This is a genomic window from Marinactinospora rubrisoli, assembly GCF_042664915.1.
GTDB classification, from domain to species: domain Bacteria; phylum Actinomycetota; class Actinomycetes; order Streptosporangiales; family Streptosporangiaceae; genus Marinitenerispora; species Marinitenerispora rubrisoli.
This window is the reverse complement of the sequence record NZ_JBHTBH010000014.1, coordinates 1-51,144: the sequence shown is the minus strand read 5'-3', so window position 1 is coordinate 51,144 and position 51,144 is coordinate 1. Positions and strand designations below refer to the sequence as shown.

Annotated in this window: 76 protein-coding genes (1 of these 76 only partly in view); 11 read left to right on the top strand and 65 right to left on the bottom strand. The window is 71.2% G+C overall.

Annotated elements, in window-relative coordinates; all coding sequences use genetic code 11:
* Positions 1-139 carry the 3' portion of a hypothetical protein gene (locus ACFQRF_RS24145; protein WP_379873471.1) on the top strand. The gene continues 11 nt to the left of window position 1, outside the view, so only the last 139 of its 150 coding nucleotides appear in the window; its start codon lies beyond the left edge, outside the window; its stop codon occupies positions 137-139.
* A gap of 242 nt (positions 140-381) precedes the next feature.
* On the opposite strand, the gene ACFQRF_RS24140 is transcribed toward ACFQRF_RS24145, so the two are convergent.
* The 24 genes from ACFQRF_RS24140 to ACFQRF_RS24025 form a co-directional block, all read right to left on the bottom strand.
* The gene (locus ACFQRF_RS24140; RefSeq protein ID WP_379873470.1) at positions 382-936 is read right to left on the bottom strand and encodes a hypothetical protein; all 555 of its coding nucleotides are present in this window, start codon (positions 934-936) and stop codon (positions 382-384) included.
* Between the two features lie 146 nt (positions 937-1,082).
* Entirely contained in the window at positions 1,083-2,060 is a 978-nt protein-coding gene (locus ACFQRF_RS24135; RefSeq protein ID WP_379873469.1) for a glycosyltransferase family 4 protein, read from the bottom strand.
* The gene (locus tag ACFQRF_RS24130; protein ID WP_379873468.1) at positions 2,060-2,578 is read right to left on the bottom strand and encodes a class I SAM-dependent methyltransferase; all 519 of its coding nucleotides are present in this window, start codon (positions 2,576-2,578) and stop codon (positions 2,060-2,062) included. Before ACFQRF_RS24130 ends, ACFQRF_RS24135 begins: the two co-directional genes overlap by 1 nt.
* Entirely contained in the window at positions 2,578-2,766 is a 189-nt protein-coding gene (locus tag ACFQRF_RS24125) for a hypothetical protein (protein WP_379873467.1), read from the bottom strand. The genes ACFQRF_RS24130 and ACFQRF_RS24125 overlap by 1 nt, the downstream gene beginning before the upstream one ends.
* 29 nt (positions 2,767-2,795) lie before the next feature.
* Positions 2,796-3,551, bottom strand: a complete 756-nt coding sequence (locus ACFQRF_RS24120; protein WP_379873466.1) for a peptidoglycan recognition protein family protein — start codon at positions 3,549-3,551, stop codon at positions 2,796-2,798.
* Between the two features lie 502 nt (positions 3,552-4,053).
* On the bottom strand, positions 4,054-4,404 hold the full coding sequence (locus ACFQRF_RS24115) for a hypothetical protein (protein WP_379873465.1): 351 nt from the start codon (positions 4,402-4,404) through the stop codon (positions 4,054-4,056).
* Positions 4,405-4,829: 425 nt separating this feature from the next.
* Positions 4,830-7,034: a hypothetical protein gene (locus tag ACFQRF_RS24110; protein ID WP_379873464.1), complete on the bottom strand. Its 2,205-nt coding sequence runs from the start codon at positions 7,032-7,034 to the stop codon at positions 4,830-4,832.
* Positions 7,021-8,409: a hypothetical protein gene (locus ACFQRF_RS24105; protein ID WP_379873463.1), complete on the bottom strand. Its 1,389-nt coding sequence runs from the start codon at positions 8,407-8,409 to the stop codon at positions 7,021-7,023. Before ACFQRF_RS24105 ends, ACFQRF_RS24110 begins: the two co-directional genes overlap by 14 nt.
* A gap of 2 nt (positions 8,410-8,411) precedes the next feature.
* Positions 8,412-10,940 (bottom strand): phage tail protein, encoded by a 2,529-nt coding sequence (locus ACFQRF_RS24100; protein ID WP_379873462.1) that lies wholly within the window; start codon positions 10,938-10,940, stop codon positions 8,412-8,414.
* 26 nt (positions 10,941-10,966) lie between these two features.
* Positions 10,967-11,245, bottom strand: a complete 279-nt coding sequence (locus ACFQRF_RS24095; protein ID WP_379873461.1) for a hypothetical protein — start codon at positions 11,243-11,245, stop codon at positions 10,967-10,969.
* 110 nt (positions 11,246-11,355) lie between these two features.
* A complete protein-coding gene (locus ACFQRF_RS24090; protein ID WP_379873460.1) occupies positions 11,356-11,709 on the bottom strand; it encodes a hypothetical protein in 354 nt (117 codons plus the stop codon).
* A gap of 69 nt (positions 11,710-11,778) precedes the next feature.
* Positions 11,779-12,330: a phage tail tube protein gene (locus ACFQRF_RS24085; RefSeq protein ID WP_379873459.1), complete on the bottom strand. Its 552-nt coding sequence runs from the start codon at positions 12,328-12,330 to the stop codon at positions 11,779-11,781.
* 17 nt (positions 12,331-12,347) lie between these two features.
* A complete protein-coding gene (locus tag ACFQRF_RS24080) occupies positions 12,348-12,758 on the bottom strand; it encodes a hypothetical protein (protein WP_379873458.1) in 411 nt (136 codons plus the stop codon).
* Complete coding sequence (locus ACFQRF_RS24075) at positions 12,751-12,999, bottom strand: DUF5403 family protein (protein WP_258862105.1); 249 nt, start codon at positions 12,997-12,999, stop codon at positions 12,751-12,753. The genes ACFQRF_RS24080 and ACFQRF_RS24075 overlap by 8 nt, the downstream gene beginning before the upstream one ends.
* Complete coding sequence (locus tag ACFQRF_RS24070) at positions 12,992-13,423, bottom strand: hypothetical protein (RefSeq protein ID WP_147280192.1); 432 nt, start codon at positions 13,421-13,423, stop codon at positions 12,992-12,994. The genes ACFQRF_RS24075 and ACFQRF_RS24070 overlap by 8 nt, the downstream gene beginning before the upstream one ends.
* On the bottom strand, positions 13,420-13,833 hold the full coding sequence (locus ACFQRF_RS24065) for a Gp19/Gp15/Gp42 family protein (RefSeq protein WP_379873457.1): 414 nt from the start codon (positions 13,831-13,833) through the stop codon (positions 13,420-13,422). Before ACFQRF_RS24065 ends, ACFQRF_RS24070 begins: the two co-directional genes overlap by 4 nt.
* A gap of 17 nt (positions 13,834-13,850) precedes the next feature.
* The gene (locus ACFQRF_RS24060) at positions 13,851-14,723 is read right to left on the bottom strand and encodes a phage major capsid protein (RefSeq protein ID WP_379873456.1); all 873 of its coding nucleotides are present in this window, start codon (positions 14,721-14,723) and stop codon (positions 13,851-13,853) included.
* Between the two features lie 59 nt (positions 14,724-14,782).
* Entirely contained in the window at positions 14,783-15,304 is a 522-nt protein-coding gene (locus ACFQRF_RS24055) for a hypothetical protein (protein WP_379873455.1), read from the bottom strand.
* 93 nt (positions 15,305-15,397) lie between these two features.
* Positions 15,398-16,165 (bottom strand): VG15 protein, encoded by a 768-nt coding sequence (locus ACFQRF_RS24050; protein ID WP_379873454.1) that lies wholly within the window; start codon positions 16,163-16,165, stop codon positions 15,398-15,400.
* Complete coding sequence (locus ACFQRF_RS24045) at positions 16,162-17,499, bottom strand: phage portal protein (RefSeq protein ID WP_379873453.1); 1,338 nt, start codon at positions 17,497-17,499, stop codon at positions 16,162-16,164. The genes ACFQRF_RS24050 and ACFQRF_RS24045 overlap by 4 nt, the downstream gene beginning before the upstream one ends.
* Positions 17,496-19,130, bottom strand: coding sequence for a phage terminase family protein (locus ACFQRF_RS24040; protein WP_258863078.1), 1,635 nt, complete (start codon positions 19,128-19,130; stop codon positions 17,496-17,498). The genes ACFQRF_RS24045 and ACFQRF_RS24040 overlap by 4 nt, the downstream gene beginning before the upstream one ends.
* The gene (locus tag ACFQRF_RS24035) at positions 19,127-19,498 is read right to left on the bottom strand and encodes a hypothetical protein (protein WP_114399263.1); all 372 of its coding nucleotides are present in this window, start codon (positions 19,496-19,498) and stop codon (positions 19,127-19,129) included. Before ACFQRF_RS24035 ends, ACFQRF_RS24040 begins: the two co-directional genes overlap by 4 nt.
* 12 nt (positions 19,499-19,510) lie before the next feature.
* Positions 19,511-19,759, bottom strand: coding sequence for an HNH endonuclease (locus ACFQRF_RS24030; RefSeq protein ID WP_114399264.1), 249 nt, complete (start codon positions 19,757-19,759; stop codon positions 19,511-19,513).
* Between the two features lie 1,025 nt (positions 19,760-20,784).
* Positions 20,785-20,976, bottom strand: a complete 192-nt coding sequence (locus ACFQRF_RS24025; protein ID WP_114399266.1) for a hypothetical protein — start codon at positions 20,974-20,976, stop codon at positions 20,785-20,787.
* Positions 20,977-21,094: 118 nt separating this feature from the next.
* On the opposite strand from ACFQRF_RS24025, the gene ACFQRF_RS24020 reads away from it, so the two are divergent.
* Complete coding sequence (locus ACFQRF_RS24020) at positions 21,095-21,364, top strand: hypothetical protein (protein ID WP_114399267.1); 270 nt, start codon at positions 21,095-21,097, stop codon at positions 21,362-21,364.
* A gap of 77 nt (positions 21,365-21,441) precedes the next feature.
* On the opposite strand, the gene ACFQRF_RS24015 is transcribed toward ACFQRF_RS24020, so the two are convergent.
* The 21 genes from ACFQRF_RS24015 to ACFQRF_RS23915 all read right to left on the bottom strand — a co-directional run bounded on the left by ACFQRF_RS24015 (position 21,442) and on the right by ACFQRF_RS23915 (position 32,355).
* On the bottom strand, positions 21,442-22,197 hold the full coding sequence (locus ACFQRF_RS24015) for a hypothetical protein (protein WP_379873452.1): 756 nt from the start codon (positions 22,195-22,197) through the stop codon (positions 21,442-21,444).
* 87 nt (positions 22,198-22,284) lie between these two features.
* Entirely contained in the window at positions 22,285-22,554 is a 270-nt protein-coding gene (locus ACFQRF_RS24010) for a hypothetical protein (protein WP_379873451.1), read from the bottom strand.
* A 56-nt stretch (positions 22,555-22,610) separates the two neighbouring features.
* Positions 22,611-22,961, bottom strand: a complete 351-nt coding sequence (locus ACFQRF_RS24005; protein WP_379873450.1) for a DUF4326 domain-containing protein — start codon at positions 22,959-22,961, stop codon at positions 22,611-22,613.
* On the bottom strand, positions 22,958-23,458 hold the full coding sequence (locus tag ACFQRF_RS24000; RefSeq protein ID WP_379873449.1) for a hypothetical protein: 501 nt from the start codon (positions 23,456-23,458) through the stop codon (positions 22,958-22,960). Before ACFQRF_RS24000 ends, ACFQRF_RS24005 begins: the two co-directional genes overlap by 4 nt.
* Complete coding sequence (locus ACFQRF_RS23995) at positions 23,455-23,655, bottom strand: hypothetical protein (RefSeq protein WP_379873448.1); 201 nt, start codon at positions 23,653-23,655, stop codon at positions 23,455-23,457. Before ACFQRF_RS23995 ends, ACFQRF_RS24000 begins: the two co-directional genes overlap by 4 nt.
* On the bottom strand, positions 23,652-24,023 hold the full coding sequence (locus ACFQRF_RS23990; RefSeq protein WP_379873447.1) for a hypothetical protein: 372 nt from the start codon (positions 24,021-24,023) through the stop codon (positions 23,652-23,654). Before ACFQRF_RS23990 ends, ACFQRF_RS23995 begins: the two co-directional genes overlap by 4 nt.
* Before the next feature lie 181 nt (positions 24,024-24,204).
* Complete coding sequence (locus tag ACFQRF_RS23985) at positions 24,205-25,020, bottom strand: DNA adenine methylase (protein ID WP_379873446.1); 816 nt, start codon at positions 25,018-25,020, stop codon at positions 24,205-24,207.
* A 13-nt stretch (positions 25,021-25,033) separates the two neighbouring features.
* Complete coding sequence (locus ACFQRF_RS23980; protein WP_379873445.1) at positions 25,034-25,510, bottom strand: single-stranded DNA-binding protein; 477 nt, start codon at positions 25,508-25,510, stop codon at positions 25,034-25,036.
* 119 nt (positions 25,511-25,629) lie between these two features.
* A complete protein-coding gene (locus ACFQRF_RS23975; protein WP_379873444.1) occupies positions 25,630-25,902 on the bottom strand; it encodes a helix-turn-helix domain-containing protein in 273 nt (90 codons plus the stop codon).
* On the bottom strand, positions 25,902-26,294 hold the full coding sequence (locus ACFQRF_RS23970) for a hypothetical protein (RefSeq protein WP_379873443.1): 393 nt from the start codon (positions 26,292-26,294) through the stop codon (positions 25,902-25,904). The genes ACFQRF_RS23975 and ACFQRF_RS23970 overlap by 1 nt, the downstream gene beginning before the upstream one ends.
* Positions 26,294-27,292: a hypothetical protein gene (locus ACFQRF_RS23965; protein WP_379873442.1), complete on the bottom strand. Its 999-nt coding sequence runs from the start codon at positions 27,290-27,292 to the stop codon at positions 26,294-26,296. The genes ACFQRF_RS23970 and ACFQRF_RS23965 overlap by 1 nt, the downstream gene beginning before the upstream one ends.
* Complete coding sequence (locus ACFQRF_RS23960; protein WP_379873441.1) at positions 27,289-27,489, bottom strand: hypothetical protein; 201 nt, start codon at positions 27,487-27,489, stop codon at positions 27,289-27,291. The genes ACFQRF_RS23965 and ACFQRF_RS23960 overlap by 4 nt, the downstream gene beginning before the upstream one ends.
* 85 nt (positions 27,490-27,574) lie before the next feature.
* Entirely contained in the window at positions 27,575-28,300 is a 726-nt protein-coding gene (locus ACFQRF_RS23955; protein WP_379873440.1) for a zinc finger domain-containing protein, read from the bottom strand.
* The gene (locus tag ACFQRF_RS23950; protein WP_379873439.1) at positions 28,297-29,430 is read right to left on the bottom strand and encodes a hypothetical protein; all 1,134 of its coding nucleotides are present in this window, start codon (positions 29,428-29,430) and stop codon (positions 28,297-28,299) included. The genes ACFQRF_RS23955 and ACFQRF_RS23950 overlap by 4 nt, the downstream gene beginning before the upstream one ends.
* A 75-nt stretch (positions 29,431-29,505) precedes the next feature.
* The gene (locus ACFQRF_RS23945) at positions 29,506-29,976 is read right to left on the bottom strand and encodes a hypothetical protein (RefSeq protein ID WP_379873438.1); all 471 of its coding nucleotides are present in this window, start codon (positions 29,974-29,976) and stop codon (positions 29,506-29,508) included.
* Between the two features lie 89 nt (positions 29,977-30,065).
* Positions 30,066-30,539 (bottom strand): hypothetical protein, encoded by a 474-nt coding sequence (locus ACFQRF_RS23940; RefSeq protein ID WP_379873437.1) that lies wholly within the window; start codon positions 30,537-30,539, stop codon positions 30,066-30,068.
* Positions 30,540-30,622: 83 nt separating this feature from the next.
* Positions 30,623-31,081 (bottom strand): hypothetical protein, encoded by a 459-nt coding sequence (locus ACFQRF_RS23935; RefSeq protein ID WP_379873436.1) that lies wholly within the window; start codon positions 31,079-31,081, stop codon positions 30,623-30,625.
* Positions 31,063-31,326, bottom strand: a complete 264-nt coding sequence (locus ACFQRF_RS23930; RefSeq protein WP_379873435.1) for a hypothetical protein — start codon at positions 31,324-31,326, stop codon at positions 31,063-31,065. Before ACFQRF_RS23930 ends, ACFQRF_RS23935 begins: the two co-directional genes overlap by 19 nt.
* Before the next feature lie 73 nt (positions 31,327-31,399).
* Positions 31,400-31,798 (bottom strand): hypothetical protein, encoded by a 399-nt coding sequence (locus tag ACFQRF_RS23925; protein ID WP_379873434.1) that lies wholly within the window; start codon positions 31,796-31,798, stop codon positions 31,400-31,402.
* A gap of 11 nt (positions 31,799-31,809) precedes the next feature.
* Entirely contained in the window at positions 31,810-32,007 is a 198-nt protein-coding gene (locus ACFQRF_RS23920) for a hypothetical protein (RefSeq protein ID WP_379873433.1), read from the bottom strand.
* A gap of 15 nt (positions 32,008-32,022) precedes the next feature.
* The gene (locus ACFQRF_RS23915) at positions 32,023-32,355 is read right to left on the bottom strand and encodes a DUF6011 domain-containing protein (protein WP_379873432.1); all 333 of its coding nucleotides are present in this window, start codon (positions 32,353-32,355) and stop codon (positions 32,023-32,025) included.
* Positions 32,356-32,463: 108 nt separating this feature from the next.
* Between ACFQRF_RS23915 and ACFQRF_RS23910 the strand changes: the two genes are divergently transcribed.
* Positions 32,464-32,640 (top strand): hypothetical protein, encoded by a 177-nt coding sequence (locus tag ACFQRF_RS23910; RefSeq protein WP_379873431.1) that lies wholly within the window; start codon positions 32,464-32,466, stop codon positions 32,638-32,640.
* Between the two features lie 56 nt (positions 32,641-32,696).
* Here ACFQRF_RS23910 and ACFQRF_RS23905 read toward each other — a convergent pair whose 3' ends face one another.
* The 16 genes from ACFQRF_RS23905 to ACFQRF_RS23830 all read right to left on the bottom strand — a co-directional run bounded on the left by ACFQRF_RS23905 (position 32,697) and on the right by ACFQRF_RS23830 (position 40,903).
* Complete coding sequence (locus ACFQRF_RS23905) at positions 32,697-33,161, bottom strand: hypothetical protein (RefSeq protein ID WP_379873430.1); 465 nt, start codon at positions 33,159-33,161, stop codon at positions 32,697-32,699.
* Entirely contained in the window at positions 33,158-33,886 is a 729-nt protein-coding gene (locus ACFQRF_RS23900; protein ID WP_379873429.1) for a hypothetical protein, read from the bottom strand. Before ACFQRF_RS23900 ends, ACFQRF_RS23905 begins: the two co-directional genes overlap by 4 nt.
* A gap of 83 nt (positions 33,887-33,969) precedes the next feature.
* Positions 33,970-34,350, bottom strand: coding sequence for a hypothetical protein (locus ACFQRF_RS23895; RefSeq protein WP_379873428.1), 381 nt, complete (start codon positions 34,348-34,350; stop codon positions 33,970-33,972).
* Positions 34,347-34,907, bottom strand: a complete 561-nt coding sequence (locus ACFQRF_RS23890; protein WP_379873427.1) for a hypothetical protein — start codon at positions 34,905-34,907, stop codon at positions 34,347-34,349. Before ACFQRF_RS23890 ends, ACFQRF_RS23895 begins: the two co-directional genes overlap by 4 nt.
* Positions 34,908-34,964: 57 nt before the next feature.
* Entirely contained in the window at positions 34,965-35,279 is a 315-nt protein-coding gene (locus tag ACFQRF_RS23885; protein ID WP_379873426.1) for a hypothetical protein, read from the bottom strand.
* The gene (locus ACFQRF_RS23880; protein ID WP_379873425.1) at positions 35,279-35,404 is read right to left on the bottom strand and encodes a hypothetical protein; all 126 of its coding nucleotides are present in this window, start codon (positions 35,402-35,404) and stop codon (positions 35,279-35,281) included. The genes ACFQRF_RS23885 and ACFQRF_RS23880 overlap by 1 nt, the downstream gene beginning before the upstream one ends.
* Positions 35,405-35,454: 50 nt before the next feature.
* Positions 35,455-36,297 carry a recombinase RecT gene (locus tag ACFQRF_RS23875; RefSeq protein WP_379873424.1) on the bottom strand — a complete coding sequence of 281 codons (843 nt, stop codon included), beginning with the start codon at positions 36,295-36,297 and terminating at the stop codon, positions 35,455-35,457.
* A gap of 6 nt (positions 36,298-36,303) precedes the next feature.
* Positions 36,304-37,221, bottom strand: a complete 918-nt coding sequence (locus ACFQRF_RS23870; RefSeq protein ID WP_379873423.1) for a YqaJ viral recombinase family nuclease — start codon at positions 37,219-37,221, stop codon at positions 36,304-36,306.
* Between the two features lie 344 nt (positions 37,222-37,565).
* Complete coding sequence (locus tag ACFQRF_RS23865) at positions 37,566-39,047, bottom strand: DNA cytosine methyltransferase (RefSeq protein ID WP_379873422.1); 1,482 nt, start codon at positions 39,045-39,047, stop codon at positions 37,566-37,568.
* Between the two features lie 82 nt (positions 39,048-39,129).
* Entirely contained in the window at positions 39,130-39,300 is a 171-nt protein-coding gene (locus tag ACFQRF_RS23860; protein WP_379873421.1) for a hypothetical protein, read from the bottom strand.
* Positions 39,297-39,569, bottom strand: coding sequence for a WhiB family transcriptional regulator (locus tag ACFQRF_RS23855; protein ID WP_379873605.1), 273 nt, complete (start codon positions 39,567-39,569; stop codon positions 39,297-39,299). The genes ACFQRF_RS23860 and ACFQRF_RS23855 overlap by 4 nt, the downstream gene beginning before the upstream one ends.
* Before the next feature lie 32 nt (positions 39,570-39,601).
* On the bottom strand, positions 39,602-39,856 hold the full coding sequence (locus tag ACFQRF_RS23850) for a hypothetical protein (protein ID WP_379873420.1): 255 nt from the start codon (positions 39,854-39,856) through the stop codon (positions 39,602-39,604).
* Positions 39,853-40,056 carry a hypothetical protein gene (locus tag ACFQRF_RS23845; protein ID WP_379873419.1) on the bottom strand — a complete coding sequence of 68 codons (204 nt, stop codon included), beginning with the start codon at positions 40,054-40,056 and terminating at the stop codon, positions 39,853-39,855. Before ACFQRF_RS23845 ends, ACFQRF_RS23850 begins: the two co-directional genes overlap by 4 nt.
* Complete coding sequence (locus ACFQRF_RS23840) at positions 40,053-40,313, bottom strand: hypothetical protein (RefSeq protein WP_379873418.1); 261 nt, start codon at positions 40,311-40,313, stop codon at positions 40,053-40,055. The genes ACFQRF_RS23845 and ACFQRF_RS23840 overlap by 4 nt, the downstream gene beginning before the upstream one ends.
* Before the next feature lie 84 nt (positions 40,314-40,397).
* Complete coding sequence (locus ACFQRF_RS23835) at positions 40,398-40,625, bottom strand: hypothetical protein (protein WP_379873417.1); 228 nt, start codon at positions 40,623-40,625, stop codon at positions 40,398-40,400.
* Between the two features lie 17 nt (positions 40,626-40,642).
* Positions 40,643-40,903: a helix-turn-helix domain-containing protein gene (locus tag ACFQRF_RS23830; protein ID WP_379873416.1), complete on the bottom strand. Its 261-nt coding sequence runs from the start codon at positions 40,901-40,903 to the stop codon at positions 40,643-40,645.
* Positions 40,904-41,104: 201 nt separating this feature from the next.
* Here ACFQRF_RS23830 and ACFQRF_RS23825 point away from each other — a divergent pair, with 201 nt between their 5' ends.
* Positions 41,105-41,572, top strand: coding sequence for a hypothetical protein (locus tag ACFQRF_RS23825; RefSeq protein WP_379873415.1), 468 nt, complete (start codon positions 41,105-41,107; stop codon positions 41,570-41,572).
* Positions 41,573-41,678: 106 nt separating this feature from the next.
* Complete coding sequence (locus ACFQRF_RS23820; protein ID WP_379873414.1) at positions 41,679-41,999, top strand: hypothetical protein; 321 nt, start codon at positions 41,679-41,681, stop codon at positions 41,997-41,999.
* Between the two features lie 57 nt (positions 42,000-42,056).
* On the opposite strand, the gene ACFQRF_RS23815 is transcribed toward ACFQRF_RS23820, so the two are convergent.
* Positions 42,057-43,589: a recombinase family protein gene (locus tag ACFQRF_RS23815; RefSeq protein WP_379873413.1), complete on the bottom strand. Its 1,533-nt coding sequence runs from the start codon at positions 43,587-43,589 to the stop codon at positions 42,057-42,059.
* A gap of 326 nt (positions 43,590-43,915) precedes the next feature.
* Here ACFQRF_RS23815 and ACFQRF_RS23810 point away from each other — a divergent pair, with 326 nt between their 5' ends.
* Entirely contained in the window at positions 43,916-44,779 is an 864-nt protein-coding gene (locus ACFQRF_RS23810; protein ID WP_379873412.1) for an NAD(P)H-binding protein, read from the top strand.
* A 39-nt stretch (positions 44,780-44,818) separates the two neighbouring features.
* Here the strand turns inward: ACFQRF_RS23810 and ACFQRF_RS23805 are convergent, their stop codons facing one another.
* Positions 44,819-45,466, bottom strand: a complete 648-nt coding sequence (locus tag ACFQRF_RS23805; protein ID WP_379873411.1) for a hypothetical protein — start codon at positions 45,464-45,466, stop codon at positions 44,819-44,821.
* 215 nt (positions 45,467-45,681) lie between these two features.
* On the bottom strand, positions 45,682-46,629 hold the full coding sequence (locus ACFQRF_RS23800) for an AraC family transcriptional regulator (protein ID WP_379873410.1): 948 nt from the start codon (positions 46,627-46,629) through the stop codon (positions 45,682-45,684).
* 80 nt (positions 46,630-46,709) lie between these two features.
* On the opposite strand from ACFQRF_RS23800, the gene ACFQRF_RS23795 reads away from it, so the two are divergent.
* Positions 46,710-47,558 carry an NmrA family NAD(P)-binding protein gene (locus ACFQRF_RS23795; protein WP_379873409.1) on the top strand — a complete coding sequence of 283 codons (849 nt, stop codon included), beginning with the start codon at positions 46,710-46,712 and terminating at the stop codon, positions 47,556-47,558.
* 52 nt (positions 47,559-47,610) lie between these two features.
* On the opposite strand, the gene ACFQRF_RS23790 is transcribed toward ACFQRF_RS23795, so the two are convergent.
* Positions 47,611-48,078, bottom strand: coding sequence for an SUKH-3 domain-containing protein (locus ACFQRF_RS23790; protein WP_379873408.1), 468 nt, complete (start codon positions 48,076-48,078; stop codon positions 47,611-47,613).
* A 595-nt stretch (positions 48,079-48,673) separates the two neighbouring features.
* On the opposite strand from ACFQRF_RS23790, the gene ACFQRF_RS23785 reads away from it, so the two are divergent.
* The 4 genes from ACFQRF_RS23785 to ACFQRF_RS23770 all read left to right on the top strand — a co-directional run.
* On the top strand, positions 48,674-49,234 hold the full coding sequence (locus tag ACFQRF_RS23785) for a pyridoxamine 5'-phosphate oxidase family protein (RefSeq protein WP_379873407.1): 561 nt from the start codon (positions 48,674-48,676) through the stop codon (positions 49,232-49,234).
* A gap of 225 nt (positions 49,235-49,459) precedes the next feature.
* On the top strand, positions 49,460-49,831 hold the full coding sequence (locus tag ACFQRF_RS23780) for a hypothetical protein (RefSeq protein WP_379873406.1): 372 nt from the start codon (positions 49,460-49,462) through the stop codon (positions 49,829-49,831).
* A 262-nt stretch (positions 49,832-50,093) separates the two neighbouring features.
* A complete protein-coding gene (locus tag ACFQRF_RS23775; RefSeq protein WP_379873405.1) occupies positions 50,094-50,402 on the top strand; it encodes a hypothetical protein in 309 nt (102 codons plus the stop codon).
* A gap of 142 nt (positions 50,403-50,544) precedes the next feature.
* On the top strand, positions 50,545-51,144 hold a 600-nt coding region (locus tag ACFQRF_RS23770; RefSeq protein WP_379873404.1), incomplete at its 3' end, for an MFS transporter.

The window sequence follows — 51,144 nt, the reverse complement described above, 5'->3', positions numbered from 1 at the left end:
CGAGCCGGGCGAGGACGAGCTGTGGGTGCGCGAACTGTGGGCGGCCCTGTCGCGTGAGGAGCGCGCGGAGATCGTCGCGGAGACGCTGACCGCTGACCCGGTGTGGGAGCGGTACGCCCGCATGCTGATGGAGGAGTAGCCGATCAGCCCCCTCATGACCGTGAGGGGGGACGTATGGCTCAGTGGCCGCTCGAACTTGCTGGTCGTGCCAGCGATCCCGGATGGGCCCGCCGCGCCGCCGCGTGGGTGACGACTCTGCTTCCCACCACGATCCTCACCGCGTGCCCGGCGCTGGCCGAGGTCCCCCGACGTCGGACAGCGGATGACCAGGGTAAATATCAGGGCAAAGCGGAGCATAGGGGGCGTCAGGTAAAGATCGGTTTACCTGGCCGTTCGCGGCGAAGCAAGTTGTATATTATCCAACTTGCTCTGTTTTCCCTGCTCATCGAGCAGTTCCCGCATTGCCGCCGGGGATCGCGCCGCCTGCCGGTACCGCTCCGCGAGTTCCCGCGCTGCCACGGACCCCCACCGGCGAGACATGCGCGGCTGGGGTGGGTGCCACAGGTGCCAGAGCGGGGATCGGCCACGCCACGGAGGACCGCCCAGCGCCGTTAGGGCGTGCGCCCAGGACTCGTCTTCTCCCGACCAGCCGACGAACCGGTGGTCGAGCGGCACCTCTTCGTAGAGCCGCCGCGGGAGGGCGACGATCCCTCCGCCCGGCCACCCGGGGTACGGCGGCTGGGTGAGCGGCATGCGTGGGTGCGGCTCGGCGCCGGCGAGCACTTGGGACGTCGCCTGTTCAGTGAGGCGGTGGACGGGGCCGTGCGGCATCGCCCACGCCGCACCGTCCCGGACCGCGTCGATCGCGGCGGGGATCCCGGGCGACCAGCAGTCGGCGTCGGCGACGACGAGCAGGTCGCCGGTCGCCCGCGGCAACGCGTTCGCGACAGCAGCGGCTTTGCACCACGGCCCTGTCATCTCGCCGACGAGCACTTGGTGACCGAGATCCCGCCAGCGGGGGCGGACCCAGTCGAGTGCCGCACGGCGGTGATGGCACGGGTTGTCAGTCGCCCAGGGGATGATCACAGAGACTCGACCATGCGCACCCATTCGGCCAGCTCCTCCCCGGGGTCCAGCTCGGCCGAGCGCGCCTTCGCCTTCTTCGACGCGAGCCGCCACTCGCCGGGCTCCAGGAGCCGCCGGATCTCCCGCTCCCACCCGCTCAGGTCGGTCCGCCGCACCCATGTCCCGGCTTCGCCGAGCGCCTCCTTCAGGCCCGGCGTCGGTGCGGCGATGGTGGGGATGCCGCTGACGGCGGCCTCGATGGAGACGAGGCCGTAGCTTTCGTACACGCTCGGCATGAGCAGCACCTTCGTCCGCGCCCAGATATCCCGGCGCGGGTCCGGCGTGTGGGGCTGGATGCGGACATTCGGCAGGTCGCGGACGATCTGCTCGCCGTGACCGCCAATCACGCCCATGAAGTGAATGTCAGGCATCCGCTCTGCCAGCGCGCAGAAGATCTCGCCGCCCTTGTCACGGTTGAGGTTCACCAGCGTCACCCGGTCGCCCGGCCGTGTCCGGTGCCGATCGGCGTCCACGGGCGGGTGCACGACGAGCGTCTGGGTGCCGGGCATGACGGCGCGGCGCCGGCGGTAGTAGTCGGCCACCCAGTCCGTGTTGAACACGGCGAGGTCCGGGCGCCACCTGCGGCACACGGCGAGCGCGCCGGGGAACGTGTTGTGGAAGACCAGCGCCACGCGGGGCGAGCGGCCCCGCCGGGTGCGGGCGTAGTGAGCGGCGTGCGGCGCCTCCTGGTGGTGCGACACCAGGACGTCCGGCGCCAGCTGGTCGAGCAGTTCGACCACGGATCCGCGCTCGCCGGCGCACTGCACCCGGATTCCCTCGTGCCGGTACTCGTCCGGCCCGCGCTCGTGCGACGTGACGACCACCTCCACGTGGTGCCCGGCGTCAGCGAGCGCGCGGAGCATGGCGTGCAGCATCACCTCACTGCCCGCCATATACCAGGGGACGTAGTAGTGGACGAGGGCGACCACACGCATCAGGGGCGCTCCCACAGGTAGTAGGCCAGCACGTCACCGCACACCGAGTCCGTCACCCCCGGACCGAGCACATCCAGCATCGCCTCGAAGCTCCACTCGGACAGGTGGGCCTCCAGCCAGTTCCCGTTCACCGCGCCCTGCTCCAGGTGCAGCACCGGGACCGACACGAGAAGGCGCCGCGCCCATCTCTGCAAACGCCGCACGAGCACCGGGACCTCGTCGGCGGGGAGGTGCTCCAGCATGTCGCCGACGATCACGAGGTCGGGTTCGTGCGCGACCGTGTCGAGGTCGAGGTGGCGGATGTCGCCGAGCACCACCTCGTCGTACAGCTCGCGCAGGCCGAACTGCGTGACGTAGGGGCCCCACGCCTCCACCGCCACCCACCGGGCGTTCGTATCCGCGCGGGCGAGCCGGGAGTACGTCCCGTCACCCGCGCCGACGTCCACCACGACCTTGGGGTTCGCGGCGAGGATCCGGTCGCGGGCCCAGCCCTTGTTCTCCCCGTCGGAGGTCGGCACTACGAACCGTCGCCGGGGCGCGGGGTGTGCGGGGCGAGGTAGCCGGCGAGTCCGGCCAGCAGGGTGACGGCCGCCGCGGCGACGGTCTCCGGGACGTCCAGGCCGAACAGCCCGGCGATGTACACGAGCACGGTGACGGCCGCGCCGCTGACGGTGGCGACGGCGACCTTCGTTTCGATCCTGGCCACGGCGGGCTCCTTATCTGCTCGATGAACCATCAGCGGTGCGCCTTGACGAACTGGGAGAGGATCTGCTTCGCAGCAGCGCCGGTGATGCGGTCACCGAAGTCCTGGCGACTGCCTTCGGCCTTGCGGGCGGCGAGCACCGCGCGGGCGGTCGCGGGCCCGTAGTCGCCGTCGATCCCCGCCGGGCCCAGGTCGTGACCGCCCGCGCGCAGCAGTTCCTGGAGGAACTTGACGCGTTCTCCGCTGTCACCCTGAGACAGTCCCACCATGTCTTCCTCCATCCCTCCTGCGGCGTCGGCTCCCGGCGCCTTCGTGAACGTGCCGTCCTTGACCATGGCGTAGGCCCGATCACCGGGGCACGACGTCGCGATGAAGTCGCGGTGGCCGCGCACCGTCCCGGCGACGCCCCGGTCCATGAGGTAGCCGCGGAGCTGACGGACGGCGTCGATCTGGACGGCGGTCGGGGTCTCGGTCGGCCCGGACATGAGGCTCACGGAGTAGTACGTCGAGTTCCCGCCGGGCTGCGCGGCCTGGATCCTGTTCAACCCGCGGCCCTCGAAGACGTAGCCGTGCGGGCAGGCGGCGAAGGAGTAGCCGATGTCCACCCACCCGTTGGTGTTGATGTGGAAGTTCCGGGTGGCCCGCCAGTAGGAGAGACAGGCGGAGTGCGCCTGCCCGGCGAGGCCCTGGTTCGAGCCGTCGTAATGCACCACGAGACCGGAGCGGGGGTTGGCGTGGCCAGCCGTTGTCGCGGGCCAGCCCAGTTCGGATCTTCGGATCAACTTCATGCGGACACTCCTTGTCACGTCGGTGTGGGCGCCGGCGCGGGCTCGCCAGCGGGGCCAGGTGGACCGGACGGCCCCGGCGGTCCGGGAGGGCCAGGAGGCCCCTGCTCGCCGCGCTCACCCTGCTCGCCACGGGGTCCAGCGGGTCCCTGGGGGCCGGTGGGGCCGATCGGTCCGGGCTCGCCGTCGACGCCGTCCCGGCCGTCCTCACCGGCGGGCCCGGACGGTCCAGGCAAGCCGTCTCTGCCGGGCCATCCGCGCGGGCCGGTCTCACCGGGAGGTCCCTGCAGCGGGGCCGGAGCGGGCGTGACGACCGGGGTGCCGCCGAGCTGCTCCACCTGGCGGGACAGGGCGTCGGCGTCCCGGCGGAGCTGGGAGAGCTGGTGCGCGTTGTACTGCACGGCCACCGCAACCAGGCAGAACGCTGCGGTCACCGCGAGTGCGAACCCGACGTGCCGCCACGTCTCGCCGGGGATGCGCGGCCATCGGCGATGGCGCCGGGCGGTCATGACCCGCCCCTGAACAGGGCGTCGAGGTAGGGCAGCACCACCGTCGCCAGCGGGATACCGACCGCGGCGAGCCACCACCGCCGGTCCGCGACCCGCTGCCGCCGCTCGTCGGCGATCTGGCCCCGCACCGCGCCGACGCCCTCCTCAGCCTCCTTGCGGACCGCGGCGACGTCGCTCTTCAGCTCGGCGATCTCCGTCTGGATGGCGGCGTGCTGGACCGCGTAGATGTCGCTCGACACTGTTCGGTCCAGGCGCTGGGAGATCTCCGCCCGCAGCTCCTGCTGCCCGCGCTCCACCCGCCCGATCAGCCGGGCGAGTTCGCCGAGCGTCATCTGGTCCTGCTCCACCGCCACCTCCTTCGCTATGAGGCTTCGTCAGGTGGGACGTTCGTCTCCCACGGAGTTGCCTCAGTCGTGCTAGTCGTGGTGACCACCCGCACTTGATAGAAGTCCTTGAGCGCCTCTACCACCGCTTCCATCGCGGCGGCCTCATCCGTGCCAGGGAAGAGTCCCCGAGGGAGTGAGAAGGACGCCGGGTCTTCCTCGGGCCACTCGTGATGAGGCGGCGAATACTGGATCACGTGCGACGTTCTTGTCTGAGCGGTCACGAATTCTCCTCCGGCGCCGGTGCGGGCTCAGGTTCTCCGGTGGGTGGCGGCACCTCGACACAGTTGCCAGGAGGCGGGGTCCACCTCGGAGGTTCCGGACGCTCAGGCTCGGGATCGGGGATGAGGGGGCCGTCGATGACCTGTCCAGGCTCGAACATGGGACTCCTATCCGTTGATGGGCGGTGCGGCTGCGGGGTCGGTGATCGGGTCCGGCGTCAGCCCGGCGTCGGCCGGCGGGGCGGGCCGGTAGAGCGGGCGGACATCGAGGCTCATCGTCACGGACGGCCCGGATCCGCGCACCTGGTAGCCGAGCACCCGGAAGTTCCCGTCGATCATGGATCCGGTGGGGTCGGTGATCTGGACGACATCGCCCAACTGCACGCGTGGATCCGGGAGCACCTCGACGGCGCCCGTCAGCGGGATGGACGCGGCCGTCCAGGTGATCAACCTCAGGGCGATCTGATCCGCCCAGAACGCGTTCTGGATCCAGGGGCTTGCGCCGATCTCCAGGGCCTGGACGCCGTAGCGGGCGATCGACGTCGCGTCGGTGCGGGTGACGGGCAGCATCGTGGTGGAGGACGGCTGCGCCCACGCCAATCGCAGCGACGGCGTGTTCAGGGTGGAGTCGGTGGCGGCGTAGGCGGCCGTCGAGGAACGGTTGTGGTAGGTGATCACCGGGGCGCCGGTGTCCCAAGTCATCTCGATCTCCACGGGCGCGATCGCGCCGGTGGAGGTGACGAGTTTGACGGCGGACGGCCCCGACGTCGGCACCGTCGAGGCGGTGTAGAGCATCGGGGTGCGCATGGCCTGCGCCCGGCCGGAGAGGTCCGGCGTCACCGACACCGACGAACTGCCGGGGATGGTCGTCACCGAGCCGTGCGTGTAGGACTGCGTCGGCGTCGTCGCGCGCCCCTGGACCTCCAGCCCGACCTGGACCATGTTGGCGACGCCGTCGATCTCCTCGGACACCGTGACGTCGGCGATCTCGCGGGCGGCGGTGACGGTCAGGTCCGGGGTGACACCGGAGCTGTCCGGGGTGACGAACTCATACCGCCTGAAGTGGAAGATCCCATCCTCGTCCCACCCCATATAGGAGAGGTTGGCCTGGGCGATGGAGCGGAGCATGTCCCACCATGTCCCGGACGTGTCCGGGAGGACGTCGAGGCCGTACTGGGAATTGCCGGGCGGGGTGGAGAACTCCATCAGGTCGACGGCGGCGGCGCGCTGCCATGTCTCCACCACGGGCACCGTGCCGGACACTCGGGCCACCCCGACGCACTCCATGGGGGCGGCTGACGTCGCGGTGATGGTGTGGAGCAGCCCCCAGACAGGCGCGGCGCCGCTGTAGGTGGGGGAGGCGTACAGGGCGCCGTCGGGCTGGTACAGCCAACCGCGGACCTGGGTCGCAGCGGAGGTGGTGGTCATGGCGATCTGCCACGACAGTTTGAATCGGCCGGCTTGGTTCGCGGTCGCCGGGAGCGTCCACGTCGCCGACCCGCCATCGACCGCGGCGCGCATGGCGCGCGTGGCCGGGTCATACGACAGGGTCACGGTGGTCGGCGTCGACGTCTCCGTCTGCCGCCACACCAGCTCAACCTGGGACGAGGCGTTGTCCGAGGTGTTGCGCTTGTAGAACCACCAGTCCACCTGGAGCGTGGACTGCTGCGACAGTGTCCGCCGCTGCGGCGCCCACGTCACCGACCACTGGCCGCTGCTGACGTAGGGGCCGGAGTTCCACGGGCTCCGCGCAGGGTCGTATCCGAGGAACCCCGACGACGAGACGCGCATCCCGAGGTTGGCCTCGACGCTGCCGAACATCGACGCGAAGAACACGCTGTTGGCTCTCGGCGGCGGCGACGTGTAGATCCCCGACATGCGCAGCGCGTGGTCCACCGCCCACGCCGCCTTGATTCCGTAGAGGGACGGGGCGACCGCCGGCGGGAGCCACGCCCGCCCACGCAGCAGCTCCGCACCGTCCAGCGCGGTCACCTGCGCGGTACCGGCCCGGGAATCCGCCGTGATGTCGCGCACCCGACCGCGCAGCGTCTGGAACTGCTCCTCCTCCAGCCCCCACGCCAGGACGCAGGACTGGCCGGGGCGGGTGATGTCCGCGGTCGCCCGGGGCGCCCACGGGGAGTACCGCTGCGCGGCGGTCTGCGTCCCGTCGCCCGTCAGGGTGATCTCCGCCTGCGCGGCCGAACTCCCGATCGGCGCGGCCACCGCAGCGGGCAGGCCGGTGTCATACCCGCGATCCACCGACCACTCGGCCACCTCGTCGGTGACGTCGACGCCGCCGAGCCGCACCGTCGCGGCGTAGCGGCGCTCCCCGGCCGCCAGCGCGTCGACGAGGTCCTGGCTACCGGGTCGCACTCGACCTCACCTCCACCATCTCCAGGCCGATCGACCGCAGCGGCAGCCAGCTGGGGGTGTCGTCCATCGAGACGACGCTGTAGGTCGGGGACCCGTCGCCCAGCGGCGGCAACCCGTCCGCAGGCGGGGCGTAGGCGAGTTCTGCGGCGCCGATCACGCGGACCCCGGTTCCGGCGTCCAGGACGGCCTGCGCGGCGACCAGGACGGCGCCGGCCGGGGCGTCGGCGGAGATCTCTCCAGCTCCGGCGGCCGACGTCGCCTCGCCGAGGATGACCCCCGACAGGTCAGAGAACCGGAGCCGTATCCGCGCTCCCGCGTAGATCGTGGACGTCCCGGTGGTGGCGAGCCGCAGGTACACGGGCATGCCGGGCGCGACGGGCCATCCGGCGTCGCCGTGGTAGGGGTGCCGCCAGGTGAGCACGTCCCCGGCGGCGGTGTTCTGGACGCACGCGTACCGCACCCCGCCGCTCGTCGCGGTGACGAGCGCACCCGACCCGGTCAGCGTGTACAGGTCTGTGACGCCCACCGTCCCTGTGACGCCGGCCAGGGGCCACCCCCGCGACTGCTCGGCGCGCAGATGATTCCGCGCGGCCGGGTCGATCGCGTCGATGGTGGCGTCGGCGCGCTGTGAGGCGAGCGCCAGCTCGGCGAGCGCGTCGTAGTCGTCCGGCGGCAGGGACTCCCAGGTCCAGGTGGTGCGGCGCGGGGCGAGCCGGGTGCGCGACGTGGTGACCGCCCCGTACAGCGACACGTGCTCCGCGGCACCGAGCGCGCGCGGACGGGACCACTCCCGAGGCCGCTCACCCACCCGCCGCAGCGCACCCAGCGGACCGATCCACAGATCCGCCACCGGCGCCGCCGTGGCGGGCGGCAGCTTGGGGATGACCTCCGGCTCCGTCCACATCATGATCAAATTGATCGCGCTCTGCCCGGTCGCCGTGACCGAGATCGTGCCCGCCTTCGAGCCCGGCGTCCCCGTGAGCTGCCGCCGCAGCCAGAACGCGCGCACCTGGAACGTCGCCAGCGCGCCGAGCGGCGCCGAACTCGCCCACCCGGCCACACCCGGCGGTGTCTCGGTGGTCGACGACGTGACGACCGCCTGCTGCGCGGTCGCGTTGTCCGCTGACGCCGGGGTCGGGTCCACCGCCACCGACAGGCCGGGGCCGGTCGTTGACACCTGGACGTCCGTCGCACTACCGGTGTCCAGGAGCACGAACAGGCACCGGTAGTCCGCCTGCCCGGCCGTGTCGGAGAGCAGGGTCAAGCCAGCCGGTTGGGTGGTGGACGCGTAGCGGCCGGTGGAGCGCAGCGGAGTGGACGCCTGCGCCGACCCGGCCGTCGCGTCCCGATCCGACAGCCAGAGACTGAGCGGCACGGTCACCTCCTCGCTAGCTGGCGTTGGCCGCGCTCGGTCGCGCGGGCGATCTCCTGGGAGTCGACGACGAGGACGACGTCGCGCCCGGCGAGCGCCTCCACCGCGGCGACGAGCGCTCCGAGCCGGTCCGCCTGCCCGGCCGCGCGTTCCGTCGACGCGGACAGCGTGGCCTCCCCGGCGATGTCCGGCAGGACCGCGGCGCCGGCGAGCCGGGACGCGGCCGATGCGACGAGCGACTCGCCCTGGGCCATGCCGTCGGCGAGCATCGCGGCGAGGTTCCGCCCGGCCTGGTCCATGGGGTGTGTGCGGAGGGGGCCGCGGCGTGCCGGGCTGAAGGGCCAGAAGTCGCGGACCGACTGCGCGATGCTGGAGATCTGCCGCCACAGCGCGCCGATCGCGCGGTTGATGCCGTCCATCAGGCCGTAGATCAGGTTCAAACCGGCGTTGACCAGCCACGATCGGGCGCGCGAGAACGCGGACATGATCCGCCCCGGCAGCGAGACGAGGTACTGGATCGCGCCGCTGACGGCCGCGACGATCCGGTTGTGCATGCGGCCGATCGCGGTGCCGATCGCGGTCCCGACCCGCTGGGCTGACCTCTGGAGCGAGTACAGCCGCGTGACCGCCCGCACGATCCACGAGATCACGGCGGACAGGCCCGTCACCACCAGAGCGAGGCCAGCGACCAGCAGTTCGATCGCCGGGGTGAGGATCGTGATGATCCGCGCCCAGGAGCGCGACTGTTCCGCCGTCAGCAGCAGCAGTTCGGGGAGCACCTGCAGGACGGGCAGGAGCGCCTGCACCAGCTGCGGGATGAGCGGCGCGATCGCCTCGACCAGTTCAGTGAACCCGGCCGACAGCTCCGGCATCGCGGGCGTCAGGCTGTCCGCGAGCGTCTCGGCGACGAGCTGCAGGCTCGGCGCGATCGCGATCAGCGCTTCCGCCAGCGCCCCGGCGAGCACGCCGACGAGTTCGCCCAGCGCGGGCAGCAGTGGGGCGAGCGCGACCATGATGGCTGAGAGCGCCTCGCCGACGAGCTGCAGCGCTCCCGTGGAGACGAGTGCGTCGATCCCCTCGCCGAGACCGTTGATGAGCGCCGTGAGCCCCGGTTCAAGTTCAGCCAGCGCTGGCACTAGCCCGTTGATGGCCGAGGTCAGCACCGGACCCAGCGCCTCAGCAAGCCGGCCGACGATCGGGGCGAGCGTCCCCACACCCATCACCAGAGCGCCGAGCACGGGGGTGAGCGCGCTGCCGAGATCGGTGAGGCCCTGGAAGATTCCCTCCAGGGCGCTCATGCCCTCCGCAGACGCCAGGAAGTCGTCGAGGCCGCCGGTGAGCTGGTCGAGGGTGGCGAGGATCCCGCCGTCCCCGGCCGCCTCGAAGATCGCCCCGAGGATCCCGGCGACATTGCCCGCGATGCTGCCGAGCTGAGAGAACGCCGTGATCGCGCCGTCGATCCACTCGGTAACGCGGCCCGATTCCGCTGCGGTCGTCGCCCAGTCCCGGAACCGCTCCGCCGCGTTGTCGAGCGCGGCCCAGAGCCGCTCCACGTAGGGCAGACCGGCCGTGCCGATCGCGGCGAGCCCGGAGAGGAACGCGGGAAGCGCGCCCTCCGCGTTGCGGATCGCGGTCGCCGTCGACGCGAACGTCTGGTCGATGAACTGGACCGCCTGCGCCGAGCTGGCGAACTCGGCGAGCTCAGATGCGGCCCCGCCCATCGCGTCGGCGACGTCGACCATGCCCCGCTGCAGCGACGGCAGCAGCCGCGCGGAGATCTCCGTGAGATCGCCCGCGAACTGGGCGAAGAACGCATCCTGGACGGACTGCTGCAGGTTGCGGAACGCAGGCGTCAGCGCCTGCACCTCGCCGACGAACGACCGCGCCGCCGGTGACAAGCGCTCCAGAGCCTCGGCGAGCTTTTCGGCGTTGCCCTCGGCAGCGGCCGTGATCGCGTCGCCCACGCCGAGCGTCGCCACCCGCATCGTCGCCATCGCTGCCCCCGCCGACGACGCCACCGCTGGGAGGGCTGCCAGCGCGCCGGCGAGCGGGGCCAGCGCCGCGCCGACCTGCACCACCGGTACGACTGCGGCCGATGCGGCGATGGCGAGGCTGGATAGGCCCGCGATCTCCCAGCGCCGCTCCGGATCGCCGCCCCCGTCGCCGCGCAGCCCCGACAGGGCGTCGCCGAGCCGGGAGAGCGCGGACTGCGCGCGGGCGAGGGACGGCCGGTCGACGGCGACGCGCACCTCAGCGGTGCGGTCCCGGGCGACGCGGGCGAGTTCCGCCTGTGCTTGGGCCGCGCCCCGCAGGTCCATCCCGACGGAGACGTCGGCGAGTTGCCGTTCGAGGTCGCGTTTGATCCGGATCGCGTCTGCGGTGATTCTGCGGGCATCAATCCGGGTCGGGATGTTGACGGTGAGAGTGCGTTCGAGTCGTTCCAGGCTGCGCTGCAGGTCGACGCGGAACGAACTCGTGTCCGGCGCCACCCGGACGTTGACGCGGCCGACTGATCGCCCACCGGGACCCGGCATGAGGGGTCACCCCCTCGCATGGATCGCTATGCGGCTGGTGGGATGGGGCGCGGGCCGCGCTGGTTGAGTTCGGCGACCGTGATGACCCGGGCTTTCTTCGTCTCGCCGGGTCGGGGGTGCGGCTTGAGCTTGTACCTCCTGCCGACCTGCGCCTTCGTGCCCTCACGAGTGAAATCGATCAGCTCGGCCAGCAGGAGCGCCTGGTGCACCCCCGACTGCCAGGTCCGCCACTCCTCAACCTCAGACCGGGTGCGCTCCGCCGCCGCCGACGCGGCGAACGCCGCGTCGGCCGGCAAGTGGTCCACCAGCGCGAGTACGAGGTCCGGCCGCGGCCCCCGGCCCCGGCACACCTGCGTGAGGTCGAGCTGGTAGTAGCGGAGCAGGTCCGCATACAGCGGCCCTCCGTGGTCGCGGATCAGCCTTCGGAGGGCAACAACCCCCCCAGATCCTGGTCCCCCACATACCCCATGATGATCCGGAACCGGGCCATCAGCGGCAGCCGGTCGATCCGGGCCGCGTCCCTCTTCGTCGGCGCGGCGGCGGCGAGGAGTTTGCTGATGATGGGCATGACCTCGTGAAGCTGACCCATACCCACCCCGGCGTCCTCCTTGAGATTGGTGATCGCGGTGATGGCGTCCAGGAGGGTCTGGTCATGTTCCGATCCGAGGGTCATCAGCGGGCGCAGCGTGATCTCGTCACCCTCTGGCATCACCACCACGGTGCCGGCGGACTCGGGCTGCTGCAGGGCGGACAGGTCGATCTTGGCCATGCGGACCTCCCACTGCGGACCAGGGTGGGCCCGGCGCGCGGGGGTCCGCGATCCCACGCGCCGGGAGTATCAGGAGCCGGTTCCGGCGCGCTTCGCGCCGATCTGGAAGAGATAGTCGAGTTCAGAGGCTCCAAGGACGGTGGCGCCCACGGGGTACCCACTGAGGTTCTCCGGGTCAAGCTCAACGTTGTCCACCCGCAGCATCGAGGCGCGCGGGATCCAGAAATCCGCGAACGCGCTCCCGTCATCGATTCGGATGTACATACACCCCTCGACCGGGACCGGCGTGCCCTTGGAGACGTTGTAGTAGTCGCCATCCATGGTCGATTGCCCGTAGTACAACTCGTAGGTCGACTCGTCCCACTGCAGCAGGGTGAACGCGAACTGATGCGTGATGGGGGACACGGCCTCGCGGGCCGCGCTGTTCTGCCAGGTCGGGAGTGTGGTGCGCTCGCCGCCCTCCTGGTTGATGGTTAGAGGCGACTCGCGGGTCGTGTTGCCGACCTCCTCCAGCAGCGGGCCCGGGTCGTAGGGGTCGGTCGGACGGGTGGCCGTGCCGGTGCGGTCGAAATAGATGTGCCCCGCGCCGGGGACTACGAGCGCGCCATCGTCGAGCGCCATGAGTTATGCCTCCATTGTCAGCCCAGGTCGGGGCGGATGTTGATCTGGTGTGTGGCCTGGTAGCGGTACACGTTGTGATCTTCGGTGTCGCTCGGGAGCAGGACCGGGGCGGATTGTTCGGCGAACCAGGAGAGGTAGCCGACGCCGGACACGATCACCTGCGGCGTCGTTGACGCCTCGTACAGCGCGTCGCGGACGGCCTGGGCGAGACCCTCGGCCTCGGCGTCGGATTCCGCCCACACTTGGACGTCCACGAGCGCCTGGTCGAGGAACCGGGGGTGGATCGACGCCCCGCCAGCGCGCCGCGCCATCACGAACGGCAACGGCATCTGATCGGGGATCCTCGTCCCAACGGTGACGCCGGGGCCGAGCGCCGGCCGGAGGATCCCCACCAGCAGCGCGTCGACGCGAGGCAGCAGCCTAGCCATCCGGCGCCATCCCGATCGCGTAGTGCAGCGCGTACACCCCCTGCGACGCGCCACGGCCGCGCGAGCCGGTGCGCCCGTACTCGATCGCCACCGCGTTCCCGTCCGGGCCGTCGTCAACCAGCTCCACGAACGCGTCCGACCTCCGGCCGCGGATGACCTCGATGCGTGCCCGGCCGGACTCCCGGTGCTGCGCGAGACGGGTCCGGGCCCGGGTGGCGAGGATCTCGGCGCGCTCAACCACTGCGGGCTGCACCTCGTGCGCCACGATCCGGTCCACGTCGCGAAACACCTGCGCCATCACTACCCCCTTCGTCAGGCGGATCCTGCGGGTCCTTGCGCTGGCGGAGCAGCGCGTCCACGTGCGCTGTCCGAGGCGACATGCCGTAGCGGCGCGGCGTTCCGATCACGTCCCACCACGTGTTGGCGTTGTTCACCCAGCGGACCCGCGCCCACGGACCCAGCGGCGCAGTCCGGGCGATCAGCCGGTATGTGGTGACGAGGTCCTGGCCGACCGCCGACAGCTCGTCGGAGGTGACCGGCTGGATGCTGCACCGGATCACGACGGGATCGTCTGCGGGCGCCCACACCTCGTTGCCGAGGTCGTCCGTGGTGAGCACCTGGGGGTAGATCTCGACCAGCTCGGCGCCGGAGTCGAGCAGGCTCACGGCCAGCACCGCCCCGGGACCCACGGATCCGGCGGACACCCCGCACCCGAACGGACGACCGGCGTGATCGTCCAGGCCCCCCGCGACGCCCCCAGCAGCGCCCACTCCGAATCCAGGATCAGCAAGTAGCCGGCCGCCGCGGCGACGTTCAGCGAGTACGAGTAGTTGCCCTCGGTCTCCTGGCGGTAGCCGTCAGGGTTTTTCAGGACCCGGATGACGGCGTTGGCCTCGACCATCACCACCAGCGCCAGGTAATTCGGATCCGCGGCCACCCGTTCGTCCAGGTCGCGGATCCGCGCGCGGATCATCGCCTCGACGTCATCCAGGAGCGTCGCCGCGAGCTGCTCCTCCTCCGGGGTGAGGGGACGGCCCAGACGGGCCTGCACGTCCTCTACGGTCGCATACGCCATCGCCGCCCCCTCCCAGATCAGGAGCCGCCGGCGGTGAACCGGACGAACCGGTCCTCGTCGCGCAGAGCGAACCCGATCTCCAGTTCCGCGCGGATGGCGAACATGTTGCGCTGCCACAAGTTCAACACCGTGCCGTCGGAGTCGGTCAGCGTCGCCTGGTCGGACTCGCTGATGCTGATGCCGGTGACCATGCCGTACATGGCACTGCTCCAGTCGCCGGCGAACCCGACCGTGCCCGCACCATCCGACACGTGCCGCGACTTGTAGGCCGGGCGCCCAAGCAGGGTGCCGATCGACCGGCCCTCCGACTGGAGGTTGGAGATGAACAGGGGACGTCCCGTGTTGTCCTTGGCCTGCAGTGCCAGACCTTCACCGGAACCGTCGAACACCCACGCGGACACGTCGCCGTTCGCGGCGGACACGTCCACGATCGCCTGCACCAGACCGTCGTAGAACCCGCCGGACAGGTCGACCTCGGGGACGCCGGCCAGCGTGTCGAACCCGGACCCCGGGGACGGCCCGAACAGGACGGTCTCGTCGAACAACCGGGCGATCGCGCCCGCCAGACGCCCCCGCAGCGCGTTGTACAGCGTCGGCAGGTCCCGCCGGAACTCCATGGAGAACGGCTCGATGACCGCCAGCTTGTACGGGGTCAGCGTCTTGTTGGACAGGGTGCCGCGACTGACGGGCTTCTCGTCGGTCTCCGCGACCCACTCGGCGGTCGGGTCACCGGTGATGATCGGGATGGACACGCCCCGGCCCGGGATGTCGATCCGCCGGGCCAGCTGCATGATGATGGACGCCTCCTGGGCGTCCTGCCAGATCTCCGACGATACGGCCGGGGGCAGGTAGACCCCCTGCGTGGTGCGGTTGATGTCGATACCCGCCATCGCGGGCCTCCTCTCTCGCCCCCGGATTGGTCAGGGGCACACGCCCCTCGACGGGGCAGCTAATTGGCGAATAGGGCCGCGAACTGGTCGGCGGTGCTCCCGCCCCCGGGCGGTGACTGACCGCGGGTCGGGTCGGGCGCCGGTCCCGGCTTGGGCCTGGCTTCCTCGGCGTGGGCGGCGAGCTTGGTGGCGAGCACCTTCGCGCGCTCGTCCAGCTCCTCCTCCGACTCGCCGGTCAGGAAACCGAGCAGCTCGTCATCGAGGCCGTGCCGGCGAGCGGCACGTTCACGCCACAGCTCGTGCTGAGCCCGCGACGCGGCACCGAGCGCTTCCTCGTAGGAGCCTTGGAGCTTCTCCAGCTCGCTCTTCTGGGCGTCCTCTAGCTCCCGGAGGCGCTCAGCAGCCGGGACGAGGTCCTTGACGCGTGCCTCGTGCTTGCGGGCCAGCGTCTTCCACTTCGCGGCTTCGGCTTCCCAGTCCTTCTCCGCGCGGGGCTTCGCGGCTTCGGCCTCCATGTCGGCGGCCTGCTCACCGGGAACGTCCACTACGGCGTCGGGACTGGTGTCGGTGGTGTCGGACATGTGGTTCTCCCGTGTCGGGTCGGACGGTGCGCGCCCCATGTCGGGGCGCGCAGATCACCCCGGCACCGTCACGGCCCCGGGGTGGTCTTGGGGTCAGGCGGCCTGACGGCCGCCTTCCTGCTGTTCTTGCTGGCGCTGGTCGAGGTAGCGGCGCCAGTCCCGCAGGGTTCCGTTGGCGTGCTTGTCCCACAGGCGGGACAGCTCCAGGTACTGGTCGCGGCCCTCCCAGTCGTCCCGCCGGAAAACGCCGACGATTTCGCAGTCACAGTGATCGTGGAAGGGTTCGCCGGTCGCCACCGCGTTCCGGCCGCGCCCCTCCGAACGCAGCAGCGCCGAGTCCGCCGAGCGGTACACCGGCCCCCGGCTGGCGAGCATGGTGCAGAACGCGCAGTTGGAGGCGCCGGTGAGTCGGCGGGCGTAGCCGAGGGCGCGCCGGTCGTGCCGGGCCGCGTCGATGATGCCCTGCCGGCCGCCGTCCCGCGCGTGCCGGTCCGCGACAGCGACGGCTTCCTCTACGAGGACCGTCGGTACCGGGCCGTCCTCGTCCAGCGCATCCAGGCGCGGCCGGACCATCTCCCGCCACCCCTGACCGAGCGCCTCCGGCGGGTAGTTCCGCCGCGGGAACTCCACCGGGGAGTCCTCGCCGAGGACCCGGTCGCGTTCGTCGCGGTAGGCGCGCTCGGCGAGCCGCCAGTACTCCGCGCGCGCCCGGTACACCGCCGGGTAGGCGGCCTCCACCAGCGCAGACCACTCCGCACCCGTCAGGCGGGGACGCAGGCCGACGCGCAGCATCGGCAGCAGCACCGCCCGCAGCGCACGCGCGATCGCCGCGCGCCGACGCTGCCGCTCCTGCGGCGTCACGCCGGCACCTCCTCGGACGACTCAACCGGCGCGGCCTGGTCGAGTTCGAGGAACCGCACCGCCGGATCCGTGTCGCTGAGCGACCGTAGGTGGCGCCGGTACTCCGGCGACCACCCCATCTGCTCCCACGCCGCCTCCTGCGGCAACAGCCCGGCCTGGTAGAGCTTGACGACAGCGTCCGCACGGGCCGCATATGTCGGGGTCGACGGGTCTCGCCACACCGTCTCCATCCGCCGGGCAGCGGCGTCGTCATCGCCGACCACACGCAGGGCGAGCCTCATAACGCGTTCCCACGCCTCCCCGAACGCGCGCGCACGCCGCTCCGCCCGTTTCACCAGGCGCGCCTCGCTGGAACGGATGGCGTCGGCGGACGCGGGGTTGTCCGTGCTCAAGCCGAGGAAGTGCGGCGGCAGTCCCGTTACGGATGCCACCAGGCGCGCGTAGTGGTTGATGACCTCGGTAAAATTCCGCAGGTCAGCGCCCTGCAACTGCCCGATCCGGGCGTCCTGGTTGCCGAGCGCCAGGAACCGGCCGATGTACGCCTCCCACACCGGCACGGGGTTACCGTCCGGGTCCTGGAAATCGGTCTGCGTCGCCCCGAGCACGTACCGCTGCGGGACCGCGAGCATCTCCTGAGCCGCCTGCAGGTTCGTCAGCGAGCGGCATGCGGCGTCCGTCAACGCCATCACGTCGCGCATCTCCGTCACCCCATGGCGGTGCGCCAGACGGGCGCGGTTCACCAACGGCACGACCGCGACCTCGTCGAGCGCGAACCGGTCATCGGACTGGACCACCCACCGGCCATTCAACCGCCGCCAGTAGACGTTGCGCCCCGGCAGGTAGAGCACCGCCCCGGACGGCTGGTCGGTCTCGTCGCGCTCCCACACCCGCGCCGCAGCGGCGATCCGGCGGGTGGCCGGGTCGATGTTCACGGCCATGGTCCGCGCGGACTCCACCGTGATCACCGGCGGGTCGTCAGCAGCCTCGCCGGTCGACACGGTGACGTAGGAACGGCCGAGCACCAGCGCATCCAGATGTGCGAGTGAGGACTCCTCGTCGAGGTCGTTGGCCTGCCACCAGTCCCACAGCCGCTCATCCGCCGAGGTGTCGCCGCCGAGCTGGAACCCCTCAACATCGAGGCGCTCCTCCAACGAGTCGACGGCGAGCGCCGGCCAGTTGATGACCGTCTGCAGGCGCTCCATCTCCGGCGGCAGTGCGAGCCCGATCGCCGCGAGCCGCTGCCCACCCCGGTAATACCGATCGAGACGCTCCAGCTTCGGCGCCTGGGTGTCGATCTTCTCCAGCAGGGCGTTCAGGGTGTCGAGATCGGTCACCGGAACACCACCACCCTCCGGTCGACCGTGCGGTTCTTGCCGGACGCTTCGAGTTCGTGCTGCGCCATGTCCGCGAGCAGACAGCCCGCCCACCCATCCACCTTGTGGCGGGACCCCCGCCGGTCCTTACCGAACGAGATCCCGTACCGGTTCGGACGCCGGCGCGCGTTGAGGACGTGGCGGCGTAGCCGCACGTCGCCGGTGTGGCGGATTTTGCCGTCGACCACTGCGGCGACCAGGCGCTCGTTGGCGAGCGTGGACTGCTGCAGCCGGCCGCGCATGTCCCAGGCGATCGGCTCCCGCGGCGACGCCTTGACTAGCAGCCGCTCGCGGTATTCGCGGGTCCACGCGTCGATGTAGGACTCCCAGTGCTCCACGTCCGCGAAGAACGCGAGCGGCTCGTAGAGCTCGAACGCGGCGTGCACTGCCTCGTCGACCGCTTCCCGGTCGACCTCCCAACCCTCTCCGGCCGGGCCGTCCGGGCGCTCCCACATCCCCAGCGGGAAGAACAGTCGATCCTCGACCCGGCACGCGATCAGCACCGTGGCGTCGTCGCGGATGCTGCCGTCGAAACCGAGGGCGATGCGGTCGCCGGCCTCCAGCCGGTCGTCGACTCGGCACGCGTCCCAGTCGACCGGGGACACCAGTCCGTCCTCGGCGGTCACGACCTGGTTCAGGTAGAACCTGCGGGCGTCCGCCGGGTGGGTGCCAAGGTCGTAGATCTCCGCGATCACCCGGTCGACGTCCACCCACGGGGCGTCGGCGTACAGCTCGACCAGGCCGGCGCGCAGTTCGTCGGGGTCGCCGAGGTCGCGCACCTGCGCCTGCGGGTGGTAGCGCATCAGTCCGAGGTCGACCGCGTCGCCGGAGGCGATCTTGTCGGCGTAGATGGCGGTCTGCTCCGCCACCGACTCCTCGCCCGGCGTCCACGCGTTCGTGGTCTCCAAGCTCCGGCCGTTCATCTTGCCGAGGTTCCGGCGCAGGGTCGCGGCCATGCGCACCCCGCCGTTGGAGTTGGTCCACAGGTGCGGCTCGTCGAGGATCGCGTCGGTCAACCGCTGGCCCTCGCGGGACGGCGCCGACGCGGTGACGGGCTCCAGCTTGCCGTTGCGGGTCCGCACCCGCGTCAACCCCAGATCCAGGCCGGGGATGGCGTCCGCGGCCTCGCCGTCGCGCAGCATCGACAGCACCAGCGACATGGTGTTGTCGGTCTGGTCCTGCGACACCGCAGCCAGCTGCACGTGCGGCGACGGGTGCGGGCGCCCCACTGCCTCGCCCGCGGCGTCGAACCCGTCGAACACGACGTCGGCGGCCAAGGCGCAGCACGACAGCGCCGCCGCGAGCGGAGACTTGCCGGAACCCTTCGGCTTCACTATCTGCCCGCGGCGGAACAGCCACCGACCGGTCCGGTCCACGGCGAACCACCACGCGATCAGTCGGGCCTGCGTCGGCGTCCACTGCCACGGGTCGCCCGCACGGTCACCGTCCGGCTGCGCCAGGAACTCCTCGCCCCACGCCAGCACACCCCAGCCCAGCGTCGGCACGCCGTGGTCCGAGGGCATCCCCTCCGGCAGCCCGTCCGCGGCCAGCGGAATCCTCTGGTCGCCGACCACCAGGCACGGCGCGCTCATCCCGCGTCCCGCTTGCCCCACCGCGCCCGGGCCGCCGCGCGCGCCTGCTCCGAGGTGCGCGCCGACTTCTGCTTCGTGCCCGCCGGCGTGTCCGGAAGCTTCAGCGCCTTCAGCAGAGCAGCCAGGACCGTGCGGTGCTGCCGTACCTCCGACACCAGCGGGGAGGCCACCAGCTGGCCCTGGGAGCCCTTCACTATCAGCGGCGAATCAGCGAGCTCGTCCTCCAGGCGCTGCACGATGTCGGCCTGGCGGCAGGCGTCGTGCAGCAGGCGCACCTCGTCGGCGCGCAGCTCGTATGTCGGGACGATCGAGGACCACAGGGCCAGGCCGGCGGCCGACAGGTTCGCGGGGGGTTCGGGGGTGGACATCAGGCACCCCCTTCACGCCGCGGCCAGGACGCTGGTCTCGTAGTAGGTCTCGTCGCCGCGCACCGAGTTGCACCAGCGGTGCGCCAGGCGCAGGTTCTCCGGGGAGTGGTCCGGCTCGTCCGTCCACGCCTGGCACACGATGTGGTCCAGCGACGCGGCCCAGTTGTCCAGGTACGGAAGGTCGGGGTCGACCGGTTCGGAGCAGAGCTGGCAGATCCACCCGTCGCGCTCGTAGATCGCCAGTCGCGTCGCCCTGGTCACGAATCCCGCGCGTTCCTTGGTGCGTCGGCGGATTCGCCTCTTTCGGCACTCCGGTGAGCACGTCCGCGCACCGCAGAGCTGCGTGGCGAATCCGGCCCCGCATTCGGAGCACGCGCCGACCACCCACGGGGTGCGACCGCGCGTGCCACGGGCGCACCGCTTGGCCCGTCGGACGGCGGCAGCGCGCCGCTTCTCAGCAGGCGACTGCTTCCGCGTCCGGTTCTCGCCATACTGGTGTGCGTTCTGGCAGGTGAACGAGCAGTACTTGGCGTCCTTGTTGACCGCGTTCCATTGAGTGCCGCAATGGAGGCAGGTTCGGGGGTACTTGGCGCGTCGAGCGCCGCTGTTCCACCAGGCCCCGGTCTGCTCCTTGTGCTCTCTCTGCCACTGCCGCATGTAGTCCGCTTTTCGCGCCCGTCGACATGCATCGGCGCCGCACTGCACTCGGCGAGTCTTCGGCATAGGCGATCCGCAGTAAGGACAGGGATTCACGTCGTCTCCTGGAAACGCGAAGGCCCCGAGCCAGGAACTCGGGGCCTCCTTCCCCCGGGGATCAACCAGGGGCGCCTACAGCCGCGCACAGGCGGCATTCAGTTATCGAGGGTCGGGAAAAGCCGGGCAGACCGCACGCACGTCCTTAGCCGCTGTGACGCTCCGGTCTGAAGGGACCCCGGGCGGGAGGGTCACTCCCCTGGGTCTCCGTGCTCACTCCCCGCGCGGCACCCGCGTGGTCACTCCCGGATGAGGCTCAGGTTCGCGGTTGCGTTTCGGCCGCTTGGCTGATGCCGCGCGTCCGCCCTCGGCGCTCGACTTGGCCTGGTGGTGCCCCCGGCACAGGGACCGGAGGTTCGCCGGCGAGTGGTCGTCGCCGGGCCAGATGTGGTCGACGTCGGTCGCCGGCTGCGGGCATCGCTGGCCGTGCTCGGTCCACGTGCACCGGTGGCCGTCGCGTTCGAGCACGAGGCGACGAAGGGCCGGCCAGTTCGCGGGCAGTCGTCTGCGCCGGTCCGAACCGGCCCACGCGGTCACCGGTTTCGCCTGTCGCCGGGCCAGAACCCGTTCATGTCGTGGTGCCATTGGGCGCATATGCGCCGGGCTCGCCCGTCGCCTACGTGTTCGTCGAGCTCGCGGACGCAGCGGGTGAAATCGCCCGGGGTGCCCCACCGGATCCGCAGCGCGCCGCGGCCGTACTTCCAGTACTGCTCCAGCTCGTTCACCGATCACCTCCGGCGGGCGCACTATGGCCGCCTCCGGCCACGGGCTGCTTCTGAACACGTTCTGGTCGGCGTCGCGCGCTACGCTGCGGCGGATCCCCCGCCGAGCAGGAGGTACGTCGTGTACCAGGACCCTCACGGGCAGTGGCAGCACGGCCAGCAGCCGTACCACCACCAGCCGCCGTACTACCCACCGCAGCCACCAGCACAGCTGCACCCACGCGTAGTGAAGAGCGTCCATCGGCAGCGCGGCCTCGGAGGTTGTTCGCACACCGTGCACCTGACGCTGACGGTCCTAACGTGCGGCGCGTGGGGCCTCGTCTGGTTCTGCTGGTGGCTGTTCCGCGTGGTCATCCCTAGGCGGAAGGTGACCAAGCAGTACTACCGGTGACATGCGAAAGGCCCGGTTCGTCCCATGGACGGTGCCGGGCCTTCGTCTGCCTGGAGACATTGCTCCAACTCTGCTGCTTATGCTACGCGGCTTGTCAAGTGCGCAGCTAGGCGCCCTCTGCGACGGGCGGCACGTTCTTCCTCGGCTACCCAGGCGGTAACCGTGGTGACGTGGCCGGGGTCGGCCGCGCAGCGGATCTGCCCGTGGGCGGCGAGACCGTCAGCGACGACGGCGTAGAGGTCTCCGCCGCAGGGCGTAGGGGTGTCTCCGTTGAGGGTGATCTGGGTGCAGGTGACGTGGAGGGGGACGCGGCGGGTCGGCCGGTCGACGACGCGCCGGACTTCCCGGACGGCGGCCACGATCTCGTCGACGCACTCCGGGCCGTAGGGGGCGTGGCGGATCCAGGCGGCGCGGTCGCGGAGCCAGCGCGCCATGGCGGGGAGTGTGTCGGCGGGCGGGCGGGAGCGGCGGATCTGCCCGCAGGACCAGTGGGCGCACCGGCGGCAGACGGGGCCGTAGAGATTTACGTGGCCGTCGTCGAGGACGACCCGCACCCAGCCGACGAGGGTGGAGCGGAGGACGGTGCGGGCTTCGGTGGCTCGGAGGTCGACGGGGATCGGGGTCTCGCTGGCGCGGACGTGCCCGGACGGCTGGCGGTGGCCGGCGTCCTGCCGGGCGGCGGTGATGTCGAGGTCGACGTCGAGTCCGTGCACCTGGCGGTCACCGTGGACCTCCTTCAGCGCGTCGGTCATGCGGGTGGTGCAGGTGGTGCACACGGCGGCGTCGTCCCCGCTCGGTCGGCCGCACAGTTCACAGATTGCCCCAGTGATCACAATGCCCCCTGTTTGTACTGGTACAATACGTTCGAGGTTCAGGGGGTTCCGGGGGCCGGCGTGGTGAGCGCCGGCCCCTTCGTCGTGTCAGGCGCCAGGTAGACCGGGTCGCTCGTCGGCGAGCCGGTCTGCCTCGACCTCCAGGGCGTCGGCGATCTCGTAGCGGCCGAGGGGCCGGTAGTGCTCGCGGGCGCGCTCGCGGAGGATGTCCGCCACCTCGTGGAGCGCGGCGGCGGCTGCTTGGTGCGCGACGTTGCCGACGATGCGCTCAGTGATGCGGGGTGTGAACGACAGCGCGGACGCGAGGGCGTCGGTGACCTGTTCGGTCACGTCGTACTGCACGGTCGGGTCATTCATTCGGTCTCCTTCGGCTTGGGACAGTGGGGCGGGCGCCGAGACGCCCGCCCCGGTTGTCACTGGTTGGCGATGGTGAGCAGGTCGTCCCCGTGGCATAGGGACCCCTCGGGGCACCAGCACATGAGGGTGCGGCCGGCGAGTCCGGCGCGGACGGTCTCCACCATCCCCGGGTTGCCGACGAGCGCGGCCCGGTAGTGGGTGACGGCGTAGAGGCGCGCTACGGCCCAGCTGTCGTATCGCCTGACGCCGTCCGGCCCCTCGACTCGCCACTCCTGGCCGTGCCGGGTGATGTGCCAAGGGTTACCCCATCGACTTCCCCGCCCGACGTAGATGGGCTTGCGTCCCTGCTCGTCAAGCGGCGCGGTCCAACCCTTCGTGCGCTTGCGCTGGATCCTGGTCGGGGTCATCGCGTACCTCCGGCGGTGATCGCGGCGGCGAGCACGAGCACGACCTTGTGCGCCGATTGGTCGAGGAGCGCCGCACCGCCACGCAGGTTCCAGAACGGCTCATTGCCGGTGGCCACAGCGAGGCGTCGGAGCGGTTCCCGCCGGTCCGCGGCGTAGTGGGTGACGGCGGACAGGGCCTGTCCGGCGGCGATCCTGTGGGGGGCGAGGCCGAGCTGCAACCACCGGTTCACGGCGACGACGGCGGCCGTGTTGATGGCGGTGTAGGTCGCCACATGACTGGCGCAGGCGATCCTGCCCTTCGCGGAGTCGTCGCCCTTGTACTTCGCCTCGCGCTCACTCTGGGCCCAGTAGTCGGCGCCCTCGTGCGCCGCGAGCATCGCCACGGCAACGGCCGCGAACCGGGCAGCCCGTTCGGTGTTCACGTTGATCTTCTCCTCTGCTTGGGTGGGGGTGGGGGTGAGGCCGTCCCCGATACCGGCGGGGACGGCCTCCGTCACGCCTGCGCGGTCTCTCGCAGGCACTTCTTGCAGGTGATCGGGGCGGGCTCGTCGATGAACCACTCGCCGGCGTCGCCGTCGTCGTCGTGGTGCCACCATCGCCCGCACGCGGTGAGCACGTAGCCGCCCGACGCGAGCATGGCGGCATGGATGGCGTGAGACCCAGGCGGACGGTACGGGTCCTCGAAGACGGTCACTGCTCGCCTTCCTGGATGAGCTTGACGACCGCGGCGGCCACGTTCGCGGGGTCGTCAAGGGCGACCGCGCCGAGGGGCTCGACCCGGTCGCCGAGTGCGTGCGGGCGGGTGTAGGGCACCCACTCCCACGCGGCGCGCTCCAGGCCCTCGTGCTCGTCGCCGCTCCAGATGATGTGCAGGCCGTGCGTGGCCCACCACATCGGGCCGGACGTGTACGAGTCCGGGTCGATCACGTAGGTGACGGACCACTCCTCGTCGCGCCACCAATCGTGATCGACGCCGTCGGCGTCGAGGGCGGCGGAGACGGCTTCGAAGTACTCGTCAGTCGGCCAGCCGTCGTCGCCGAGCCAGCGCTGGTTCTTAGTCATCTTGTTCCTCTCGGTGGTGCTCGTGGGGCTGTAGTTGCCCCTGAGGCTTTGAAACTGCTTGGTTTAGCACTTTCTTTGGGTTGGCCCTGGTCGCCCGTCTACGGCGATTTCAGGGCCTTCTGAGTGGGTTTGGGGGTGTCGGGGAGCCAGCGGGGTCACGGCTGGCACTCCGCGGTGCGACCTACGCCACCTCCCCATCCCAGAGGACGTCCTGCACGGCGAGATGCCGATTCGCCCAAAGGACCTCGATCCGCTCGGCAGGGCCGGTGCCCTGGTGCGTGCGGGAAGAGATCTCGTAGCGGCGCCACCCGCCGTACAGGTCCTCGTACAGCGGCGAGGCGTAGCCGGACAGGACGATCGCGGCGCGGCACGAGTGGAGCGCGGCCGCGAGGTCGCGGTGGTCGGACTCGCCGGCCATCTCGTGGGAGTAGTTCCGTGCCCGCGTCGACCCGAGGTACGGCGGGTCGACGTAGAGGAGCACGTCCGGGTGGCGGCCGTAGGAGCGAATGACCTCCAGCGCGGGCCGGCACTCCAGACTCACCCCGTGCAGCCGCTCTGCCACGGGGGCGATGCGGTCGACGTAGGACTTCAGGTATCGCGGCATCCCGATCGAGCTGCCCCGAGGGTTGATGTGATGGCGCCATCCGACGTTGCGCATGGTCCCGGTGCGGCCCTGGGTGAGCAGCACCCACACCCGACGCGCGTCCTCCAGTTCGTCGTCGGCCCGCTCGTGGGCGGCCGCCAGCTCCGCGCGGGAGTGCGGCGTGAGGGCACAAACTCGGGCCAGCTCGTCGCCGCGGTCCCGCAGGGCCCGCCACCAGCCCATCAGGCGGCCGTCGAGGTCGTTGACGGTCTCCATCTTCGACGGCGTTTTGGCCAGCAGGACGGCCAGAGACCCGGCGTAAGGCTCGACGTAGTGGTCGTGCGGCGGCAGAAGGCGCACGATCTCGCTGGCGATCGAGAGCTTGCTGCCGTAGTAGGCGATCGGGGATTTCATGGTCGCCGGCCGCCTAGAAGGGAGGCTCGCCGGGCTGGCCGACGTTCGCCGCCGGCCGCGCCCCCCACGGGTCGGCCTGCGGCTGCCCGAACCCGCCCTGCTGACCGTAGCCAGCTGGCGCCGGGGAGGACTGGCTGCCGTCGGGCTTCGCCGCGCGGACCGGCCGGGCGATCTCATCGATCACGACCTGGTCGGCGGACCGCTTCTGGCCAGTGGTCTTGTCTTCCCACTGGTCGGTCTTGATCCGCCCCTTCACGGTGACGAGGTCGCCCTTCGACAGGCCGGAGTCGGCGATCGCTTCGGCGGTCTTGCCGAAAGCGACCGCGCGGCCGAACCAGGTGTCTCCGTCTTCCCACTGGTTCGTCTGCTTGTTCAGGCGGCGGCTGTTCGCCGCGAGCCGGACGCTCAGCACGCCGACGCCGTTCTGGCTGAAGCGCATCTCGGGGTCGGCCACCAGCCGGCCGGTCACGGTGATCTCTGGGAGTGCCATTTCATTGCTCCTTCGTGGTGGGTGAGGCGGGGCGACGTTTCCGCCCCGCCGATACTTCAGTTGCCGTGTACAGAGCCGCCAGGTGTTTGTGTGACGTGGCACACAGAAGGCGTAGGGAGTCACGCCTCCCCGGCCGCTCGTCGCTCGTCCGCGTAGTCCGCCGCCGCTCTCACAGGGGCATCGACGTATGGGGCGAGGTCGAACCCGTTGTCGAGCCACCCGAGCAGCCGCACGAGGTTGTCGGCGGATGGCGCGGGTCCCCCGCGCCCGATACGGGTGAGCAGTGACGGGCTCACCCCGGCCTGAGCCGCCACGGCCCGCCACGACATGCGGTGGGCCCGCCGGCGGCGGTCGAGGGCGACGTAGAGGGCGTCAAGGTCGAGGGCAGCCATCACGCACCCCCGGCCGCTCGTCGTTCGTCCAGCCGGGTGACTCCGGCCCGGCGCTCGTCCGCGTAGTCCGCCGCCGCCAGCAACGCCATCGCCACCCGCCGGGCGTCGGCGACCGCCACGGGCCGCATGTCCTCCACGTCGGAGTAGTCGGGGGTGGACACGTACACGCAGTCGGACGCCTCCGGGTCGGTCACTGCCCGGACGATCCACCGGTCCATCTCCCGGCGACGGCCGACCTCGGTAGGGCTCGCGATGTCCCACTGAGGGCCCGGCATCGGATGGTCGGCCGGGTTGGTCCGAGTAGGTTCGGGCCGCGTGGCGGTGTCGACCAGAGCGATCAGGTCGGCGAGTTCGGCCCGCACGTCGGCGAGGATGTGCTCCGGGATCGCCATCACGCCTCCCCGGCAGTTTCGCGGGCGCGTGCCGCGGCTCGTTCGTAGGCGGACTGGTCGAGGTGGTCGATGACCAGTTGCAGGTCGTCGCGCTCCGACCGGAGCTGCTCAACGGTCTCCTGGAGCTGCCCGCAGCGGACGACCTCGTCGGCGAGCTTCTCGCGCAGCCGCCGCTCCAGGTCGCGCCCGCGCCTGGACGTCGCCCACCGCCGGATCAGCCGCGCCTCCCGCCGCGTCGCCGTGTACTGCGACGGGTCCACGGCCCCACGCGGCAGGTTCCGCCAGTCGATCGCGTCGAGGATCTGGAGGGCGTCCCGCTGAGCGAAAGAGCTCTCCAGCATCGCCGCGGCCCAGTCGGCCACGACTCCGAGCCGGGCGCGCAGCCGGTCGACCTCGGCCTCCAGGTCGACGAGGCGCTCGGCGTCCTCGTCCACGTCCGGGGCCGCCTGGTCCGCGAGGTCCGCGAGGTGGTCAGCGGCGTCCCGCCACGCCTGTCCGTACCAGCCCGGACCGTGCAGCGCCGTCGGCACGGGCATGGCGCGGAGTTCGTCGGCGGCCCACTGCAGGACCGCGGCACGGTACGCGGCACCCAGCGGCTCCTGCACGAGCACCGCGCGGGCGACGCGTCCGGCGTGATCGTCGCCGAGTCCCTCCGCCGAGGGGCCCCACAGGGTCGCCTCGTACTCCAGCCACTCGGCAACGGCGCGCCAGCGGGGATCGGCGTCCTGGCGGGCGGCGCGGGCGGCGCTGCGCAGGATCTGAGGGGCAATGTGGCCGCCCGTCGGTCGGTCGCAGTCTGTCGTCTGCCGCAGCGCCGCTCCGTCTCTCATCTCCTCGGGCACGGGCACGCCGGGCGCGGCCTCGGTGTGCAGCCGGTCGCCGACCAGACGGCCGCACACGCAGTTTCCAGACCAGGAGTGCGAGTCGCGGGCGTAGACGTGGGGACGGCCGTACTGGCTCGGCCGGGTCGCGGGCGAGCAGGCGTCGTTGGCATTCATCGGGGCTCCTCCTTGGCCTTGGTGGTGGCCTTCCGGGTCTTCATGCCGCACGCTTCGGCCAGCTCGCGGCGGTGGCGCTCCTGTTCGAGCCGCAGCCAGTAGGTCGGACCGACGGGATATCGGCTGGTCCGCCGGGGCGGCGGGGCGATGCGCTCGGCTTCCAGCGCCTGGAGCCGGGTCCGGTAAGTCGGGTCCATCGGGTCCTCCTGGGTGTGGGATCCTGGGTGGCGGACCAGCCCGTTACCGGCGGGCTGGTCCTTTCTCGTGCAAGGGGTCATGCGGTCAGGCGGCCGGTGCGGATTCGGTGCCGCAGGCGGGACACGGGACTCGCGCGGTCAGGTCGGGCGTGGGGACGGTCCGGGTGTCCTGGTTGCACTTGCCGCACCACTTCGCGCGGTGCACCGCCGTGACTGGAGCTGGCTGGTCGGGTTCGGCAGCCGGCTCGGGGTCGCCATCAGCGATGAGCCGCAGCGCTTCGTCGAGCCGCTCTTGGTGGTATCCCGTCGGCATGTCCCGCCGGCCGACGCCGACGACCCGGCACGGACGCAGCGCGTCCATCCCGCAGATCCGGCACGGCACCGACAGGGCGGTACGGCGGCGGACATAGTCGGCGCCACGGGCCTCGGCGTAGACACCGGTCGGCGGGACAGCGTCGACGGACCCGGGTTCCAGCGCCAATACCTCGTCGACCCGCTTGCCATCGGCGAGAGCCCTCAACTGGGCGCGGAACTGCTGGCTGTAGTCCCGCGCGTCGGGATGCGCCGGCGGCAGTGCAAGGTCGGAGTTCTTCATCCGCTCGGCGCGGATCTTCTTCACCTCGGCGCGAATCTCGGCCGGGGACACGAACGCGCGGGTCCTGGTCGCCGCGAGGAGTCCCTGCTTGGCGTCGTCGAAGCCGATGTCGCCGAGGAGGTCGAACCAGATGTCGGGCGTGAATTCGTCGAAGTGCTGCTGTGGGCAGGCGGCCCGTGCGAGGCGGGCGAGGGTGGTGGCTTCGGTGGGGGTCACAGGGCACCTCCGTTCATCTGGGCTTCGCGGGCGCGGGCGCGTTTCATGGCTCGCCCGAAGAGGTCGTCGGACTGCTGCTGGCGGGAGTTGATGGCGACGACGTTGGGGCTGCGGACTTGCTGCAGGGCGATCTGCAGGACCGCGCCGGTGACGGGGCGTTCTTCGCGGCCGATGGCGTCGAGTGCGCGGGCGAGGTCGTCTCGGTCGACGCCGTTGCCCAGTGCGGTCTTGATGATCTGGCGGATGGAGATGAAGGACTGGGTGCGGCCGGTCTTGTAGCGCTGCCAGAAGGCGTCGGCGAGCTGCTGCGCCTGGACGGTGAGGCCCTGTGAGGCGTCTGCCTGGGACGTTTTGGTGTTTTCGCAGGTCGTGCCCGCAATCTCTGATTGCGGAAGTTTTTTTTGAGCTTCGCCAAAAGAAACACCTGCACCCTCACCTACACCTGCACCTACACCGGACCCTTCCGGGAACCCTTCGGGAAACCCTTTCGGGAACCCTTCGAGAACGGGCTGTGCGGGTTCGTCAACGACCTCCATGACCTGCGGATTCATGTCCTCGACGCGAAAGGAGGGCACCACCTCCCCGTTTGTCAAGGGGGGTGAGGTGGGATTTTCTTCCGGGAGGGGCCGCGAAGGGGGTTCCAAAAACCCTTCCGGAAGGGTTTGCGGAAGGGTTTCGAGAAGGGTTTGCACGAGGGTTCGAGACTGCTCCGCGCGCTTCCCATCGAGAGTGTCCAACGGCAGCCGCGACAGCTCATGCCGAAGCACCGCCCGAAGGGTCGCCGACATCGTGTTCTCCACGTGCCCGAGCGCGCTCTTGAGGACGTTCGGCTGCCTCCACAGGCCGTCATTGCGGATGAACGTCCGGATGAGGACTTCCTCGGTGTCCTCATCCACGATCACGTACCAGTGCGCGTGCAGTTCAGCGAGCGCCGCGGTCACGGTCGCGTCGGTGGAGTCCCGGGCCAGCTTCTTCCAGCGGCGTTCCTGGAGCGGTAGGACTCCTGCGGAGTTGAGGTTGGGCTGCGACAGCAGCAGGAAGTACAGCCGCTGTGCGCTCTCGGAGAGCCGGCTGACGAAGTGCTCGTCCTGCCAGATCCCCGACTTGATCTGCGCGTAGCTGCGGGCCATCTGCGAAACTCCCGAAAGGCGAATAGGCGGTTGGTGGGGTGGTCCGGCCGGCGGGGCGGGCGCCGGCCGGAGGGGTCAGACGTCGCCGTTGATGGCGGCGTACACGTCGTCGCAGCGCACGACGTGCACGCCGTCCTTGTCGCGGTGAGCGCGGAGTGCGCCGACCCGGGCGAGCGCCGCCCGGGCCGCGCGCCGTTCGCGGGCGAGGCGGCCGATCTGGTCCTCCACCTCGCGGACTTCCGCCTGCGCCTCGTCGCGGTCGGCCCGCGCCTCGTCGCGTTCACGCTGGAGGCGGGCTGCACGGTCGGTGAGTTCGTCGACCTCGGCGAGGAGGGCGGCGATCCCGGCGGGTGCGTCGGCGATCAGCTCAGCGACCGCGTACCCATGGTCGGGGACGGTGGCCACCAGGCCGGTGTCGCCGTCGTCCCGGTAGGTGACGACCCACTCGCCGCTGTCGGAGGGGTCGGGGTCGATCTCCCAGTTGGGCAGGTTGGACACGGCGGTGAGCCGCTCGCGGATGGCGTCGAGCTGCGCGGTGGTCATCATGAATGTCCTCCATCTAGTCCTGGGGCTGGTGTTGCGTGCCCTCCTCCGTCGTGAGCGGACGCGGCCCGGGGCCGGGGAGGACTGAGGGGTCAGGCACGCTCGCGGGCCACGACCTCGTAGTCGTCATCGAGCGAGACAGCGGCGAGGATCGAGCGGACCAGCGCCAGGACGTCCTCCTCCTCCCAGGGCAGGTTCACCTCGTAGGGCGGCTCGACGCCCTGGCAGGACACGACCCGGACGTGGAGGGTCTCTTCCGAGACCTTGAGGGTGGCTCCGTGGTCGTCGGTGTAGGTGTAGAGCCACGGGCTCTCCGAGGACGTCGCCTCGCGGGGCACCTGTATGAGGAGCTTCGACAGTTCCTCCGGGGTGTCGACGCGGAGGCGCTTGCCCGCCAGGCCGATGCGCCCGTCCGTGTCCACGTCGACGGACACGAGCGCGCCATCCCGGTAGACGGCGTCAGCGACGGCGCCGGTGAAGACGGTGCCGCGTGTGATGCCGGAGGCTCGCGTTCCGGAGGTGATCTCGAAGGGGGCGGTGGTGGCGAAGTAGGGAGTGAACGTCATGCGGCGCTCCTCGTGGTTGCAGGGGTTCGGTCGTGCCCGCCCCGGTCGCGAGCCGGGGCACCGGCTGGGTCCGGTCGGGCTGGTCAGGCGGTGGCGTTGTCTTCGGCGGTCATGTCGCGCACCCGCCACATCAGGTGCACCCGCTCGATCGCCTCGCGCTTGGTGGGGGCGTACATCGGGGTCGGGGTGCCGTCGACGTCGACGACCTGCCACTCGCCCCGACGCGTCTTCTGGATGCCGGCGCCGCGGGAGACATGCTCGACCGGTGCGGGGGCGCGGTCGTTCTCGATTCGTGCGGCGCCGAGGGCCTCGGCGCGCCGGTACGGGCCGGTGGTCCTGCCGTCGCGGGTGTTGCGGACGTACCACCGGCCAGACCGCTTGATGACCTCGTAGGGCCGGTACTTGGTGGCGCGCTGGATGACGATCTCGTCGGGTCGGCGTGCGCTCGCGCGGGTCCGCTGCTGTCCCTCCGGGACTCGGTCGGCGTCGGTCCACCCGCCGGGCGGCTCTTCGGGGCGGCGGCTCATCGGGGTCCCGCCCATCCGCGCTGCTCGCGGGCGGCCCGCTGCTGGGCGTGACCGATCGCGTGGAGCGCGGCAGAGCTGGACAGGCCGTGCTCGGTCATGAGCGCGGCGATCACCTGGCCGGGGGTGCGGGCGTCCATGGGGGCGCCCTGCCACGTCCACCCGCGCGGCGTGCGGGCGAGGCTGTCGGCGGCCTGGGCGGCGACGGCGGCGCGGTAGACGCGCCGCATCCGCTGAGCGGCGATCTTCGCGGCGAGGGTCACGGTTCCTCCCGTGTGGTTTCCTGGTGTCCGGGCCGCCCCAGGTCGAGTGGGGCGGCCCTTCGCGTGGGTGGGGTCAGGCAGCGGTCCGGTCGGCGGCGAGTAGCAGCGCAAGGCTGACGATCGCGGCGAGGGGGTGGCCGCGGTCGGTGAGGATCGTGGTTCGGTTGTCGCCCGCGGCGCCGTCGATGAGGTGGCGCAGCATGCTCGGGGCCCGGGTGAGGGTCCAGCTCGCCCGTCGGATGTCGACCGGGTGCCACATGCTGAGGTCGACCCAGACGATGCTGACGATCGCGGCGCCGAGTCGGCCGCCGGTCGTGGTGAGCAGGACCGGCTGTCCGGCGCGGGCTCGGCGGGCGTACCGGCCGAGGTGGGCGTAGAGACTGGTGGCGGTCGGGGCGGGGCCGTACTTCTCGGCCAGGGCGTCGATGGCGTCCTGGGTGAGGTGCGGTGGGAGGGCAGGGATCGTGGTCACTCGACTTCCTCTCAGGCGTAGTAGCGGTCGAACCTGATGCCGCGGGTGCGCAGCGCCTCGCGGGCGAGGTCTGCGCCGTTCGGGGCACCGTCGGCGATCGCCTCCAGCACGTCCCGGTGCAGCTCGTCCTCCTCGTAGTGCGCGACCTCGTCGTCCCCGCTGATCGAGTCGATGTGCTCGACCCGACGCCGGATTTCACGGATGTTCATAGGGGTCCTTCCTGGTCAGGCCGCGAGAGCGACGAGCTGCGCGGCGACGCGGTGGTAGCAGGTGTGGCGGCCACGGAGGCCCGCCGTCCAGGCGTGCACCTGCCCGGCGGTCTTGTGGGTGGTGGAGCCGTCCGTGGAGACGACCCGCCAGACGCGGTTGCCCCGCAGGGGGACGATCCCGCCGTCCTCGATGAGCTCCTGTGCGCGCTCGATGGTGGTCGGCTTGTGCTGGGCGATCACCTTGGCGCGGGCTTCGGCGAGCGCGCGGGCGCGGCAGGTGGGGCCATAGCCGAGCGCGATCGAGCGGGCGGAGCGGAGGGGGCGGTTGCAGTAGCGGCAGCGGGTCATCAAGACCTCCGTGGATATCCATCGTGGATATCCACAGACTAGCCACTGTGGATATCCACCGCAAGGGGTTTCCTGGAGAATCTGGATATCCACAGTTACGATGTCCGCATGACCGCCACCGACAAGCACACCCCCCACCGACCCATCCGGGTCGACCAGGACCTGTGGGACCGATTCGGCGAACTCGCCGGCGACCGCAGCCGTGCCGAGGTCGTCCGGGAGTTCATCCGCTGGTACGTCCGCGAACGCGGCGCGAAGCTCCCCGAACGCCCGACGGCCTCCTGACCACATGCCTCCGACCGGCCCCGCGTGGGGCCGGTCTTCGGTGTGCCCGCGGACAGTCACGCCGCCTCCGGGGAGGATTCGCCGTCGAGGAGCGCCTCGAAAGCGTCCAGCAGCGCAGTGATGCGGGCCCCCGCTTCGTCCCACGACATGGGCTCGCCGTCGACCGGCCGCGCGGCCGGGCACCCCTCGTGCGGTCCGGCGCACCAGTGCCGCCCCAGCGCCTCCACCCCGCCCGCATTGAGCAAGCAGGCGGCGGCGATCCCTCGCGCCAGCGCGGTCCCGCCGATGGAAGCGCCCCGACGACCAGCGGCGCTCTCGGGTCGGAACAGCAGCTGGTCGCCACTGTGGCCGAAGTCCACGCCCGCGCGGGCCGCGATTGCCGTCAGCACCTCCTCCCGCCGCCTAACGAGATCGGGCCGTGCCACGTGGGCACGCAGCTCCGCGATGTGGAGAGGAACCGTCAAGGCGACGGCGTCGGCCAGCAGCGGGACGCCGATCGGGTCATGCCGGTTGGGGTTCACGCGGCCACCGCCTCGTCGGCCGCGCGCCGGCGCGCACGGTGACGCCGTCTCCACTCCCGCGCCCCGGCCACGATCAGCGGCGACCGGTCCCCCTCGGCGAGCGCCCGTCGGCAGCGGATCGCCTCCGTGTCGGACATGAGCGACGCCCGATGCTCAACGGCCGCCCAGTACTCCTCCTCCGGAAGGTCGAGGAGGTCTTCCTCGTGCGCGGCCGGCGGCAGCCACCCCTGCTTGCGCGCCCAGCCGCGGGTCCGGGACGCCGACCGGCTCTCCGGCGCCGGACGACTGGACAGCTCCGCGTAGATGTCCGTGACCCGTGCGGCGGTCCGCGCGGCCACCAGCCGCGCACTGCTCGTCACCCGCGCCGTCACGCTCCGCGGCAGCCCATGCTCCTCTTCGAGCGCGGCGGCGGAGTAGCCGAGCGCGCCGAGGGCCTGCAGTCGGCGGCGGGTCCCGTCCGCGCACACCTTCGCATCGGGCAGCGGATCCAGCTCGACGGCGAGTAGCCGCCGGGCGACCTCAGCGGAGACTGCCCCGGCGTGGTTGAGCAGGTGGAACACCGTGGCGTGAGCAATCCCGGCCTCCTCTGCGACCCGATGGGCGCCCACACCTGCGGCTTGCAGGCGTCGCAGGTGCGCGCGTACTTCGTCGAGGTCGCCCCACGGCTGCCACCGCCCGGTGCCGATCAGCACCCGGCGGCGCTTCTCATAGCGGGACCGCGCCACCCTGCACGGGGTGCACCGGCATCCAGCCTCGTATGCGCTCTGCGTGCCGCACGTTCGGCCGCGCCGTCTTGGTGGGGGCGCCATCACGGCACCTCCCGCACGACCAGTTCGACCCACGCGCCGGCCGGGTCCTTCGCTCCGGCGATGAAGGCCACGGACACGACTCGCGAGGAGTCGTCGTCGGCGACAAGCCCGGCGTCGACGAGTCCGTCGATCGCGGCCTTCACGGTCGGCTGCAGGTTGTGGGGGTCGAACCTGCGGCTCGTCTTCGGGTGGATGACTGCGGTGATCGCGACTTTGGACATGGGTGCGAGCCGTTTGGACCAGGTCACCAGCGCGGCGGTCTCGCGGATGACCTTGGTCCGACGTGCTCGGACGGCCCAGTGCAGGCGCTGATTCGAGTTCAGCAGCGGTAGCACCGGCAGCTTGATCACGGCGGTGCGCGTCTCAGGCGGGGCGGTCACGGCGTCTCCTTGGGGATGGTCTGGCGGGCAACCTCGTCGGCGGCCTCGATGGGGGGAGTCGTTCGGTCAGGAAGCGGCCTGCCGCCGGACCGGTAGTCGTTGATCTGCACCACGCCCGGGAGCGGGTGGTCGACCGAGATCCACTGCACTTCGCCGGTGGTGATCATCTCCGGCACCGACAGGGGTTCGGCGACCACGCGGGGCCACCGAGCGAACCACGCCCGCAGCCGGGCGAACGCCTGGACGATTTCCTCTTCGGTGGAGACCTCCAGGTCCTCACCGGCCACAGCGATGTGGGAGGGCAGGTGCACGCCCTCACGCCCGCCGACCCGGCGGAAGTGGGCGAACACGCGCTCGCCCTCGCGCTGGGCCGCGTGGTCGGTGGGCGGCTCGCACACGATCATGTTCCGTGGCCCGCGACCCTTGACCTTCCAGCAGACGTGCTGGACATCCCAGCCGTAGGCCAGCGCGTCACTTTCGAGCACGTCCATGAGGTTCAACAGGAACCACTCGCGCTCGGACACGCCGGCGGGCGCGGGGACGCTGTAGGTAGACATCGCTTTCTCCTCAGGGGGGAGGGGGCGCCCGGCACCGGTCGGGCGCCCTGGGGTGGTTCAGCCGGTCAGGTCTTCCAGGAGGGTCCCGGCGGTGAGGCGCTCGTAGCGGGCGGCGTCCAGGGCCTTGCGGGCGGCGTCGGCGTGCGGGCCCGTCACGACCTCCAGGTCATCGACGCGGAGCTGCACCTTCTCCTCGCTGTACTCCTCGTCGTCCTTCGTCTTCTGCTTCTCGCTACGGCCGCCCGGGCTGACCGCGGCCACGATCAGCCACTGCTCGCCAGTGCCATAGCCCCGGAACAGTGCGCTGGCGTAAGCAGCGACCGCCTTCCGTGCGTCGTCGGTGAGTTTCGGCTGCATGGATACGTCGGGCATCAGTTCTCCTCGGGGGTGTCGTCGTCGGGCCAGACGATGTGGTCGGCCCAGTCGGGGGTCAGGAATGGGTTGATGAGCCGGATGTCGCCGGGCTCATACGGCCGCGGGATACGGATCCAGTCCACGGGGGTCCTCCAGGAGAGGCGGGGCGCCACGACGGACGCCCCGCAAGGGGTCAGTGGGAGTCAGGCGGGGTGGCAGTGGGCGGCCAGTCGTCGACGATCTCGCCCTCGATGACCTCGTCCACAACCTCGCCAGTGGTCGCGTCCACCCCGGCCGGCGGCGGCTCCGGAGCAGCAGAGTGACGCTGCTCGGCCGCGACCTCCTGCGCTGCGCGGAGCTGCTCGCGGCGGTACTCAGAGGAAGTGGGGATCCACTTCGCGAGCTGACGCACGGCACTCTTGAGCCACATGGACTCCTCCCACTTCCTCCACGGAGAGAAGTCGGAGTCTGCGCCGTCGGACTGGGCCTTGATCTTGTCGATCTGCGCCCGGTTCAGGACGACCACCTTGGACACGGCGCCGTCCTTCATCACCGCGTAGGCATAGACCAGCCGCATCCGACCGCGGTCAGGGGCATCCCAGTCGATCTCGTGCTCCGGCCGGTCCATCCGCCCCGGCACGTACCGGAACTGGTCGTGCTCGTGCACGACCTCGGCGACCACCGAGGAGATCGCGCCGGCCCGGTGCATCAGCTCCACGAGCCCCTGCCACCCGGTGATGCCCTGCACCTCCAGGCGCCCCTTTCGCTTGCGCGGGGTCAGGTAGAACTCGGGGGTGCCCGGCGTGAGGCCCTTCTGGGCGGCGTCCATCAGCGCACCCATGAAGGCTGCCGGGTTGTTCGCGGCGGCCTGGGCGAGCTTCGGGTCGCGGCGGATCACGCCGACCGCCAGCCGCACCCACTGGTCGGGCTTGACGTGGGACGGCATGACCTGGGCGAGATCGGCCTTGTAGGTGGTGATCATCGTGGCCGGGGAGTTGTCGCGCTGGGCGACGGCGTTGGTGACGGTCTCGGTCATCGGTCTTCACTTCTTCCGTGCGGGCTTGAGGCACTTGGTGGTCCCGTCGGCGTTCACCACGCGGGTGGCGATCCGTTCTCCGGCGACCGCGGCGCGGCGGCCGTCGCCGATCCGGTCGAGGACCTCGCCGGCGAGCCGCTGCTTCTCGGCCTTCGCCGCCGTGTAGGTGTCGAGTGCGGACAGGTAGTCCTCGGCGAGTCCGGCGGGGATCTCGACGTCCTCGTCGACCACGCCGTCGGGCAACTGGCGGATGGTCTGGTAGGTGGCGGTCGAGCCGTCGATGTCCGGACGGACCCCGTCACGGACCGACCGCATGAACAGGTCACCCTCGGTGCCCAGGGTCGCGATCTCGACCTGGACGGCTTCGTCGTCCGGGTTGATGTCGACCACGTACTCGCGGTAGTCCGAACCGGAGATCAGCACCGCGACGTAGGCGCGCGTCAGACCGAGCGCGTCCAGGTACCACAGCACCTGGCACCGGTAGTAGACGGGGATCTCGTCCGTGCCCGGCGCGCCCCACCCCAGGTCGTCCCGGGCGGTCTTGACCTCCAGGAGAGCGGTCGGGACGCCGGGGCACGCCGGGTCGTAGAGGAGCCGGTCGGGGTTGGCGAGCTGGTAGTCGCGGACCGTGGACACGTAGGTTCCGGCGGAGGTGACCACCAGTTCGGGGTGGTACTCGGCGAACGCCTCAGCGATCGGAGTCTCCAGGCGGCGCCCCCACGACATGGGGGCGTTCTCCTCCTGCTCGCCGGCCAGCCCGCGCTTGCGGTGCCACAGGCTGAACCGCGACTCCCACGGGCTGAGGCCGAGGACGGCGGCGATCTCCGAACCACCAAGGCGGGTGGCGCGAGCGGCGTGCCACTCCGGCGAGCGCGGCTCCCAGTCACCCAGCAGACGAGCGGCAGAGGCGATGGGGGCGGTCACGGCGCCACCCCTTCGAGGCGTCCCGGCTGGGAGACGCCGGGGTGGTAGTGAACGGTGCGACCCGCCTCGTCTACGCGAGACGGCCATTCGGAGGTGTCCGCGCCGACGCCGCGGGCGCACCGGAGAATGGCGGGGTAGGCAGGGTCGGGGCTGTAGTGTTCGCGGATTTTGCCGTCCTGGCGGCACTGGATCGTCGACCCGCAGTACGGGCACAACGCGTAGGTCGTGATCATGTGTCCCTCTCGGGGATGCGGTTGGGAGGGCCGCCCCGTGCCCCTCGCGACGGGGCGGCCAGGTTGGTGCCGTGCCGGCCGCAGCACGTGGCGGTACGGCCAGCACGGGGTTCATGCGGCCAGGTCGATGTCCTGGCCGGTGATGGCCTCGGTCACGGCGGCGACCAGATCGCGGGCGGCAGGCGGAGTGACCGCGTTGCCGGCCATGCGTACCCGCTCGCGTTTGTTGCCGAGCAGGACGTAGCCCGCGGGGAACTCCATGGCCGCCCGGTACTCGTCCGGCGTGAGCATCCTGAACCCGAGGTCCTCAACCGACGTTGCGCGCCCGCCGCGGATCAGGGAGTGCCGGTCGACCGTGGTGACGGTCGGCAGCGGCTCGCCTGCGGGCCGGGCGGCGCCGTTGCCGTAGTACGGAGCGATCAGGTCCGGCACCGTCAGCCCGTGGTGGTTACCGCTCGCGCACACCGTGGCCAGGGGCTCGGACACGGGCCGGTGCCTCGAACCGCCGCCGCGCAGTTCCACCACGTAGGGCGGCACGGTCACCCCGGTCTCGTTGCGCGCGGTGCAGGTCCGCAGCGGCTCGCTGGCCGGCCGGGCACGCTTTCCCTCGCGCCCTTCCACGGGCACGATCAGCGGTGGCGCCGCCACGCCCTCGTTCTCTCGCGTGGTGCGGGTTCGCATCGGCACATCGACCGGGTACGCGGTGTCGTTCCACGTACCGCCGGCCGGGACCATCAGCGGCCGGGCGTAGGCATCGAACCCCTCCCGGATGCGCTTCATCGTCTTCTCAGCGAGAGGCTTCGTCCGATCACCGATCCGCGTGGCGGGCAGCGTCCAGTCGATCGCGTCCGCCGCCGGGCGCACCGCGGGTTCGACCTCGGCGTTGCGGCATTCGATGCGGGGGCACCGCCACACGTACTGGGAGCGGTACTTGCCGACCGTGCGGCCCTCGCGTCGCCACGACTGGATCGCGCGCACAGGGCCGTGGGTAGGGCACTCAGCGTGCGGCCGGGTCCACTTGTCCAGGTCCGGCGCACGCTCCCTGGACCGCCACGCCACCACGTACAGCCGGTCGCGGGACTGCGGTGCACCCGGTCCGAGTGCCTGGGCGTGCATCGAGTTCAGCGAGACCAGTCGGAACTCGTAGCCGAGCGCGGTCAGCGCGGCCGACCAGGCTGGCCACAGCACCCACTCCCGGGCGTCCACGACGTTCTCGACGATGACCGCGCGGTACCGGTGGTGTTCGGCGAACCGCACCACGTCCCACATGGTCGCCCTGCTGCGCTCGGCCGCCTCGTCGGGCAGGATCTCGCCGAACAGGTCCGGTTGCTGGTCGGAGCGCCGCACGCCCTTCGCGATGGAGTGGTTCGTGCAGGACGGGGAGAACCATCCGACGTCGGTTCGGGGGTACCGGCGCGGGTCGACCTGGGACAGGTCAGCGCAGTCGTGGCGAGCTTCGGGGTGGTTGGTGTTGTGGGTTTCTACGGCCAGTTTCCAGTGGTTGGCGGCCATGACCACTGACACGCCGGGCACCTGGACGGCGCCCGTGCTGGATCCGCCGGCCCCGCAGAACAGGTCAGTCAGGGTGATCATCGGTTGCCCTCCTTGGGGGTGGTGAGGGAGAGGACGGCCGCGCCCAGCAGGCCGGACGCGACCATCACGACGAGCAGGGCGATCACCGGTCGCGCCCCTGCTTTCGGCGGAGCGCCCTGTCCACCCGGTCCACCCGGTGCCGCTCCTCGTTGGAGACGTGAGGCGCGAGTTCGTCCCGCACCCAGTTCGCGATCTGCCACGCCTCGTCGCGCTGCTCGCGGAGCTTGCGGTGCTTCGCGTCGTCCTTGCTCACGCCGCCTCCTTCCGGGCCTTGGCCTTCGCGATGGAGGCGCGCTTCGACCGGCGGCGGCGCTCGTCGGCGAGCTCCTGCTCGTGCAGGCCGCCCCACGTGCCGTACTTCTCGGGACGCGAGATCGCGTAGTCGAGACATTCGGCGCGGACAGGGCAGAGAGCGCAGATCTCCTTGGCCACGGACTCGTAGCCCGGGGTGAAGAACAGGTCGGTGTCCGCGTCCCGGCACGCTGCGTCGTCCTGCCACCGGTAGCGGTCACCGGAGGCGATGCGGGGCGTGCCGGTGGGGGGTGACTGGATCCTCACGACGCACCCCCCAGCAGGTCGCCGGGGGCGGTCACGTCCGCCAAGGCAAGTTCGAGGTCGCGGGCCGCGACCTCCTCTTCCTCGAACCGGTAGATGGCCTGCTTCAACGACTCTCGTGCAGCCCACAGGGCGCCGCGCACGTAGGCGGCATCGTCGCTCGTCTCCCGGGTCTCGGCGCGCTCGCTCGCGTAGAGGAGGTACTCGACGGTGTTCGCGAGCAGGTCGTCGAGGGTCTGCGGTTTAGGGGTCACGGCTGGCCTCCCAGGTCCTTCAGCTCCTGGTAGAGAGCCCGCAGGTCGCGCCCAGCGGCGGCGAGGTCGCCGGCCGAGCCGTACTTCGCTCGGGCAATCTTCTTCATCAGCTCCTGCTCGCGGGCGGCCAGCTCGGCGGTCCGCTCGTAGCGGGCCTCCAGCCACTCGGCCGGGGTCTTGGCAGAGAAGGGGTTCTTCACCGCGCACCTCCGGCCAGGTCCACGAGGTGCTGCAGGTGGTCCCGCATCTCCTGGACGCCCGCGAGCAGCGCCTCGGCTGTGGCGAGCATGTCCTGCGGGTCACCATCAGAGATGGTGATCGAGGAGACCGGAGTGGACCCGGAGTAGAGGTCGAGCCGCGGCAGGCCGTCGATGCCCACGATGTGGACGTCGTACTCGGCGGGGCCGGCCGGGATCACGGATCGACTAGCCGTCGGCGGGGTGTGGATAATGGTCACTGGCCCTGTCCTTTCTGAACGGGTGGGTTGGGGCCGAGAGCCTCCGCCGTTGGCCCGGCGGGGGCTCGCTTCATGAGGGGGGCGTCAGGCGGCTGGAGTTTCGCGGTCGCGCACGCTGGCGACCATGTGGCAGAGCACCTGGTGCAGATCCGCCGGGAGCCGGCCAGCGGCAAGGCTCCCGATCCGCCAGTAGAGGGCGTCCTCCCAGGTGGTGCCGGGTCGCGGCGGCCGGGTGAGGTACTGCTCGTACACCTCGCGCGGGCGGCCGGTCAGTGCACACCGCTTCTCGATGAGGCGGCGGACCGTCGCCATGCGGAGAACCGTCTCCCTCAGATCGCCCGCGTTCGACACGTCTCCTCCATCAAGTAGGTGGGAGCTGCGGCGACGAAGTCCGTTGCTGGGACCTCCAGTGCCTCCGCGAGGCGTTCCACGAGCTCCCAGGAGGGATCTCGTTTCCCGTTCTCGATGCGGCTGAGGTAGCCGGGGCTGCGCCCGACCTGCTGTCCCAGGTGGGCGAGCGACCAGCGTCTCCGCTTGCGGAGGTGGGCTAGTCGTGCGCCGTCGACCCGGATGTCATCGGTGCTCGGCATGACTTCATGTTGCCAATCTTTGCCACGCATCGTCAAGCAAATGCGTAAACTTGCCACGCATTAGGCTACGTTCGCCAGACCTTACTTCCCTCATTGGCACTTCTTGCCGTCCCAGGACGGGACGGGCGGCATGAGTGCCGTAGGATTGCCTATCGTTGCCAACTGATGGATGGAGCGTCCGCGATGGAGCACTGGCGACGATTGGCAAAGCTGCTGGTCGCGCGACGATCAGAACTACGGCCGGAATGGCGAGATCGCACAGTTTTCGCACGCGATGTCGGGCTGAGTCCTCGGACGCTCTCGGACCTAGAGAAGGCAAGGCGCGAGAACTATCGCAAGGGCTGGCTGACGCAGGTGGAGTACGCCTACCGCTGGACCCCGGGAAGCGTCCAGGCGGTTCTGGAGGGGGGCGACCCAACTCCTGCCGAGGAGGCGGCTCTGACTGGGGCCGGCGTTGTCGAACAGGAGGACGATGAGAAGTACAGCTTCCGCGCAGTTTCAGGGGTGCAGACGAATCCCCGGGGCCGCCGCGTGATCCTCTATGAGATGCGGTCAGGAATGCGAGTCCATCAAGAGGACTTCCCGGCTGACTGGCCACCGAACGTCGTAGAGCGAGCGATGAGGCAAGCAATGGAGGCTACGGCGGCCATCCTTCGTAACGCTAAGTGACCACGAGATTCGGTCACGCCAATCTTCAATTAGGGTCTGGATCTTCCCACCCATGCCCGCTATCGTGTGATCTCCGACCGGGCATCCCCCTCCAAGAGGAGGGAAAGTGTCCCAGCCAGTCACAAGTCAATACTGCGCGCCCATCCCCGACCTCCAGGCACTCGTCGTGCCCGAATTGAGGTCCCCCTCGGCCCTAATCGCGGTGCACCGCACGCCCGACGCCAGCGAAACGCTGGTACTGATCCGCATGTGGATCAGCACTCGGGAGCTGGTCGAAGAGATAATGGGGAAGCTGACGGACACGGAATACGCCATCTACTGCCAGGCGGCAGGGATCCCTCCCGGCGTCCACCCGCTGGAGATGTACCACCCGGACCTCCGGGCCGTACAGGCTCTCGTCCCGTCACAGATCGCACTAGCGGCATAGGCGCAAAACGATGGCCGCCCGGCTCCTCCAACCGGGCGGCCAATGTTTTACGCAGGATCAGCCCTCCCCCACCCACTTGATCGCGACCGACTCCTCCGCCGACAGCTTCCGCGGCCCCGTCCGCCCAACGCGGAGGACCTTGATCCATTTAGTGAACGCCCGCAGGCCGGCGCGCTGCTGCTCCAGCGTCCACCCTCGCCACGTTCGCTCGACCAGATCCGGATCATCTGGAGCAGCCAACGCAACAGCGAGAGGCTCGATCGCGCGCGGGCGCGCCAACTTCTCCGCCTCCGCGATCTTTCGCTTGATGCGCTCCTCGTCCGCCTGCGCCATCATGCGCGACACCCGGTCGGCGCGGACGTCGTCGTACAGCGCATCCAACTCCGCGCGCATCTGCGTCAACTGGGCGTGAGCCGCCTTCACTTGCTCCGGCGACACCGCTTCGCTCGTGAACGCTGTCAGCACATCCGGGTCAGAGAACCGCTCGATCACGCCTTCCTCCACATGGGAGTCCAGTGCTTCGAGGCTGCGAGACACGCACCCGATCGGCGCGCCTGGGTACAGGCCGCGGCAGCAGTACACCGCCTTCCTCCCCTTGCCGGATCGCTGGATCTTGTACATCCGCGCCCCGCACACACCGCATATGGCGATCCCCGACAACAGGTATTGGGCGGTGGTGTCCGACGAGCTCTGGTTCTGGGCGAGCCGAGCCTGGATCGCCCACCACATCCCTTCATCGAGGATGGGTTCCCATCCGCCCTCCGAAATGATCTGGCCCCGGTGGATGCGTTTGCCCATGAGTGCCGGCCTCAGCAGCAGCTGCCGGATCACCATGGAACTCCACCCCATGGCGGGGTGCAGTTTCTTGGTTTTCGGGTGCGGCACCGGTTCCCCCGCCACGTGTCCGCTCGCGTTCGGGATGCCGCGGCGGTTGAGGTCGGAGGCGATCGACTTCATTGTCTCCCCGGCTAGATACCGCTCCGCGATCTCCCGGACGATCTTCGCCTCCTCCTGCCTTACAACCTGGCGGACGAGGTTTCCGGTCTTCGGGTGATAGATCCGCTCGAACCCGTAGCCAGCGACGCCGTGGGGTGAACCGGATTCCGCGTTGGAAGACACGTCGCGGAGGATGCGGCGACGCGTGTCCTCCACCTCCGCGACAGATTTCGCCAGCATGATGTCCAGGAAGAACATGTCCTGGCCGTTCTGCGTGTCATACAGCTTGCCGCCGACATGGAAGAACATCCCCTGCTTCTTGGCGGCCGAGACCAGCGCCGCCCAGACGTCGCGCTCCCGCGTCCACCGGGCGATCTCCCAACCCCAGACCACCTCGCCAGCCCCGGCCTCGATGTCGGCCATGAGCCGCTTCCAGTCTTCGCGTTCCTGGGTGGCGTACTCGGAGGCTGATCGGTCGTTGTCGACGTAGACGCCGGCGAGATCCCATCCCTCGTGGTCGGCGGTACGGCGAGCACCGGCCTCCTGTTGGTTGACGGAGCGCTTGTCGCGCTTGTCAGTGGAGACACGCAGGTAGGCGAGCATGCGGGGCCGCGGGCCGCGCATGCGTTTCAGGAGTTCAAGCTCGGCTGACACGAATCCATCATAGACAGAAAGAGTATGTGTATAGAATGGTGTCGCACGCGGCCACTTCCATGGACACGTCGCATCACCGGCTTCCGTCGCAGAGCGGGTCGGGGACGGCCGAACCCCACGGCCGCCCGGAGAGAGGGGAACCGCCGCGGCCGGTGTCCGGGGCCGGGTGCTCCGGTGGAGAGCCTAAAACCTCAAGCAAAGTCGAGGTCAACAGTGCGCGGCGTCACGCTCCCTTCGGGATTCCCGCCGATTGACCTCGGCTTAACTCGAACTTCTACCGTTCCCCCGAGCCGCCACAACGGCGGACCGTCGGAAAGGAAACGCCCATGAGCGACCGAACGCCGGTGCTGGTCACCGGTGCCACCGGCAACGTCGGCCGGCACGTCGTGACACGACTGCTGGCGGAGGGCGTCCCCGTGCGGGCCCTCACCCGCGACCCCGCCACCGCCGGCCTGCCCGACGGCGTCGCCGGATACCGCGGCGACCTGTCGGAGCCCGCCACCCTGCGGGAGGCGCTCGACGGAGCCGGCGCGGTGTTCCTGGTCTGGCCGTTCCTCACCGCCGAGGCCGCCCCGGCGGTCCTGGAGCGCGTCGCCGGGCACACCGAACGGCTGGTCTACCTGTCCTCCTCCGGCGTGCGGGACGACCTCCCCGAGCAGGCCGACCCCATCAACGCCTTCCACGCCGACATCGAGCGCATGGTGCGCGCCACCGGCCTGGACTGGACGTTCCTGCGCGCCGGCGGCTTCGCCGCCAACGCCCTGCAGTGGGCCGGACAGATCCGCGCCACCGGCGTGGTGCGGGCCCCGTTCGGCACGGCCTCCCGGGCGCTGATCCACGAGGCCGACATCGCGGCCGTGGCCGTCCGCGCCCTCCTCGACGACGGCCACAGCGAGGCCACCCACATCCTCACCGGCCCCGCGCCGCTCACCCAGGCCGAGCAGGTCCGGCTCATCGGCGAGGCGATCGGCCGCCCCACGCGCTTCGTGGAACAGCCCCCGGAAGAGGCGCGCGCCGACATGGTGGCGGCCGGCTGGCCGGAGAACGTGGTGGACGGCATCCTGAACGCGCACTCCGCCATGACGAAGGGCGCCGCCGGCCAGGTGACCGGCACCGTCCAGGCCGTCACCGGCCGCCCCGCGCGCACATTCGCCGAGTGGGCCCGCGACCACGCCGACGACTTCCGCTGACCGGGGCGAGCGGCCGTGCTACGGCGGTGCCCCGCGCTGTCACATGTGGGGGGCGCCCGGCGGCATCCCGGGTCCGCCGCCCCAGCGGGCGCGCTCGGCCGCGAGCCGGCGGCGGTGGCCGCCGCGCCGCACCGCGGTGGTCACGATCAGCACGATGCCGATGACCAGCCCCGAGATCAGGAACAGGAACACCGACCCCAGCGTGCCCAGGATGCCGAAGACCACGGTGGCGGCACCGGCGCCGTAGGACACGCTGAAGGCGGCGCCGGAGTCCGCCGCGCACGCGATCGTGTACCCGCCCGGCTCGGTGATGCCGATCTCGGCGACCAGGACCCGCGACACCCCGTTGACCGTGGTGGTGCTGGTGTAGCCGGGCGCGCGGATCACGACGTCGCCCGCCTCACCGGTGACCGCGCAGGCCCGCTCCACCTCATCGAAGGACAGCTCGCGGTCCGCGTAGAGCCGCCAGGTGTCGGAGTCGGTGTTCCCGCTCTCCGCGGTGAAGGCCGCCTCCTCGCCGGCGCGGAACCCCACGACGGGCGGATCGGCGGCCGTGGTGCGGAAGGCGCCGACGAAGAGCGCCACGACCGCGCCCACGACTCCGAGGACGATGACGAGACCGCCGATCCAGAACCACAGGCGGCGCGGACGCACTTCGGCGGGATCGGGACGCGCGGGCTGGCTCATCGGGCGCCGTCCCCGGTGACGGCGGGCCGTGCCGGCCGCCCGGTTCCGTGCCGGTCACATCCGGCGGGGGTCGCTGCCGTCATCCGCGCTCCTGTTCGGATCAGGGAGATTCGCGTTCTCCGCGGCCGGTGGCCGGGGTTTCGACGCCGGGAGCCTTCGGCCCGTTCCGCAGCGGCGTGGCCGGATTCGGCCGCCCGCGCTCCCCGCTCACCCGCTCACCCGGCCGCCACCGCCGCGTGCGCCCGGTGCTCACTCGGGCTGACGCCGCGCACCCGCTTGAAGGCGACGCTCAGCGCGAAGGCGTTCGCGTAACCGACCCGCCGGGCGATGGAGTCGATCGTCTCGGTGGTGTCGGCGAGCAGGTCGGCCGCCAGGCAGACCCGCCAGTCCGCGAGGTAGGTCATCGGCGGCGTGCCGACCAGCGCGGTGAAGCGGCGGGCCATCGTCGCCCGCGACACTCCCGCCACCTCCGCCAGCGACGCCACCGTCCACTGCCGGGCCGGCGCGTCGTGCAGCGCCCGCAGCGCCGGCCCGGCCACCGGGTCGCCCAGCGCCCGGTACCACGGCGGTGCCTGCGTTCCGGCGCGGGCGAACCACGTGCGCAGCGTGAACATCAGGAGCAGGTCCAGCAGCCGGTCCAGGATCACCTGCCGGCCCGGCCCGTCCCGGACGACCTCCGCGGCGATCTGCTCGGTCAGCGGGCAGTCCGCCTCATTCTCGGCGACCGTGACCACCGCGGGCAGCGCGGACAGCAGCCGCTCGTTGACGTGCCCGCGAACCCGGTACCCGCCCGTGAGCAGCAGCGCCGCCCCGGACTCCCCGTCCTGGCGGGCGAGCCCGTCCCGCTCCGGTTCCGCTCCGGCGGCCACCCCACCGGAGGCGGTTCGGTGCTCCGCATCGTGCGCCACGGTCCGTGGCGGGGTGGCAGGAGGATCGGCGAGGGTGAACGGCCCCGGCCCGCGCACGACCGCCACGTCCCCCGTTCCCAGGCGCACCGCTCCGCCGCCGTCCGGCACCACCCACGCGCGGCCGCGCAGCGGCGTCACCACGGTGAGCGCGGCACCGGCGGCCAGGCGCAGCGCCCACGGCGGCGACAGAACGCTCCGCCCGATGAGCGCCCCGCGCGCCCGCGCGCCGTGCAGGAGTTCCGCGAGCACGTCCACACCGGCATGCTAGACGCCCGGACATGCGCGTGAGAGCCACGGCCATAGACCGTCTCACCGGGCGGCGGTTGACTGAAGCCATGACAGAGCACCCCATCCTCGTCCTGGGCGGCACCGGCAAGACCGGCCGCCGGGTCGCCGCGCACCTGCGCGAGCGCGGCGCCGCGGTGCGGGCCGTCTCCCGCTCCACCGAGCAGCGCTTCGACTGGCACGACGACGCCACATGGGACGCCGCCCTGCGCGGCGTCCGCGCCGTCTACCTGGTGGAACCCGGCACGGCGGACGCCCCCGAGACCGTCCGCGCCTTCGCCCGGCGCGCGGCGGCCCGCGGCGCCGAGCGCCTCGTGCTGCTGTCCTTCCGCAGCGTGGACGCACCGGCGTACGGGCACTACCAGGCCATCGAGCGGGCCGTGCGCGACGCCGGTACCGGCTGGACCATGCTCCGCCCCGACTGGTTCGCGCAGAACTTCACCGAGGACTTCTTCCGCCGGGGCGTCCTGGCCGGCGAACTCCGGCTGCCGACCGGCGACGGCGCGGTGCCGTTCATCGACGCCGAGGACATCGCCGCCGTCGCCGCGGCCGTCCTCACCGAGGACGGCCATGACGGACGCCACTACGACCTCACCGGCCCGCGGGCGCTGACCGTCGCCGAGGCGCTCGCCGAGATCGCCCGCGCCGGCGGACCGGCGGCGCGGTACGCCCACGTGGACGCGGCGGCGTTCACCGCCGAACTCGGCCGTCAGGGCTGGCCGGCGGAGGCCGCCGCCGTGGTCACCACGATGCTGGACGACATCCGGCAGGGCCACAACGCGCCGCTGTCCGACGGGGTGCGGCAGGTGCTGGGACGCGAGCCGGTGGACTTCACCCGCTACGCGGAGGCCGCGGCGGCGGCCGGCGCCTGGCGGGAACCGTCGCCGGGCCGCGGTTGAGCGAACCGTGCGGGCGGCCGTCCGGCCCGGGGCCGCCGCCCGCACCACACGGTCAGTCCCACCACACCGGGTAGCGGTGGACTCCCTCGCACAGGTTGTCGAGCGCCTCCTCGGCGGTGCGGCCGAGCACCGTGTTGCTGTCCATGAGGGAGAACACCGCACCGGCCTCGTCCATGGCGAGGTAGCGGTTGCCCCGGTCGGTGCCGCCCAGCGGGTACAGGCGCCCGGAGACGCCGCGGGAGAAGCAGGAGAAGATCTCGTCGTCGTACTCGGCGACGGCCGGATCGAATCGGAACTCCGACCGCGCCATGTTCCGCCCCGGGCCGGCGTACGGCGACGCCAGACCGCCGAACTCCCGCAGGAACGCACGGGCCGCCGGGTGCGGGACGAACCCGCCGCGCTCGCGCAGCCACGCCACCCACGGCCCGACGTCGACGCGCCGCCCCGGATACCAGCCGGCGGCGCGCAACCGCGCCTCGGTCCGCGCAGACCAGCCGCGTCCGGACCGCCCCTCGCTCACCACGGTCCTCCCTCCGCGCCGTCCGGGCGGGACATCCTGTTCCAGCGGTCGCCGAGACTCCTGGACGTCGAGCGGAACGATCCCGGGGCCACGGTCGCGCCGGGACCCGGCGTCCATACGCCGTGGCGTGCCCGGACCGCGCGACCGTCTCCAGGACCGCGTCCCGCATCGCGGGGCCGCCGGTGTGCCCGAAGTCGCCGGTCACCCGCAACCAGCGCCCGGGGGCCCTCGGCGTTGACGGTCTCCGCGACGCGCTCAGGGTATCCGCTCGGCGTGGGCGAGGATCAGCCTGGAATCCCGGGACCCGCCGTACCGCAGCCACTCCTCGATGCCGTGGTCGAACGGCACGATGCGGCCGGACGTCGGGGCGAACGTCCGGCGGGCGCCGCCGGTCTACCGGTGGATCCGGTTCCCCGTCGCGGGCATTGAGCGGGCGCGCGGCTCGATGAGGGGACGGGCCGGGCACGGGCCATCCCACAAGGAGGGACCCTGACCCGGCCACGCCGCCGACCGGCGGCGCGCGCCGACCCCACGGCACCGGTACCGGCCCGGTGGCGGCACCGCGCCGAGCCCCCGAAGTGGCACACTGGCGGCCATGGCCAAGGTGTACCCCCGCATCGACGACCGCCTCGCCGCGTTCCTGCTCGACCAGCCGGTGTTCTTCGTCGGCACCGCTCCGCTGAGCGCCGACGGCCACGTCAACGTCTCTCCCAAGGGCATGGCCGGCACGTTCGCGGTGCTGGACGACCACCGCGTCGGCTACCTCGACTACACCGGCTCGGGGACGGAGACCATCGCGCATCTGGCGGAGAACGGGCGCATCGTCCTGATGTTCTGCGCCTTCGGCGGGCCGCCGAAGATCGTGCGGCTGCACGGACAGGGCCGTGTGGTGCGCCCCGCCGACGCGGAGTTCGCCGAGCTGCGCCCGCACTTCGCCAAGGAGCGCACACTGGGCCAGCGCTCGATCATCGTGGTGGACGTGCGGCGGATCTCCGACTCCTGCGGGTACTCGGTGCCGCTGATGGACCTGAGCGGCCACCGCGACGTCCTGGACCGGTCGCACGAGCGCCGGGATCCGGAGTATTTCGCCGCCTACTGGCGGACCCGCAACGCCGAGAGCATCGACGGTCTTCCCGGGGCCGGCGCAGCGAGCTGAGCGCGCCGCGGAAAAAGGCCGACTCCGGCCATCCGGGCGCGCCGGTCACACCGGGCGGCGCACCTCACCAGGCAAGACCAACCAAGACCACAGAAAGACGACAGGAAACCCACGCGAATCCCTGTTTTCGGTCGGTGGTGTGTGGTTGACTGCAGCGCGTCACACTCCCCCGGCGCGGCCCGGCCCCGCGTGGCCAGGCCGCGCCCCCAAGTCTTGGAGACGCACATGCCCGCACTGCGCAGAGGCAGGGCGATCGCCTCATCACTGGTCATCGGCCTGCTCCTCACCCTCGGCGTCTCGGTCGCCGCCGCCTCCCCCGCCGCCGCCGCGGGCACCTTCCGGCTCTGCAACGTGGGCTCCGGCTACACCGCCAGCGCGTACTTCCCGGGCCGCGGCGGTTTCTCCACCTTCGCCGTCGGCTCCGGCCAGTGCACCAGCGTGAGCACCGACGGCGGCGAGAGCTTCTACGTGGAGATCACCAACGCCGGCGGACGCCACAAGGCGACCGGCCTCTACAGCATCCCCAGCGGCCGGAGCATGCAGTTCTCCACGGGCGGCACCTTCGCCGCGCCGCAGTACACCCCGCAGGTCTACTGACGGATCCGCCGCCGGAGTCGGGGCCGGGCCGCGGTGCGCGGCCCGGCCCCGACTCCGTCCGGCTCCCCTCCGTCACCGGGCCCCGCTGGCCTCGCCGCACGGCGCGCCGGCCCCCGCACCGGCGCGGAGCCACCCCGTGAACGACACCCCTTCTCCCCCGTCCCGAACTCGACCTGCTCAAGGAGTTCCCGGACGGGCTCGCTCTCGGCCACGCGGAGGGGTTCTGGCCGAAGGAGTACGACGGGAACACCGGCCTGCACGCGTGGCCGGCCACCCCGACTTCCTTTCGCGCTTCATCCCCTTCGCCCGCGCCACCGGCTCCGGGGCCTGCTACGCGCCGTGGCGGTGCGGCGACTTCCTCGCCTGGCCGTACCGGAACTTCGGGCCGACCCCGCCGGAGGACGCCGACGCCCTCCGCGAGGAGGTCGAGGAGGCGTACGGCGCGCGGTTCCGCGCCCGGGCCGGCAGGTACGTCCCCGCTACGTCCCCGCCTCGACCTGGGACCAGCCCACCGGCGAGGCCGCTCGCCGCGCCCCGCCCAGCGCCGCGCGGCGAACTGCACGCCGCGTGACGGCGGCAACGAGAGCGCTCTCACACCACGAAACCCCCGGAACCAGAATGAAATCGGGCAGGTCGCGGTGTTGGCTGGAAGGTGCCCGGGTCATCCCCCGCGCCGATCCCCTTCCGCCTCCGACCGCGCTGGGAGCCGCCTCGTGCCCATCGCCCTGCTCGCCCTGGCCATCGGCACCTTCGGGTTCGGGACCACCGAATTCGCCGCAATGGGCATCTTGCCGGATGTCGCCGAGGCGTTCGGCGTCTCCATCCCCCTCGGCGGCTACATCATCTCCGGCTACGCCGTCGGCGTGGTCATCGGAGCGCCACTGCTCACCGCGCTCGGCGCCCGCGTCGACCGCAAGCGGCTGCTGCTCGCCCTCATGGGCCTCTACACCGCCGGCAACCTGGCCGCCGCGCTCGCCCCCACCTTCGAGGTCCTGGTCGCCGCGCGGGTGCTCACCGCGCTCCCGCACGGCACGTTCTTCGGCGTCGGCTCGGTCGTCGCCGCCTCCCTCGTGCCCGCCACCAAGCGGGCGCAGGCCATCTCCCTGGTCATCGCCGGGCTCACCGTCGCCAACATCGTCGGTGTCCCGCTCACCACCCTGGCCGCGCAGCAGTTCGGCTGGCGCGCCGCGTTCTGGATCGTCACCGCGGTAGGGCTCATCACCCTGGCGGCGGTGGCCCGCCTGGTCCCCGCACAGCCGCCGCGGCCCGGCGCGACGCTGCGCGCCGAACTGGGCGCGCTCGCCCGCGGCCAG

What these genes read in the sequence shown, in the direction of transcription:
- ACFQRF_RS24135 (WP_379873469.1), bottom strand. Translation starts at nt 2,060, where the DNA reads ATGCGTGTGGTCGCCCTCGTCCACTACTACGTCCCCTGGTATATGGCG.
- ACFQRF_RS24120 (WP_379873466.1), bottom strand. Translation starts at nt 3,551, where the DNA reads ATGAAGTTGATCCGAAGATCCGAACTGGGCTGGCCCGCGACAACGGCT.
- ACFQRF_RS24100 (WP_379873462.1), bottom strand. Translation starts at nt 10,940, where the DNA reads ATGCCGGGTCCCGGTGGGCGATCAGTCGGCCGCGTCAACGTCCGGGTG.
- ACFQRF_RS24090 (WP_379873460.1), bottom strand. Translation starts at nt 11,709, where the DNA reads ATGGCCAAGATCGACCTGTCCGCCCTGCAGCAGCCCGAGTCCGCCGGC.
- ACFQRF_RS24085 (WP_379873459.1), bottom strand. Translation starts at nt 12,330, where the DNA reads ATGGCGCTCGACGATGGCGCGCTCGTAGTCCCCGGCGCGGGGCACATC.
- ACFQRF_RS24080 (WP_379873458.1), bottom strand. Translation starts at nt 12,758, where the DNA reads ATGGCTAGGCTGCTGCCTCGCGTCGACGCGCTGCTGGTGGGGATCCTC.
- ACFQRF_RS24065 (WP_379873457.1), bottom strand. Translation starts at nt 13,833, where the DNA reads ATGGCGTATGCGACCGTAGAGGACGTGCAGGCCCGTCTGGGCCGTCCC.
- ACFQRF_RS24060 (WP_379873456.1), bottom strand. Translation starts at nt 14,723, where the DNA reads ATGGCGGGTATCGACATCAACCGCACCACGCAGGGGGTCTACCTGCCC.
- ACFQRF_RS24055 (WP_379873455.1), bottom strand. Translation starts at nt 15,304, where the DNA reads ATGTCCGACACCACCGACACCAGTCCCGACGCCGTAGTGGACGTTCCC.
- ACFQRF_RS24040 (WP_258863078.1), bottom strand. Translation starts at nt 19,130, where the DNA reads ATGAGCGCGCCGTGCCTGGTGGTCGGCGACCAGAGGATTCCGCTGGCC.
- ACFQRF_RS24035 (WP_114399263.1), bottom strand. Translation starts at nt 19,498, where the DNA reads ATGTCCACCCCCGAACCCCCCGCGAACCTGTCGGCCGCCGGCCTGGCC.
- ACFQRF_RS24010 (WP_379873451.1), bottom strand. Translation starts at nt 22,554, where the DNA reads ATGAATGACCCGACCGTGCAGTACGACGTGACCGAACAGGTCACCGAC.
- ACFQRF_RS24005 (WP_379873450.1), bottom strand. Translation starts at nt 22,961, where the DNA reads ATGACCCCGACCAGGATCCAGCGCAAGCGCACGAAGGGTTGGACCGCG.
- ACFQRF_RS23990 (WP_379873447.1), bottom strand. Translation starts at nt 24,023, where the DNA reads ATGACTAAGAACCAGCGCTGGCTCGGCGACGACGGCTGGCCGACTGAC.
- ACFQRF_RS23985 (WP_379873446.1), bottom strand. Translation starts at nt 25,020, where the DNA reads ATGAAATCCCCGATCGCCTACTACGGCAGCAAGCTCTCGATCGCCAGC.
- ACFQRF_RS23980 (WP_379873445.1), bottom strand. Translation starts at nt 25,510, where the DNA reads ATGGCACTCCCAGAGATCACCGTGACCGGCCGGCTGGTGGCCGACCCC.
- ACFQRF_RS23975 (WP_379873444.1), bottom strand. Translation starts at nt 25,902, where the DNA reads ATGGCTGCCCTCGACCTTGACGCCCTCTACGTCGCCCTCGACCGCCGC.
- ACFQRF_RS23970 (WP_379873443.1), bottom strand. Translation starts at nt 26,294, where the DNA reads ATGGCGATCCCGGAGCACATCCTCGCCGACGTGCGGGCCGAACTCGCC.
- ACFQRF_RS23965 (WP_379873442.1), bottom strand. Translation starts at nt 27,292, where the DNA reads ATGAATGCCAACGACGCCTGCTCGCCCGCGACCCGGCCGAGCCAGTAC.
- ACFQRF_RS23960 (WP_379873441.1), bottom strand. Translation starts at nt 27,489, where the DNA reads ATGGACCCGACTTACCGGACCCGGCTCCAGGCGCTGGAAGCCGAGCGC.
- ACFQRF_RS23950 (WP_379873439.1), bottom strand. Translation starts at nt 29,430, where the DNA reads ATGGCCCGCAGCTACGCGCAGATCAAGTCGGGGATCTGGCAGGACGAG.
- ACFQRF_RS23945 (WP_379873438.1), bottom strand. Translation starts at nt 29,976, where the DNA reads ATGATGACCACCGCGCAGCTCGACGCCATCCGCGAGCGGCTCACCGCC.
- ACFQRF_RS23940 (WP_379873437.1), bottom strand. Translation starts at nt 30,539, where the DNA reads ATGACGTTCACTCCCTACTTCGCCACCACCGCCCCCTTCGAGATCACC.
- ACFQRF_RS23935 (WP_379873436.1), bottom strand. Translation starts at nt 31,081, where the DNA reads ATGGGCGGGACCCCGATGAGCCGCCGCCCCGAAGAGCCGCCCGGCGGG.
- ACFQRF_RS23920 (WP_379873433.1), bottom strand. Translation starts at nt 32,007, where the DNA reads ATGAACATCCGTGAAATCCGGCGTCGGGTCGAGCACATCGACTCGATC.
- ACFQRF_RS23915 (WP_379873432.1), bottom strand. Translation starts at nt 32,355, where the DNA reads ATGACCCGCTGCCGCTACTGCAACCGCCCCCTCCGCTCCGCCCGCTCG.
- ACFQRF_RS23910 (WP_379873431.1), top strand. Translation starts at nt 32,464, where the DNA reads ATGACCGCCACCGACAAGCACACCCCCCACCGACCCATCCGGGTCGAC.
- ACFQRF_RS23890 (WP_379873427.1), bottom strand. Translation starts at nt 34,907, where the DNA reads ATGTCTACCTACAGCGTCCCCGCGCCCGCCGGCGTGTCCGAGCGCGAG.
- ACFQRF_RS23885 (WP_379873426.1), bottom strand. Translation starts at nt 35,279, where the DNA reads ATGCCCGACGTATCCATGCAGCCGAAACTCACCGACGACGCACGGAAG.
- ACFQRF_RS23875 (WP_379873424.1), bottom strand. Translation starts at nt 36,297, where the DNA reads ATGACCGAGACCGTCACCAACGCCGTCGCCCAGCGCGACAACTCCCCG.
- ACFQRF_RS23865 (WP_379873422.1), bottom strand. Translation starts at nt 39,047, where the DNA reads ATGATCACCCTGACTGACCTGTTCTGCGGGGCCGGCGGATCCAGCACG.
- ACFQRF_RS23835 (WP_379873417.1), bottom strand. Translation starts at nt 40,625, where the DNA reads ATGGCGACGGTCCGCCGCCTCATCGAGAAGCGGTGTGCACTGACCGGC.
- ACFQRF_RS23830 (WP_379873416.1), bottom strand. Translation starts at nt 40,903, where the DNA reads ATGCCGAGCACCGATGACATCCGGGTCGACGGCGCACGACTAGCCCAC.
- ACFQRF_RS23810 (WP_379873412.1), top strand. Translation starts at nt 43,916, where the DNA reads ATGAGCGACCGAACGCCGGTGCTGGTCACCGGTGCCACCGGCAACGTC.
- ACFQRF_RS23805 (WP_379873411.1), bottom strand. Translation starts at nt 45,466, where the DNA reads ATGAGCCAGCCCGCGCGTCCCGATCCCGCCGAAGTGCGTCCGCGCCGC.
- ACFQRF_RS23795 (WP_379873409.1), top strand. Translation starts at nt 46,710, where the DNA reads ATGACAGAGCACCCCATCCTCGTCCTGGGCGGCACCGGCAAGACCGGC.
- ACFQRF_RS23785 (WP_379873407.1), top strand. Translation starts at nt 48,674, where the DNA reads ATGGCCAAGGTGTACCCCCGCATCGACGACCGCCTCGCCGCGTTCCTG.
- ACFQRF_RS23780 (WP_379873406.1), top strand. Translation starts at nt 49,460, where the DNA reads ATGCCCGCACTGCGCAGAGGCAGGGCGATCGCCTCATCACTGGTCATC.